This is a genomic window from Bradyrhizobium sp. UFLA05-112 (assembly GCF_053572325.1).
In genome coordinates, this window is record NZ_JBANBK010000026.1 from 54,795 (window position 1) to 96,943 (window position 42,149).

The following is a 42,149-nucleotide window of genomic DNA, read 5'->3' on the forward strand; positions in this document are numbered from 1 at the left end:
CGTCGGCGCAACGCGCGCGCCATCGATCGGACGGGCCGTTGCCGCACCGGGAGCGGCAAATGCAACGGTGCTGACCACGAGCGCTGTCAGTACCAGGCCAGCGGCGTGCGTCTTGCGGGCAGTCATGGGAATTCTCCTTGCAGGCGTTCCAGCAGGCTCCGATAGCCTGCCGTTCATCCCTGAGATCGCGATGGCCGCGATCTCATTCCCACAAGGTTTCGTGATCGATCGCTCGCGGATGTTTCGCTATTGTTTCTGCAAGAGCTTCAGTCGGCACCGCAGCGCTTCGCGAATATGCGCGCGCGCCAGTTCTTCGGCCTTGTCGCCGTCGCGGGCGGCAATGGCATTGATGATGGCCTGATGCTCCCTGTGGCTCGTGGAGGGGCGGCCGGCGACGGAAAACGTGGTCGGGCCGAGCAGCGCGATCCAGTCCTGGAGCTCCTTCGATGCGTTGTCGAGATAGCGGTTGCGCGCGGCGCGGCACACCGCCTCGTGGAAGGTGCGGTTGAGTCTCGCCATCTCGGCGGCGTCGCCGGAATGTTCGGTAAAAGCCTGCTCGATATCGGTCATCGCGTCGATCTCGGGGCGCGAGGCGTGCTCGGCGGCGAGCCGGGCGGCGGCGCCCTCCAGGATCTCGCGCATGGCGTAGAGCTCGAGCACCTCGGAAACGTCGAGATTGCGGACGATCAGCCCACGGCCCGCGGCCGGCTGCACGAAGCCGCGCGCGGCGAGCCGCCCCAGCGCTTCGCGCACCGGCGTGCGGCTGACGTTGAGCCGCTGCGCGACCTCCTCCTCCCGCAAGCGGTCGCCGGCGCGGTAGCTGCCGGCCTGGAGCGCCTCGCACAGCGAGCGGAACACGGCTTCGCCCAATGCGACGCCGGAACCGCGATCGATCGATCCGCTTGTCTTTGCCTGGCGCCTGGCCATGCTCTCTCCGATCCCGGCGCATCGTTCCCATGCAAAGCGGAGCGTTGCGCGACGCTTGTATATCTTTGTATACAAACGTGCGCAATGGCGGTACCGTCGGACAACCATGGAATGGCTCCAGCTCTGGGGTCCTGGCAGGCGGCATGAGCAGAAAATACGACGTGCTGGTGATCGGTGGTGGTAATGCCGCGCTCTGCGCGGCAATTGCCGCGCGACGCGGCGGTGCCTCGGTCGTCGTGCTGGAAGGCGCGCCTAAATTCTATCGCGGCGGCAACACCCGCCACACCCGCAACATGCGCTGCGCGCATGACGCCGCGACCGAGATCCTGACAGGCCCGTACACCGAGGAGGAGTTCTGGAAGGACCTGCTGCTGGTGACCGGTGGACAGACGGACGAGGAGCTGGCGCGCCACATGATCCGGGAGTCGAAGGATATCCTGAACTGGATCGTGGAGCAGGGCGTGCGCTGGCAGCCCTCGCTCGGCGGCACGCTCAGCCTCGGGCGCACCAACTCCTTCTTCCTCGGCGGCGGCCGGGCGATGCTCAATGCGCTGTATCTGACCGCCGAACGGCTCGGCGTCGAGATCCATTATGATGCCGAGGTCACCGATCTCGTGATCGAGGACGGCATGTTCCTGGCCGCGCGTCTCAAGCGGCCGATCGATGGCGCAAACGAGATACGCGCGACCTCGCTGGTCGCCGCCGCCGGAGGCTTCGAGGCCAACATCGAATGGCTGAAGGAATATTGGGGCGAGGCCGCCGACAATTTCCTGATCCGCGGCACGCCCTATAATCGCGGCTCCATCCTGAAGATGCTGCTTGCCAAGGGTGTCCAGGAGGTCGGCGATCCCACCCAGTGCCACGCCGTCGCGATCGATGCGCGGGCGCCGAAATTCGACGGTGGCATCATCACACGGCACGACTCCGTCGTGTTCGGCATCGTCGTCAACAAGCACGCGCAGCGCTTCTATGATGAGGGGGAGGACATCTGGCCGAAGCGCTACGCGATCTGGGGGCGTCTGGTCGCAGCGCAGCCGGACCAAATCGCCTACATCATCTTCGACTCGACTGTCGTCACGAGCTTCATGCCGACGCTGTTTCCGCCGATTGCGGGCGCGAGCGTTGCCGAGCTCGCCGGCAAGCTCGATCTCGATCCGCTCGCACTGGAAAAGACCGTCGCCGATTTCAACGCTGCGGTGCTATCAGGCACTTTCGACCACACCATCCTCGACGACTGTCGCACCGAGGGTGTCACGCCGCCGAAGACGCATTGGGCGCGGCGAATCGAGACGCCGCCCTATCTCGCCTATCCGGTGCGTCCCGGCATCACCTTCACCTATCTCGGCATCCGCGTCACCAAGGAGGCGCGTATGCTGATGAACGACGGCAAGCCATCGGCCAACATGTTCGCGGCCGGTGAAATCATGGCCGGCAATGTGCTGGGCAAGGGCTATGCCGCCGGTATGGGCATGACGATCGGCAGCGTGTTCGGGCGGATCGCAGGACGGGAAGCGGCGAAACATGCACGGAACTAGGATTCTTGACGAAGCCGACCGTCTGATGACGGTCTGCAATTCGTGCCGCTACTGCGAAGGCCTGTGCGCGGTATTTCCCGCGATGGAGATGCGCCGCGCGTTTTCCGATGGCGACCTCAATTATCTCGCCAATCTCTGTCATGCCTGCGGCGCCTGTTACGTGGATTGCCAGTTTTCGCCGCCGCACGAGTTCAACGTCAACGTCCCGCAGACGCTGGCGATAGCACGCGCGGAGTCCTATGCGGCCTATGCCTGGCCACGGGCGCTGTCTGGCGTGTTCGCACGCAACGGTCTCGTCATCAGCGTCATGGCTGCGCTCAGCATGGCCGCGTTCATCCTCGGCTTTGCCGCCGCGCACGACCGTGATGTGCTGTTCGGAGTCCATAGCGGTCCCGGCGCCTTCTACAAGCTGATGCCGCACAACGCGATGGCGGCACTATTCGGTGCCGCGTTCCTTTACGCGATCCTGGCGCTGGTGATGAGCGTTCGCGCGTTCTGGCGCGACATCGGCGCGCCGATCGGCGGCCGCGCGGATGGCGGCTCGATCTTCCAGGCGATCCGCGATGCCGGCGAGCTCCGCTATCTCCATGGCGGCGGCGTCGGCTGCTACAATGAGGACGATCGGCCGACCGACCGGCGCAAGCTCTACCATCACCTTACCTTCTACGGCTTTCTCTTGTGCTTCGCTGCGACATGCGTCGGCACGCTCTATCATTATCTGCTGGGACGCGAGGCGCCTTATCCTTGGTGGGATTTACCGGTCGTGCTCGGCACGCTTGGCGGCATCGGCCTCGTCGTCGGGCCGATCGGTTTGTTCATCGCCAGGATGCAGCGCGATTCCGCGTTGCTCGATGAAGGCCGCTACGGCATGGATGTCGGCTTCATCGCCATGCTGTGCTTGACCGGCATCACGGGCCTCGCGCTGCTCGTCTTGCGCGAGACCGCCGCGATGGGCCCGCTGCTCGCGCTGCATCTCGGCGCAGTGTTCGCACTGTTCATCTCCATGCCCTATGGCAAGTTCGTGCATGGCATCTACCGCTTCACGGCCCTGGTGCGCTACGCGCAGGAGCGGCGGCAAGCCGGCTAGCCTGCCGACTACGCCATCTCGCGTCGTCGCCGTTCGCCGGATGCAATCTCGGAGAACGCCGCATCGAACGGCTCTCGGAGTTCCGCGAGGCGTCAGACCAGCACGGCCTGGCGCACGCGGCCAGCATCGCCGAACACACGTAAATACCGTTCGATCTCGGACGGCATGCCGGTCGCCTTCTCCGGATTGTCGGACAGTTTGACGGCGGGACGTCCGTCGACCGACGTCACCTTGCAGACGAGCGAGATCGGATCGAGATTGACGGAGCCGTCGGGCGGGCAGCCGACGAAATCATTGGTGAGGTTGGTGCCCCAGCCGAAGGAGAGGCGCACCCGGCCAGAGAAGTGATGATAGGTCTCCTCGATCGAGCCGACATCCATCGCGTCGGAAAAGACAAGCAGCTTGTCCCTGGGATTGCGGCCCTTCTTCTCCCACCATTTGATGATCTCTTCGCCGGCCTGGATCGGTGGCGCGCTGTCGGGGCGGAAGCCGGTCCAATCGGCGACCCATTCCGGCGCATCACGCAGGAAGGCCTTGGTGCCGAAGGCGTCGGGCAGCGCGATCAGGAGGTTGCCTCCATAGGTCTGGCGCCACTGGTCGAGAATGCGATAGGGCGCGAAGCGCAACTCCTCGTCGTCCTTGGCGAGCGCGGCCGCCACCATCGGCAACTCGTGCGCATTGGTGCCGATCGCCTCGAGATCATTGTCCATGGCGAGCAGGACGTTGGAGGTGCCGATGAAGGATTGCCCGAGCCCTTCCTTCACCGCCTCTACGCACCAGCGCTGCCAGAGGAAGCCGTGGCGACGGCGCGTGCCAAAGTCTGACAGGCGCAGATTCTCGAGCTGGCGGAGCCGCTCGACCTTGGTCCACAGCTTGGCCTTGGCGCGGGCATAGAGCACGTCGAGCTCGAAGCGGCCACGGCCCTTGATCGCCGCGCGCGAGCGCAACTCGTTGAGAATCGCGAGCGCCGGAATTTCCCACATCGTGGTGTGGGTCCAGGGCCCGTGAAAGTGCAATTCGTACTGGCCCTCGACCTTGCGCAGCTCGTATTCGGGCAAGCGGAATTCGGCGAGCCAGCGGATGAAATCGGCCGAGAACATGTGGGTCTTGCCGTAGAAGGTGTTACCGGCAAGCCAGATCAGCTCTTTCTTGGTGAAGCGGATGGTGCGGGCATGGTCGAGCTGGGCGCGCAGCTCGCCCTCGTCGATGATCTCGGCAAGGCGCACATGGCGCGAGCGGTTGATGACCGAAAATGTCACCCTCTGATCCGGGTAGAATTCCCGAATCATCTGTAACATCAACAGCTTGTAGAAATCGGTGTCGAGCAGGCTGCGGACGATCGGGTCCAGCCGCCAGCTGTGGTTATAGGTTCGGCTCGCAATATCGGTCACGGTCATGGCCGAATTCTAGCGTGGCCGATGCGGCGCAACCAGTGGGTTTGGCGGGGGGCAGGGCGGCCCTGTTCATGCCCCCGAGGCGGTCGCAGCGACCGCCTCGAGCTGGCTGCGGATCCACCGATGGGCCGGGTCCTTCTGGTAGCGCTGGTGCCAGACCATGAACATCGGCAATTCGGCGAGCGTCCTTGCGCGCGGGGCGAGCGGAATGTGCACATGCGCGAAGTCGCGCATCAGACCGTCCGCAAGCAGGCTGGGCATGCTCGCCAGCATGTCGGAGCCGCGCAGGAAAGACGGCACGCCGGAGAAGCTCGGCACCGATATCGCGATATCGCGGTGGAAGCCGTTTGCCGCAAGCCTACGGTCGAAGTCGAGCCGCTCGTTGTCGGTATAAACTACGGTGACGTGGCGCGCAGCGAGATAGGCATGGCGCGTCGGCGGCGCCGAACGCGCTGTTCGGTCGTAGTAGCAGACGTAGTGATCCCTGAGCAGGCGCTTCTGCACGATGTCGATGCCAGATGGCGGCAGCGGGCTGATCAGGAGGTCGCAACGGTTCTCGCGCAGCATGGCAGGCGAGGGTGATTGCGAGGGGATCACGCGCAGATTCAGGCTCTTCACCTGGGCTGCGACATGGCGGAAGAAGCGCGGCAGCAATAGGTCGCGCTGGAAATCGTTGGCGGCGATCGTCAGCGACAGGTGCGCTGCTTTCGGTTCGAAGGTGACGCCGCCGGCAAAGCTCCGCATCTCGTCGATCAGCGCGCGCGCCTTGGCGGCGAGCGCCTGGGCATGCGCGGTTGCGACGATGCCACGGCCGGATTTGGCAAACAGGGGATCGCCGGCGATGCGCCGCAGCTTCTTCAGCCCGTGGCTGACGGCGGATTGGGTGAGGCCGAGTCGGGTCGCGGCCGCCGTCACCGAACCCTCTTCAAGCACCGCGAGAAACAGCGACAGCGAATGGCCATCGAGGGCCAAATGATCGATTTCTTTCATGAGATACATTATAATTGATCTATTTATCTTGAGAATAGGTCGGCGCATCCTCGTTGTCATAAGCCGCGCGCCCAGCCGCGCCAAAGGGAGACAACGCCAGATGACCGCCCAGGCCGCTCGTATCGCAGCCGCGCAGGACGCCGCCCGCCTCAACCGCCCCGAACCGTTCACTCCGCCTCTTGGCGATGGCGGCTTCTTCCAGCGTGACCGTTCCATCCACCCGCCGGCGCATGCGCCCGGCTACAAATCCTCGGTGCTGCGCTCGCCGCGCCAGTCGCTGCTTTCGCTGGAGAGCTCGATCTCGGAGATCACCGGCCCGGTGTTCGGTCACAACGACCTCGGGCCGCTCGACAACGACCTGATCCGCAACTACGCCAAGGACGGCGATCCCATTGGCGAGCGCATCATCGTGCACGGCCGGGTGATGGACGAGACCGGCCGCGGCGTGCCCAATACGCTGGTGGAGTTCTGGCAAGCCAATGCTGGCGGCCGCTATCGGCACAAGAAGGACACCTATCTGGCGCCGGTCGACCCGAATTTTGGCGGCTGCGGCCGCGCGCTCAGCGACGACAGCGGCTACTACTACTTCCGCACCATCAAGCCCGGCCCCTATCCCTGGCGCAACTACGTCAACAGCTGGCGCCCGGCGCATATCCATTTTTCGGTGTTCGGCTCGGGCTTCGCGCAGCGGCTGATCACCCAAATGTATTTCGAGGGCGATCCCCTGATCCCGGTCTGCCCAATCCTCACGACGATCCCGGACAAGGACGCGCTCGACCGTCTCGTCGCGCCGCTTGATCTCAACGCCTCTATCCCGTTCGACTCGCTTACCTACCGCTTCGACATCGTGCTGCGCGGGGCGCGCTCCACCTATTTCGAAAATCGCCCGGAAGGAAACTAAAGTCATGGCGCAGCCGCTCAACTACCTCAAGGAAACTGCTTCCCAGACCGCCGGGCCCTACGTTCATATCGGATTGATCCCGGGCATGGCCGGCTTCGACATCTTTGAGAAGAACTTCTCCAACGTGCTCGTTACACCGAACACCAAGGGCGAGCGCATTACGCTGGAGGGCCGCGTGCTCGACGGCACCGGTACGCCGCTGCGCGACGTGCTCCTGGAGATCTGGCAGGCCAATGCGGCCGGCCGCTACAACCATCCGGCTGACCGCTCGGCCGGCGCGCTGGAGGAGGACTTTCGTGGCTGGGGTCGCGCGGGTTCGGATTTCGACAGCGGGCTGATCACCTTCGAGACGATCAAGCCGGGCGCGATCACGGACAAGGCCGGGCGCAAATGTGCCCCGCACGTCAACGTCTGGATCGTCGCCCGCGGCATCAATATCGGGTTGAACACGCGGCTCTATTTTTCGGATGAAGAGGCCGCGAACGCTGCCGATCCCGTGCTCAATTTGATCGAGCAGCCGGTGCGACGGTCTACCCTGATCGCTGAGCGCAGCGAGCGCGCCGGCAAGGTGGTGTACTCCTTCACGATCAATCTACAGGGACCCGAGGAGACTGTGTTCTTCGACGTCTAAAAGCCGTCGATGGCTACGCAAGGCCGGCCTCATTGAACGGTGAGGCCGGCCTTTTGCTGAGGACCCGCGGCTGATCACCCATTCCCGTTATCCGCCCGAGCCGATACGATGGCTTATTCTGGGGCCGGAGGAGGGCCATGGGAAAGCGCTCTAGGGCAGGCGGGCCGAGCAGATCGGGTAGCAACACGGCGAAGACGAAAAAGCGACGCAGCGTGCCGAAGGCATCGCGCGCTTCCGTTTCCGCGCGGGCAAAACCTGGAGCAGCGCAGCTTGCTCTCGAACTCCAGGAAGCGAGAAAGCGGCAGGCCGCGACGGCCGAGGTCCTCAGACTCATCTCGGATGCGCCGACTGATCTTCCGCGCGTGTTCGACCGGATCGTCAGGAATGCGGCGCGGCTCTGCCAGAGCGTTCTCAGCGCCGTCTATCGCAGCGACGGGGAACGCGTTCATCTTGTCGCCTATGACCAGTTCTCGCCGGAATCGATCGCGGCGGTGCAGAAAGCCTATCCGGCGCCGATCGCGAGCGAAAACCTCATCTCGGTTGCCGTTCGCGAGCGGCGCGTCGTGCACGAGCCGGACGTGCTCGTCTCCGGCGGATACAGTGAATTGCAGCGGACGTCGAGCTATCGCAGCATCCTCGTGGTGCCGATGCTTCGCGACGAGGTCGCAATTGGCGCCATCGCCGTCATGCGGCTCGTGCCGCAACTATTCCCCAAGGCGCAGGTCGAGCTGTTGAAGACGTTCGCGGGACAAGCGGTCATCGCAATCGAGAACGCGCGGCTCTTCACCGAGGTGCAGGAGCGCACACGGCAGTTGTCGCAATCGCTGGACGAACTGCGCGCCGCCCAGGACGGTCTCCTGCAAACGGAAAAACTCGCCGCTTTGGGACGGCTCGTGGCGGGAGTCGCGCACGAGATCAATACGCCCGTCGGCACCAGTCTGACGGTCGCCTCCGCCTTCGCCAACAAGGCCAATCGTTTCGAAGCCGACGTCGCGCGCGGCGATCTACGTCGTTCGACCCTCAACGAATTCATCGCAGCCGGCCGCGAGGCGGCATCGCAGATCATCATCAACCTCAATCACGCAGTCGATCTGATCCAGTCGTTCAAACAGGTCGCGGCCGATCGCAACGTGTCGGATCGCAGGCGCTTCGATCTCGGCGAGGTCACCGAGCAGGTCGTCAAGGGACTACGCTCCGGGCTACGCAGCGAAAATCTTTTAGTCAGGGTCGAATGCGAACCCAATCTCGCGATGAACAGCTACGCCGGGCCTTACGGCCAGGTGCTCACCAATCTCGTGATCAACTCCGCGGTGCACGCCTTTCCGGACGGCGTGCGAGGATCGGTTCATATCGCGGCGCAGGCGCACGGCAAGGACAAGGTCGAAGTGCTGTTTTCGGACGACGGCTGTGGCATGACCGCCGAAGTCAGGCGCCAGGCGTTCGATCCGTTCTTCACAACAAGACGCGACCAGGGCAGCACCGGTCTCGGACTGCACATCGTCCACAACATCGTCACGAGCCGTCTGGGCGGCCGGATCAAGCTGGAGACGGAGCCCGGTGCCGGAACGACATTCCGCATCATCGTGCCGCGCGAAGCACCGCCGGAATTCGTCGCGAAGTGAACGGCGGACGGTTGAGCCGAGCTCCCCTTCCGTCGCGCTGAGCAACGTCTTCGAACGCTCCGAAGATGACGGTCGGCCGTTCTTTAGGCCTGAAGCGGGATGGGTTTTGGTTGAATCGCGGCGCCCAGAACGCAGAGCACATCGTAGGGAGAGGTCGAATCTCCGAACGGCCAACCGAACCTGATTTCATCCTGCTCTAATTTCGCCAAAATGGCATTTATTCCTAGTTACGGGGCAGGACTGTTGTGTAGGAGTCCTGTATGTTCAGACCTATTCTTATTGCGTCTCTCTTTGTCGTGACCAGTTCGATCGCTTCGGAAGCACGTCCTTTTCGCACCAGCACGGCACTGGAATGTAATGTGACGATGCCGTGCGACTTCTCATTGTCTCAAGTTCGTCGCGAGAGAGTTTTGCCGGACGCGAGACGAACGCACCTCGTGACGCGAGGAGCGGTCGCTGACGCTCAAGCCGCCGTGACACAGGTGAATGTTTCCGGCACCCAGATCGTCGGCGGTCGCCCGTCCGGGTGCCCTCGAAGCTTCTGCGGCTGCGGCGCGGCCTTGCATGTCTTCGGCCGGATCGTCCCGGAATTGAATCTTGCGGCCAATTGGCTGCGCTTCCCACGGACAGCGCCGGCACCGGGCATGGTTGCGGCACGGCGCGGACACGTCTTCGTCTTGGAGCAACACCTCCAAGGCGACATGTGGATGGCGTACGATGCCAACTCAGGCAATCGCTCAACGCGAATTCACGCGCGGTCGCTGCGAGGCTATACCGTCGTCAACCCGCACGCGACGTGACGACAATTAGGTCGTCAGGTCGCTCCCCTGCGCAGAGATCATTCCCCGCCATGTAGCTGCGCGCGAAAGGCGCGCGGCGAAAGCCCAGTCGCGGCGGCGTAGACCCGGCTGAAATAGGCCGGGTCGTCGAAGCCGAGTGCGTAGGCGATCGTCGAGACCGGCAGGTTCGTGTAGACGAGGTTGCGCCGCGCCTCGCGTATCAGGCGGTTGAGGATCAGATGCGAAGCAGTGTCTCCGGTCGCGGTGCGCGTGATCCGGTTGAGATGGGTCGGCGTCACCGACAGCGCCCTGGCATAGTCGGCAACGCTCCAGCGTCCGAGATGGTGCGCTTCGAGCAGCGCCTCGAAGCGGCGGAACAGGTCGGAGTCCGCTGAGCCGCCGCCGCCACTCCTGCCGGTGAGCTCGCGGGCCACGAGACCAATCACCGCCGCCGACAACGCGCGCAACACATGCGCGCGGCCGAAGTTGCGGCCCGCGTGCTCGGCAAAGATCTGCTTCATGGTAGTGCGGATCTGCGGCGTGCCGCGCACCACGGCCGATTGCGACAGCGTGCCGCGCAGGCCTTCCGAGGCGAGCAGCGCCTCGTCGAGAATTTCGGCCGCGATCGTCAGCACCCAGCCCTGGGTATCAGGCACGAAGCGGAAACCGTGTACGTGGCCGACCGGTACGTTGACGATCTGCATCGGTTTCAACGGCACCACACGCCCGTCGAGCGTTGCCTCGCCCCCGCCGCGTTCGATCAGCAGCACCTGGTGCAGCCGCGCGTGGCGGTGCGCGGCCAGCGTCCAATCATGCAGCACCGAGCGGGAGGCGATGGTCTCGCAATGCACGACGTCGGGCAGATCGCCGGATTCGCCGAACAAATTGTAGACCTTGATGGCCGTTGTCGAGGGAGCACGGGGCATGTTCGAATTGTACAAGACAAAGGCCGATCCCTCCATCGGTTTACCGCACGAAATCTGCGAAAAACCCGCAAACGGGAGGACGGGAAAATGAAAGTTCAGGTCTGTATCATCGGCGGCGGCCCGTCGGGGCTGCTGTTGTCCCAGCTCCTGCACCTCAAGGGCATCGACACGGTCGTGTTGGAGAAATACAGCCGCGACCATGTGCTCGGCCGCATCCGCGCCGGCGTGCTGGAGCATGGCTTTGCCGAGCTGATGCGCGAGGCGCAGTGCGGCGAGCGGATGGACCGTGAAGGCGAGATACACAAGGGCTTCGAGATCGCCCATGACGGCGTGCTCTCGCATATCGACCTTCACAAACATTCCGGTGGCAATTCGGTGCTGGTCTACGGCCAGACCGAGCTGACGCGCGATCTCTACGAGGCGCGCGACCGTCTCGGCGGCAAGGTCGTGCACAATGCCGAGGACGTCACGCCGCACGATCTCAAGTCGGACAAGCCGTTCGTGACCTATCGCGCGAACGGGGAGACAATCCGCGTCGACTGCGACTACGTCGTTGGCGCCGACGGCTTCCACGGTATCAGCCGCAAGTCGATTCCGAAGGACGTATTGCGCGAATTCGAGAAGGTCTATCCGTTCGGCTGGCTCGGCGTCCTGTCGCGCACAAAACCGGTCTCGCCGGAGCTCATCTATGTGAAGCACGAGCGCGGCTTTGCGCTCTGCTCGCTGCGCTCGCAGGTGCTCAGCCGCTACTACATCCAGGTGCCGCTGACCGACAAGGTGGAGGACTGGCCCGACGAGGCGTTCTGGGCCGAGCTGAAGCGCCGTTTGCCGGACGAGGTCGCCAGCCGCCTGATCACCGGTCCGTCGATCGAGAAAAGCATCGCGCCGCTGCGCAGCTTCGTGGCCGAGCCGATGAGCTATGGCCGTCTGTTCCTCGCGGGCGATGCCGCCCACATCGTGCCGCCGACCGGCGCGCGCGGGCTCAACAGCGCAGCTTCCGATATCTATTATCTCTATCACGCGATGCTCGCGCACTATCAGAAGGGCGATGATTCCGGCCTTGAGAGCTATTCAGCCAAGGCGCTGGCGCGAATCTGGAAGGCGCAGCGCTTCTCCTGGTGGATGACGATGATGCTGCATCGTTTTCCCGACCGGATCGACTACGAGGACAGGCTGCAGCAGACCGAACTGGAATATTTGTTCTCGTCCGAGACGGCGCAGCGCCTGCTCGCGGAGAATTACGTCGGATTGCCGTTCTGAGACGAGCATGCTGCCTTCCCTTCTCCCGCAAGGGGAGAGGGTGCAGCGGCGCGCTTGGCGCTACTTGCCTTCCAGCGTATTCACCGGCGTCCAATCCGCGGCTGGCGGATTGGTGATGAATTCCTTGGCGCGCATTGCAAAGAGCGCTGATGGTGCGTCTGTTGCAGCGACGTTGTCGAAGCAAGCTGCTGCCTTCGCGAATTCGCGCGCCCGCCAGTGGGCAAGCCCCCCGGCATAGCCCATCGCCGTCTTCGCTTGCTCTGCCGTCTCCACGCCTCGCGCGGCCAGCGGCTCATAGACCCTGATAGCCTCGTCGCGGCCTTTGACACGGACGGCGTCGAGCTCGCGCCAGACAAATTTGTCGGCGGTTTGCGCTACCGTCATTTCGGAGGCCATGATCGAGGTCGCAAAGTATTTGTTGGCGCCTTCGAGGCGTGAGGCGACGTTCACAGTATCGCTCATGACGGTATAGTTGAAGCGCCGGTGCGAGCCGATATTGCCGACCACGGCCTCACCGGTGTTGAGGCCGATGCGGTGCGCAAGGCTTTCGAAGGCGGTGTGGTTGCGGTTGAGCTCGTCGAGCCGCGCGTTGCAGGCAAGCGCCGCGCGCACGGCATTGCAGGCGTGATCGGGATCGGCGACCGGGGCGCCGAACACAGCCACGATGGAATCGCCGATATATTTGTCGACGTAGCCGCCATGGCTTTCGATGACGTCAGTCATGGCAGAGAGATACGCGTTCATAAGCGCGACCAGCTCGCTAGGTGCCATCTTTTCGGCGATCGAGGAGAAACCGGCGAGGTCCGAGAAGAACACGGTGACGTTGCGCATCTCGCCGCCGAGCGCGGGCATCTTACCGGAAGTCACCATGCTCTCGATCACCTGCGGGGCAAGGTAGAGCGCAAAACTCCTGCGCAGGAAGCGTTCACCCCGGTCGGCGATGATGAAACGGTAGCCGATCATCATGGCGCTAGCGGCAAGCCCTGCGAGCGCCGGCTCGGTCAAAGGCAGGGCGTGGGCGCGAACGAACAGGCTCACCGCGCAAGCGGTGTAGACGGCCATGAGTGCAAGATAGGCGAGCGCCGCGCGGCCCGGCGCAAGCAGGCAGGAAGCGAATGCGATGATCCCCGCAATGACGATCGTGAGAACGGTTCGCATGGGGAAGCCGAGCTCGCTCACCGCATCGCGCTCCATCAGATTGCGCACGACGGTCGCGTGGATAAAGACGCCGGCGATGTCGCTGCGTGCTGCCGGTGCCTTCCGTGAGGGGGCGGGCAGGGCGCATCGCGGTGCCGGCGTGCCATCATATCCGCCCGCGAGATGCAGCGACGTGAGCTTGCGGTCGTAGACATTGAGCACGCTGCCGAGAATGACGACCTTGCCGTCAAAGGCGCGGTGGAAGAACTCGCCGTTGCCTTTCTCGACGCAGGCGCGCAGATCCGCGAAGGAAAACTTCGGAACGTCGCGGCCGACGCCACGGAAATTGAGCGTCAGCGTATTCGGCACGGCACTCGGGATGGCGTAACCGGCGAGCACCGTGCTGCCGTCCGGCGCAAGCTCGGGCTTTGCGCCGAGCGCGCGCGAGGCCAGCTCGACCGCCATCGCGGGAACTTCCTTGCCATCGATCGAAAAGCTCAGCGGCATTCGCCGGATGATGTCGTCGGGGTCGGTGTTGACGTTGAGCGCGCGGATATTGCCCTTCACTGCCAATTGCTGCGCGCGGTAGGGAAAGTCCGGATGCTCGTTGCTCACGATCGCGCCGAGCACGAGCTTCCCGGCATCGGACGACTTGCGCAGGGCGATCAGGTAGTCTCGGTCAAAGCCCTTCATGCGGTCGCCGAGCGGCGCATCGCCAAAGGGTATCTCCGACTGCTCGATCGAGCTCGGAAAGATCACGTCGAAGCCGACCACCTTGGCCCCGCCATCGACTACGGCACCGATCACCCGTCCGATCTCACGCGTCCAGGTCAGCGTCGGCGACCCCTTGAACGGGGGCGTGTCATAGGTTTCGTCGTCGATCGCGATGACGACGACGGGTGAGGCGGCGGCATCGCGACGATCGCTGAAAAGCCTCGCGCTCAGGGCCGTCAAGATGTCAAGCGAAAGCCCTTGCAGCGTATTGAGAGGCGGCGAGGTGAAGACGGTGCCTGCGAGCAGCGCGATCACGATCGCCGCAACGATGTCCCGCCTGCCGATCCCTCGCATCGCCCCGTCGCACGCCGCCTATTCGAGCCGCAGCAGCCGACCGACGATCGGTGTTGCAGACGAAGTCGCGTGAGCATCGATCTGAAAGGTGTAGTGCCGCGCGCCGAGGGTCGCGAGATAGGTGCCGCCGGGCGTCAGCGTCTTGCCGGCCTTTGCGAAATCGTAGAACTTGCCGGCAACCAGACTATCGCTCTTCAGCGGTACGGTGATCGTCGGCTCCTTGCCGTCTGTGCGCTCGATGACCAGCGTGCCGCCGCTCTTGGCCTGGACCAGCGGCGAGACGCCGTAGATTGTGGGCAGTTTTGCCGGCGCGTCTTTCGTGTCCGAGCGCACGGTGCGGAAGGTCGTTGCCGCGCTCTGGTTGGCCTCGCGCTCGGTGAGCTGCGCGGCGTTGGCGTCGCAGGGCACCTTGATGCGCTGGACGTCACCGAGCTGCACCGAGCTCTGCTCGGCGCCGACGAGGACGACGCCGCCGGTGATGGTCTCGCGCCAGCACGATTTGAGATAGCCGAGTACCAGGGTGCCCTTTGGGCCGAGCTTGATGACCTTGCCGGGCGCCACGTAGTCCATGAACTCGACGCCGTCGACCTTGCCCTGTACGTCCTCGACGATCGCGGCCGGAGTTTCGGCCCATGCGGGCGCCGCAAGGCAAAACACACCGGCCATGGCACCGATCAGGCGTCTCATGAGCTTTCCCATCCAATTCGAAAGGTCCTGGCGTCCCTGCGCAGCAGGGGGCGGCCGCAGGAAATGTGACCAGAATCACTCTTGTTATTGGTGCACTTTATTCGGGATAGGTTCAATGCGAAGCACGCAGGGCGTGATGCCGCCCGATCGGCTGGGAAGCCGTTTTGGAGGCCGCCGTCAAAGTTGCCGATCGGCGAGTTCGCCGACCGGCCCGCCCAGCGTCTGAGACGGATATTCGCCGAACATCGCGCGGTAGTAATGCGAGAACCGTCCGAGCTCGTAGAAGCCCTGCTGCATTGCGACGGTGGCCACGGTCGTCGTGCCGGGAACGCTATCGCGAAGGATCGAGTGGATGGCGCACAGGCGCTTGTGGCGCAGGAAGGTCACCGGTCCCACGCCGAACACTTCGTTGAAGGCGCGGTGCAGCGAGCGACGTGGCACGCCGAGCGCGGCGCAAATCTCCGAGATATGGACCGGACGGGTCCCAGCCTCTTCCAGATAGTCCTCGACCTTGCGGATGATCCGTCGGGCCGACGGCAAGCGCGCACTTCCGCCCGGCGGCAATGCGGACAGGACGGTCATTCCCATGCACTCGGCGATCGATCGCTTCCAGAACTCGGCGGATGACTCGGACAGGGCGCCGTCATGCGTGCCGAGCTGGAGCACGATCCGGCTCAGCCGGGATGCGGCGACGTGGCCGACGTCAAGATCGGCGCGAAAGTGGTTCTTGTGGCGCCAGCTTTCGGGATCAGCAAGCCGCGGCTCACCACCGAAGATCGAGGCGACCTCATCGAGGTCGAACCGCATCGCCGCATAGGCGGAGGCGCCGTGGAAGATGCCGTCATGCTCGACCAGCGGGGGCATCACCAGCACATCGGTCGGCCGCATGTCGAACGACCAATGGTTGACCCTGTCTTCCGCCGTCAGCAGCATGCCGACGATAAGCTTGTCGTCGCTGGAAATCCGCTGCGTCCGCATGCCGACGTTGAAGGAGCCGATGCTGAGCGAAAAGTCGCCGATGCCGACGTGAGACAACGTGCCGCGGAGCCTGCCGCGCCCGAGCTGCATCACGTCGACATGCGTCCCGTGGACAGCCTGATGCAGCCCTTCGAAGCCGTCGAGCCTTCGCGAATCAACCAGTAGATGCGTCCCCATTTGATCAGCGTGATGCCCAAGCGTGTTGATTCTGCGGCAAGTTGCAGCCCGGGTCATCACAGCGGCGCGATGGGCTCTGTTCCGCAGTTGAGGAAAATGATCCTCGAATTTCATAGGAGGGATTTCCCGGCTGCGCTGGGACGATGGGGGATACCTTGATCGCGCTCCAATGCCTGGGCCGTGCTCGCAAGCTGCCCTGGCACGATCTGCACATCACAGCGCGCGAAACTTGAGTTAGCTTTTGCAACCTCAACGATATTCGTCGCGATCATCCGCTGAAGGCGGATCACGCGCCGCAAGGCCGGCTGCGTGCGCAGTGACGCGCACGCAGAGAAAAGGAGGAGAGGGGGCCATTGGCTTTTTCAAACCTCCGGCAGATATGGGAACCCGACCAATGTGCCGTCTGAGACGCGCAAGCCGCAGCCGTCGAAATCCCCGGATACCACCACCCTGAGGCAGCGGGAACGATGTGGAGTCTGACCATGTTTCGGGCGGACATGGATCACTGCGTGTGGCGGCCGGATGACACGCGGAGCGGTGAGATGGTGTTCGTCTCCGGCGACACCTTCCTGATGGGCTCCGACCATCACTATCCCGAGGAAGCGCCGAGCCACCGCGTCTCGGTCGACGGCTTCTGGATCGATCGCACGCCAGTGACCAATCGGCAGTTCAAGGAGTTCGTCAACGCGACCGGCCATGTCACCGAAGCCCAGATCGTTCCTGACCCGAAGGACTATCCCGGCGCGGTGCGCGACATGCTCTATGCTGGCTCGCTGGTTTTCTCGCCGCTTCCGCGCATCACCGATCCCAGGGATTGGAGCCAGTGGTGGATCTTCATGCGCGGCGCCAACTGGCGGCATCCATACGGACCGAAGAGCAACCTCAGGGGGCTCGACGATCATCCAGTCGTCCACGTCTCCCATAGCGACGCGCTCGCCTATGCGCGCTGGGTGGGCAAGGATTTGCCGACCGAAGCGGAATGGGAGTTCGCCGCGCGCGGCGGGCTCGACGGTGAGGAATACGCCTGGGGCAACACGCTAACGCCGGGTGGCAGGCATATGGCGAACATCTGGCAGGGAAGGTTCCCTGTCCAGAATCTCGGCGAGGATGGGTTCGAGCGTACCTCGCCGGTCATGGCCTTTCCTGCCAACGGCTACGGCCTCTACGACATGATCGGCAATGTCTGGGAATGGACCGCCGACTGGTGGTCGGCCAGGCACCAGGCGGACGCGGCGAAGCCATGTTGTATCCCACTCAACCCGCGTGGTGGATCCGAAGCTGCGAGCTTTGATCCATGTCAACCCGACATACGCATCCCCCGCAAAGTTTTGAAGGGTGGCTCTCATCTTTGCGCGCCGAACTACTGCCGCCGCTACCGCCCGGCCGCGCGCCACGCCGAGCCGGTCGATACGTCGACCTGTCACGTCGGGTTCAGGTGCGTGGTGAGGTCGCCGTTTGCCGTTGGACACAAGCAAGAAGGAAGTGCTGCAACATAGGGAGTATCGAATGAGCAGCGAGTTGGAGAACAAGAACAACCAGTCCCGGGCTGACCAGACGATCAATCGCAGAAACCTACTTCTAGGCACATCCTCAATCGTCGCCGCGGCGACGCTCACATTTGAGGCACTGGCGCAGGCGCAAAAGGCTGCACCCCTCGCCGTCGCAGCCCCGTCCGGCCGCAAGCCCAACATCCTCGTCATCTTCGGCGACGACATCGGCCAGACCAATATCTCCACCTATTCCTTCGGCGTAATGGGCTATCGCACGCCCAACATCGACCGCCTCGCCAAGGAAGGCATGATGTTCACCGACTACTATGCCGAGCAGAGCTGCACGGCGGGCCGCTCGTCCTTCATTACCGGGCAGTGCACGCTGCGCACGGGCCTTTCCAAAGTCGGCATTCCCGGCGCGACCGTCGGCTTGCAGGCCCGCGACGCGACGATCGCTGAACTCCTGAAGCCGCTCGGCTACGCCACCGGGCAATTCGGCAAGAATCATCTTGGCGACCGCAACGAATACTTGCCGACGCTGCACGGGTTCGACGAATTCTACGGCAATCTTTATCACCTCAACGCCGAGGAGGATCCCGAGAACTGGTTTTATCCGCGCGATCCCGGCTTCCGCGAGAAATTCGGACCACGCGGCGTGCTCCGCTGCAAGGCGAGCGACCGCGACGATCCGACCGAGCATCCGCGCTTCGGCAAGGTAGGCAGGCAGACCATCGAGGACACTGGTCCGCTGACGAGGAAGCGGATGGAGACGATTGACGATGAGACGTCGGCCGCAGCCATCGACTTCATCAAGCGGCAGGCGCAGGCGAACACGCCGTTCTTCTGCTGGTTCAATTCCACGCGCATGCATTTCCGCACTCACGTTCGCGCCGACCATCGTGACAAGCCCGGCTTGAACTCGAGGACGGAGTATGCCGACGGTATGATCGAGCACGACGCGACGATCGGGACGATCCTGAAGACGCTGGACGATCTCGGCATCGCCAACGACACGATCGTGCTCTACACCACCGACAACGGCCCGCACCAGAACTCGTGGCCGGATGCCGGTACCACCCCGTTCCGCAGTGAGAAGAATACCAATTGGGAAGGCGCGTTTCGCGTGCCGTGCCTGATCCGGTGGCCCGGCCGCATCGCCGCCGGCTCGATTTCCAATGAGGTCGTCAGCGGTCTCGACTGGATGCCGACACTGCTGGCGGCGGCCGGCGATCCCGACGTCACGCAGAAGCTGCTTACCGGCCATAATGCCGGCGGCAAGACCTTCAAGGTGCATCTCGACGGCTATAACCAGCTTCCCTATCTCATGGGCCAGCAGCCGAACAGCGCGCGCAAGGAGTTCATCTACTTCAACGACGACGGCGATCTGGTCGCCGCGCGGATCGAGAACTGGAAGATCGTCTTCGAAGAGCAGCGCGCGCCCGGGACGATGCGGATCTGGGCCGAGCCCTTCACCAAGCTTCGCGTTCCCAAATTCTTCAACCTTCGCTCCGATCCATACGAGCGTGCCGACGTCACGTCGAACACCTACTATGACTGGCTGATGTCGGATGCCGCTGGCGTCATCGTCGCGGGACCTGCGATCGTCAGCCAGTTCCTGGCGACGTTCAAGGACTATCCGCCCAGCCAACGGCCGTCGAGCTTCAGCATCGATCAGGTCGTCGAGAAGATGCAGCAGAGCTTCGAATCTGTGCAGAGCAACTGATGCGAGCGATCGCCAGGATTCGAAGCGAAGACGCGTGAAGGGGACCAGTCATGCCGAACATCAGGCCGCTCGGAATCGGCGCACTTGCCTTTGCTGCCGTGTGGCTGCCGTCGTCGGCCCTCGCCGATGCCGGCGGCGTCAGCTTCTGGCTTCCCGGCATCTTCGGTAGCCTTGCCGCCGCCCCGACGGTGCCGGGTTGGGCCTATTCGACGATCTATATCCATCTGCAGGCCAATGCCGGAGGCGGACAAAACTTCGTAACCAGCGGCGGTGTACCGGGCTCGGTCGCCGCTGGCATCAATGCGCACGCTGACGTGCTCGTTCAAGGTATCACCTATACTTCGCCGATGCCCGTGCTCGGCGGGCAGGCCGCCTTCACCGTGCTCACGGCGCCGGGGAACATCGGTGTGGGCATCGACGCCTCGCTCACCGGGCCCCGAGGAAACACCATCTCGGGAAGCAAAACGGACGATCGCACGACGCTGACCGACGTTTTCTATCAGGGCACGTTGAAATGGAATCAGGGTGTCCACAATGAGATGGTTTACGTCACCGGCAACATCCCGAGCGGCACCTATGATTCGAGCCGCCTCGCGAATTTGAGCTTTGGCTTTCCCGCGGTCGACGCAGGTGCCGGTTATACGTATCTCGATCTGAAGACCGGACATGAATTCTCGGTGGTTGGCGGGCTCACATACAATTGGATGAACCCATTCCTTCAGTACCAGAACGGCATTGATTTCCATGTTGACTGGGCGGCATCGCAGTTCGTCAGCAAGAATGTCCATCTCGGCGTCGCCGGCTACTTCTTCCGGCAGCTCACCGACGACAGCGGTCCGGGGGCGAAGCTCGGCGGTTTCAGGGGCCGCGCAATCGGCATCGGTCCGCAGATCGGATTCATCATTCCACTGTCGCAAGGCTACCAGGGCTATCTCAATGTCAGGGGTTACAAGGATATCGACGTCGAGAACCGGCCCAACACCTGGACGGCGTGGGTGACGTTCTCGGTCTCGCCCGCGCCGCCGGAGCCGGCATCGGCTAAGCCGATCGTGCGGAAATACTAGGGAGGGTAGGCGGGATGTCGGACACGGGGTGAGTATGTGAAACCTCTGACGATCAGGCGAGTTGCCGACGAGGCCGGCTCACCTGGAGCGCGGCTTCTCCGCGTCGGCTTCCGCACGTCGGTCATCACGTTGTTCATCGCTGCTGTGCTGCTGATCGGGCTGACGCTGGTTTATCTCAGTTTTGCGCGCGTCTCTGCAATCACGCAAACGGCGGCTGGCACCTTCATCGACAAGGTTGCGCAGCTCGGTGCGGACCGCATCGACACGCAGTTCAGGAATGTCCGTGACAATCTCGCCATTCTCGGCGGGCTTCCCTCCATTCAATCGGCCGAGATTGACGACAATTCCAGGCTCTACGGCCTGATGGCGGCGATGCTGCGCAACAACGAGCCGCTGTTCAATCTCTATGTCGGCTATGAAGACGGCTCCTTCCTGGAGCTTGACGTTATCGATCGCGCGGGGCCCAGCTTCCGCGCCAGCCTGCACGCGTCCGAAGATGCCGTGTTCCGACTTGTGGTGATATCGCACACGGGTGCATCGCCGCAAACCGCCGTCACGTCGCTTCTGTCGGACAATCTGATACCGGTTGCCGACATGCCGGCGCCCACTGATTACGATCCGCGCCAGCGGCCCTGGTATGTCGATGCGTTCAGGGCGGAAGGCACGCTGCTGACCGGCCCATACGTCTTCTTTGCCACGGGATCGCCGGGTTACACCCTGCGGATGCCGCTGACAGAGGGCCGTCGCGGCGTGGTCGCCGGCGACATTCTGCTCGCGAGATCGGAAATGCTGCTCAACCAGCAGCGACTCGGGTCGTCCGGACTCGCATTTCTGTTCAACGACGACGGCCGCATCGTCGCTCATCCGCAGATGAGCGAGCTGGTCGAGAGTTTTCACGGGCGTGGCGGCGATCTACCGAAGATCGACGCGATCAAGCTCGCGGGCCTGCCGGCGGCGATCCAGTCGTCGAAGCAGGAACAGACCAGGCATCAGTTCATCACCGATGCGACCGGGCGGACCTATGTGGCCGCCTTCCACAAGATCGATTCGGCTGGCGCCGCCAACGTCAGGTTGGCGGTAATCGCCGCGCTCGATGAGTTCTACTCGGAGATCATTGCCGAACGGCGGACGTTGTTCGCCACGGCCCTTGCCTTTGTTGGCGCCATGGTGCCCTTTGCGTTCTGGATCGGATCGCTGATGGCGCGCTCGCTACGGGAGCTCGCAAGGCAGACCGACGAAATCCAGCGTTTCCAGATGGTCGACCGGCGGCGGCTACGTTCGGTGATTACGGAGATCGATGATCTTGGCCGTTCGGTATCCACCATGCGAACGGTCGTGCGCAACTTCTCGAGCTTCGTGCCCAAGCAGATCGTTCGGCAGTTGATCGAATCCGGGACGGCGCTGACGCTCGGCGGCACGCGGCGCGAGATCACCGTACTCTTCTCCGATGTCGCCGATTTCACCGCGAAGACCGAGCGTGCCGATCCGTCGCAAGTCATGATCTACACATCGCGCTATTTCGCTGCGTTGTCGTCGACGATCATGGATCGCCACGGCACGATCGACAAATTCATCGGCGATGCCGTGATGGCGTTCTGGAACGCGCCGATCGATGATCCCGACCACGCCGTTAACGGTTGCCGCGCAGCACTCGCCTGCCTCAGCCGCAATGAGGAGCTCAACGAAAGTTTCGAGCGCGAGGGCTGGCCTGCCTACACCACGCGTTTCGGGCTGCACACAGGGGATGCAGTGGTCGGCAATGTCGGCTCGCACGATCGCATGAACTACACGGCGTTCGGCGCCACGATCAATCTGGCGTCGCGGCTGGAAGGATTGAACAAGAACTACGGCACGAGGGTGCTGGTCAGCGAGGCGGTCAGGAAGCGTGCGCAGGACCTCTTCCTGTTCCGCAATGTCGATCGGATCAAGCCGAAGGGTTTTGCGGAAGCCGTCGCGATCTTCGAGTTGCGATGCGAGCAGATCGGGGATTTCGCGGCCGAAGCGGCATTCTGCCGGCGCTGGGATGAGGTCTACGGCCTGCTGTCGCAGGATCACGCCAGGGCGCTCAGCGCGATCTCGGCCTTTCTTCGCGACTATCCGGACGACCGTGTCGCGCAGCACCATGCGGCGCAGCTTCGGACACGTGAACCGATGCAAGCGCCAGCGGGTGCCGCGTCCAGGCTGTATTGATCCGTCCCGCCCCCATTGCCGGGAGAATGAGATGCTGGATCGGCGGCAAGTCCTGAAGACGGCTGCGACATTCGGGATGTCGTGGCCGGCGCCCGCGATCGCGCAAGTGAGGACGAGACTGCGGCTCGGCTATCTCCATGTGGTCGCGGTGGACGGTCACATCTGGACCGGGCTTGATCGCGGCGTCTTCGACAGGCAGGGAATCGAATTCGATCTGCACGAGTTCAACACGGGCCCGGAGGTCTTCGAGGCGATGGCAAAGGGTCAGCTCGACGTCCTATCGGCTGGCGGCGTCATCTCGAACTATCTCGCACTTGGACGCGGCCGCGGGTTTATCATCAACGACATCGAGATCGCGACCGCCCAACTCTGGGTCAGGCCGGCGCTCGGTGTGAGCCGGTTCGCCGATCTCAGGGGCAAGCGGATCGCGACGACCACGCAAACCACGGCACATATTTTCCTTCACCGGGCATTGCGCGCCAACGGAATCGAACCCTCCGAGGTCGAGGTGCTCAACAGCAGCATGTCGGTGGCAGTCCGGTCGTTCATCGCGGGCGAGGTTCCGGCGGTCGCGCTCTGGGTCCCCTTCAACGTCACAGTCCGCGAGGAAGTGCCGGATGCGATCAAGCTTGTGGATGCGTCCGCATTCTACCCGCAATCGGCGGTGCTCGGTGGCTGGGTCGCGCGTCCGGACTATTACGCCGACAACAAGGAGGTCTTGGTCCGGATCATCCGCGCTTGGATCGAGACCAACGACCACATGGTCCGCAACCCGGCTGCGGTCGCGGAGGCGCTCAGGAATAATCACTACAGGCAGGCCGCGACCTCCGACGTCACCGAGGCGCTCAAGGCGCAGAAGATGTTTGCTTCGCGCGAGTGGAGGAAGCTCTACTCCGACGGCACGGTCGTGAGATGGTTGCAGCAGGTCAGCGATTTCTTCATGGCCGATGCAGGCATCGCCAACTCGGTGCGGGCATCGGACTATTTCGACCCGAGCCTCTATCTCGGCGTAATGCAGTAACACTCTTGTGTCGCGTCCGGTTTGCCGCGATCTGCGCGCGCGGAGGTGGCCGAAGCGGCCGATGACGGCATCGAGCTGTTCTGACCGGTCGCCTTGCGCGTTCCGATCGAGATAGCTGCAATTTGTCGGGCTGAGTTTCGGAAGCGTTAACCGTGACGTAGCGACCGTGCGATCGGCCATTGTCGCGCCCCAGACTTGGTAGCAAATACGCGCGACTACTATTGCGGGTGTCTTCCATGCTGAAAGACGGAAAATACGCAGCCTGGTTCAGGACTTCGCATGGCCAGGGGACCGGAATCGTACACCTCGTGGAGGGCCGGATATCCGGCAGCGACAGCTTCTTCACCTATGGTGGCTCCTATCACGTCGATCAGGATCGATTCACTGCCGTGCTGACCACCCGCCGTCATGCTGACGGCATGCCGACGGTGTTCGGTCCCGACGAGGTCGAGGTCAATTTGTCCGGCGTTTGTACCGGCGCGATGGCGAGTTGTTCCGGCCGCGCCAAGGAGGCGCCCGATGTGCTGTTCGAGGCGACGTTGATCTACAGCCAGGATGATGTTCGGGCGACGGATGCCAAATGCGCGGTCGTCAAGCTTAAGCCGGACAAGCTGCCGAAGGCGATGGACGGCCGTTCGCGCCCGCGTCTGTCTCGCACGCCCGGACCGTCGAAGGGTCCGCTGGCCTGATGCCACTTTTCGCGTCAACGAGATTGTCGCGTCCCGCGAATATGCCGCTTCATGGAAATCCTCACCTTTTTGTCGTGACGGTCGCCACTTCGGATTTGCTCGCAGCAAGCCTCACTGCCTCAAATCAAACTAAGTATCAAACGCTGATCATTTGACGATGCGGTGATCGCGGGAGCGTGAACTGCGAGCATTTGAGAAATATGTTTGACGAATACTGGTTGCCGCTCCTACACTCGGAACCAAAATACGAGTGGGAGGAAACAAATGCGGTGGCCTTTGGCATCGCGCAGTGTTGCTGTTCCGGCCACTACCCCTCGCATCCCCTTCAATATCGCCAGGCCCAACCAGGAGCAGATCGTTCTCCTGATCACGATCGTGCTGCTGATCGTGTTCGGCTTCACGCTGAACGGCTTTGCGACGATCTCCAATCTGCTCAATCTGTTGCGAAGCATTTCCATCCTGGGCGTGCTTGGGCTCGGCATGGGGCTGATCGTGATAAGCCGCGGCATCGATCTGAGCGAAGTCGCGACTCTGGCGGGCTGCTGGGCGATCGGCCTGATCGAAATGCAGCGCGGCATGCCAGTCGGAGCCGCCGTCCTGCTTGCGCTTGCGATTGCACTCCTGATCGGTGTGATCAACGGCGTCATGGTCGCCTTCGTGGAGGCGCCGCCGTTGTTCGTGACGCTTGCTGCGGGCTTCGTGATCTATGGCCTTGCGTTCTGGCTCGCGCCGGCTTGGGTGGTCTACGCGCCGAAGGACGCACCGGGCCTGATGTTTGCGGGCGCCGGGCGGCTGTTCGGCATTCCCGTGCCGATCCTGGTGTTCGCCGTCTCGGCGATCGCGATGCACCTGTTCCTGTCGCGCACCTCGATCGGCCGTTTCATCTATGCGCAGGGCGACAATCCGGAAGCGGCGCGCCTGACCGGCATTCCGTTGCGGCCGCTGATTGTCCTCGAATATGCCCTGGTCGCCTTTCTCGCCTGGCTTGCCGGCCTGGTATGGGTTGGCACGACGGGCAGCATGCAGATGGCGATCACGCAGGGCACCATGATCTTCGACGTCGTGCTGGTCGTCGTGATTGGCGGCATCAGCCTGATCGGCGGGCGCGGCAGCGTGTTCTCCGTCGTGGTCGGCTGTATCCTGATCGGCACCTTGCTCAACGCCTTCACCATCATGGACGTCAACAGCGAGGTGCAGAACATCATCAAGGGTGTGGTGCTGCTCGCTGCTATCGTGCTCGACAACTTCCTGCATCCGCGGGACGAGGAGACGGCACGGCAAGGTGACTGACGAGGAATGCCGGTCAACGGCATCCCGTTTCACAATCAACAAACAGGACGAGGAGGATCCCATGAATAGGAAGTTCTGGACGATCGCGGCAGCAGGTGCGGCGTTCCTTGCGCTGCCGATGTTGGCAGCCGCGCAGGAGGAAGGTGGTACCAAGACCGCGCGCGAGCTTCGTGCGTCCTACGACAAGGCGCTGCAAGGAAAGACGATCGCATACCTGCCGATCGCACTTGGCGTACCGCTCTCGGATGAATGGGGCCGGGTGGTGCAGGAAGAAGCCGAGTGGCGCGGCATGAAGTTCATCGTCCGCGATCCCAACAACAATCCGTCGGCGATGCAGCAAGCCTTGACCGCGCTGGTCGACCAGAAGCCCGACGTGCTGATCGTGCAGAACCCCAGCGTCACGCTGCTGATGAAGGATCTGAAGCGCGCCGAGAGTCAGGGCACGCATGTCATCCAGATCAACATGTCCTCGAATTACAAGTCCGGCGCCTTCGTCGGCGCCGACTGGCGCGAGATCGGCAAGATGCTGGCGACCGAAGTGGTCAAGGCCTGCGGCACCGGCACCGGCAAGTCCGGCAAGGTGCAGATCGTCCAGGGCGAGCTGACGGCGGCGGCCAGCGTCGACCAGGTCGGGGGCATCATGGAGGTCCTGAACAAGGACACCAACATCAAGGTAGTCTCGAACCAGGCCGCCAACTGGGACGCCAACACCGCGCTCAACATCACCGCCACGGTGATACAGCAGCATCCGGATCTCTGCGCCTCGATCGGCTTCTGGGGCATCATGGAATCCGGCGCGGCGCAAGCGATCCGCAACGCCGGCAAGATCGACGACGTCAAGGTGTTCGCCTCCGGCGAGGGCTCCTCGCTCGACTGCGATCAGGTCAACTCCGGTAATTTCTATAAATTCCTGAGCTACAAGGCGACCGAGCAGGGCCACGACCTGATGTTCGCTGCTGAGACGTTGCTGATGTCCGGAGACAAGCCCGGCACGCGGAACCTCGAATACTATACGCGCCCGATCTGGCTCGATAAGACCAACGCGTCGGGCGCCAACTGCTTCGCGCTTCCCAAGAAGAGCTGATCTGAACGTTGGCCGGCGTGCGCCGTCGCACGCCGGCTGCTTGGGAGTGCCAGGATCATGTCGACGATCGAAGCCTTCGCCGAATCTCTTACTATGTCGGCGCGGCGGTTTTCGCCCCGCCTGCTGTTGTCCGAGCTTTTGCTGAAGCAATGGTTCGAGCCCGTCGTGCCTTTTACGGTCATGGTCGGCCTGTGGCTGTATTTCGCGCTGACGATTCCCGACTATGCTTCGGTGCAGAACACGCTATCGCTGCTCCGCCTGTTTGCCGAATTCGGCTTCGTGGCGCTCGCCATGGGATTTTGCCTGATCAGCGGTGGCATCGATCTTTCCGTCGGCGCGATCTTCGCTCTCTGCAATTTCGCTGCGCTGTTCTTCCTGCTGGTGATGGAGTGGCCGGTCGGCCTGGTCGTCGTGGTGACCCTTCTGGTCGGCGCCGCGCTCGGCAGCATCAACGGCTTCCTGATCGGCTTTCTGAAGACCCGGCCGTTCCTCACCACGCTGGTGACGCTGATCATCCTGCGCGCCTCGGTCAACCTTCTCAACACCGGCTACGCCCAGGTGTTTGCAACCAATTCCGTCGACAGCGATGCCTGGGATTTCATCGGCACCGGCAGCGTGTTCGGCATTCCTGTCAACGCGGCAACGCTGTTCGTCGTGCTGCTCGTTTGCCACATCTTCCTGTCGCGCTCGCGCTATGGCTGGCATCTGACCGCGATCGGCGCGAGCCGGAAGGCCGCGCGGCACGCCGGCATTCGCGTCCGGCTGATGCTGTTCCTCACTTATGTGCTGTCGGGCACACTGTGCGCGGCGAGCGGCATTTTCTATGCCGCACGGCAGGCCAGCACGGATTCCACGACCGGCGTGGGCTGGGAATTCCAGGCGCTGACCGCGGTCGTGCTCGGCGGCATCTCGCTCGCCGGCGGCAAGGGCACGGTATGGCGGGCGATGATCGGAGCGTTGATCATCTTCCTTCTCATCAACGGCCTCGTGCGGATGGGCATCCCCGGCTACGTCACTTCGGCGGTGACGGGCATGATCCTGCTCGCCGCCGTCGGCATCGACGTCAAATGGTCGAAGAACCGCGGCAAGGCGATTCAGAAGATTTACGTGAACCCCGCCTATGTGGCGCTGGCGCCGGCGCCCTCGGTGCAACCGGGGACGGCCTCACCCTATGCCCAGAACGACCGGCTGATCCATGCGCAGGCGATCGGGCTCGACCAGGTCGAGGGCCCGGAGGACGTCATCGTCGATCGCCAGGGCCGCGTCTACGGCTCGACCCGCGACGGCAACGTGATCCGCTTCTCGGGGCCGAACCTCGAGACGCGCGAGGTATTCGCCCATATCGGTGGCCGACCGCTCGGCATGCAGTTCGACCGCGACGAAAATCTGATCGTCGCGGTAGCCGGCATGGGCGTCTACGGCATCGCGCCGGACCAGCGTGTGTTCAAGGTCACCGACGAGACCAACCGCACCTGGTACAAGCTCAACGACGACTCCCGCCTGCGCATGGCTGACGACCTCGACATCGCGCCCGACGGCAAGATCTATTTCAGCGACTGCACCACACGCTACGAGATGACGACCAACACGCTCGACATCCTGGAAGCAAGGCCCAACGGCCGCGTAGTCTGCTACGATCCCACGACGAAGACGACGCGCACGATCATCAACCATTTCTATTTCCCGAACGGCGTTTGCGTCTCCCATGACGGCAAGTCGGTGCTGATCGCGAGCACCTCGCTCTGCAAGGTCTTTCGCTACTGGATCGAGGGGCCGAAGAAGGGCAAGACGGAAGTCCTGATCGACGAGCTGCCGGGCAACCCCGACAACATCAATCGCGCCTCCGACGGTACTTACTGGCTGGCGTTGGTCGGTATCCGAACGCCAACCTTCGATCTCTCCGCGCGCAAGCCGGGTTTCCGGCTACGCATGGTCAAACAGGTGCCTGCCGACGAATGGCTCGCGCCGGCGCTGAATCATGGCTGCGTGCTGAAGTTCAACGAGCAGGGTGAGACGCTGGAATCCTGGTGGGATCCGACCGGTATCTCGCATTCGACCCTGACCTCGATGCGCGAGCACAAGGGCTATCTCTATCTCGGGGGACTCGAGAACAACCGCATAGGCCGCATCAAGCTCGACGGTGTCGACGAGAGCTGGACCGGTTATGACGCCTATTGGGGCGACAAGAGCAGGGTGGCGAGTTAGCAATGGGATTTTTCGATCACCTCCTGCGCGACATCCGCAGCGTCATCGATCGCGATGGCGGCCAGAACGCGATCCCGCCGCTCGACGGCGCGCTCAGTCCGAACGACCGGCTCGATGGCTGCACCGTGATCGGCGAGCCCCTGGCCGGCGTCGACGACGTCGTCGCGGCAGCGGACGGCGCGATCTACGTGTCTGCTGGCAAGCGGGTCCTGAAGCTCTCCGATGATCTGTCGACACGGACGCTGGTTGCAGAGTTCGAGGGCGAGGCGGGCGGGCTCGCGATCCATCCGGACGGGCGACTACTGGCTTGCGTCGCCGGGCGTGGCCTCGCCGCGATTGATCCGGCGGGCCCCAGCCCACGCTGGCTGGAGACCGTCGACGGCCGTGGTCTCCTGGGTTTGCTGTCGGTCGCGGTGGCTCCGGACGGACGAATCTTTGCGGTCGAGGGTTCGACCGGCCGCACGCCGGACCAGTGGCGGCGAGATCTGATGGAGAAGCGGAGCAATGGCCGGCTGATCGTTTGCGGACCGGGCCTTGCGAACGCGTCCGTGCTGTTGCGCGATCTGCCGTATCCCTATGGCGCCACGGTCTCGGCGGATGGTGGCAGCCTGTGGCTGACCGAAAGCTGGGCCCATCGTCTCAGCCGCTTCCCGCTGACCGCCAATGGCCTGGGACAGGGCGAGGTCATCGCCGGCAATCTGCCGGGCTATCCCGCAAGGCTGCATCTTGACGGCAATCGGGGCTTTTTCCTCGGCCTGTTCGCGCGACGCACGCATCTCATCGAGTTCGTGCTGAAGGAAGACGATTTCCGCGAGGAGATGATGCGCACGATGCCGGAAAATTACTGGATTGCGCCGGCACTTGCCGGCGGCGCCGACTGTCTGGAGCCGATGCAGATCGGCGGTGTCAAGGCGCTCGGCATCCAGAAACCATGGGCGCCGCCGCGCTCCTACGGACTGCTCGTGCATCTCGATCCCGAGGGCGAGGCGACCGACAGCCTGCACAGCCGCGCCGGCGGCCGTTTCCACGGCATCACGGCCGCGTGCAGGACCCGGCGGGGCGTGGTGATCGCCGCACGCGGCACCGGCTGTCTTCTGCTCCATTCGGGAGAGCTCAGATGAGCGACGGCGCAAATCTCGCCAACGGCGTAGCCGAGCCCGTGCTCGAGATCATCGGCGGCAGCAAGATTTATGGCGGCGTGCACGCCATCGAAGGCGTCAACTTCAACCTCTATCCCGGCGAGGTGCATGCGCTGGTCGGCGAGAACGGCGCCGGCAAATCGACGCTGTGCAAGGCGATCGCGGGTGCGATTGGGCTCACCTCCGGCGAGTTCCGGCTCGACGGCAAGCCCGCCAATTTCGAGCAGCCACGCGATGCTCTGAACGCCGGCATCTGTATGGTCTATCAGGAAACGAGCCTGGTGCCGACCATGACGGCGGCGCAGAACATCGAGCTCGGCAACGAGAAGCTCCTGACGCGCTTCCGCACGCTGAACATCCAGGCTCAGCAGCTCCTGCAATCGCTTAACTTCCACGTCGATCCGGCGACCCCGGTGGCGATGCTCGGAACTGCCAAGAAGCAGATGGTCGAGATCGCACGTGCGATCTACAACAAGGCCCGCATCATCATCTTCGACGAGCCGACTGCATCCCTCACGCCCGAAGAGATCGTGCATTTCTTCCATCTGGTGCGCGACCTGCGCGCGCGCGGCGTGTCGATCATCTACATCTCGCACGCACTGGAGGAATCGCTCCAGATCGCGGACCGCATCACGGTGCTACGCGACGGCAGGCTGGTGATCACCGCGCCGGCAAAGCAGCTCAAGCGCGATAGCCTGGTGCAACACATGGTCGGCCGCGAGGTGGCGCAGGCCGTCTATGGCCGCAAGGAGAAAACCCACCAGCGCCGCGAAAAGGTGCTGACGGTCGAGAATGTCACCATGGGCATGGCGGTCAAGAACATGTCGTTCTCCGTCTATGCCGGCGAGGTAGTCGGTATCGCCGGTCTGATCGGCTCGGGCCGCACCGAGATCGCAAAAGTCATCTACGGCGCGCTGAAGCGAAACCTGATCAATGGCGGCACTATTCGCCTGCGCGGGAAAGCGATCCGCTACCGTGTGCCGCGACAGGCGATCAACGACGGCATCGCCTACATCACCGAGGACCGCAAGGCCAACGGCTTCTTCGAGACCATGGTGGTTGACGACAACGTCTATCTCGGCAAGCTCGGCACAGGGAACGGTTTCAGCTTCCTCTTGTCGCGCGCAAGGCGGGGCAAGCTTGCCAATTACTGGGTCGAGCGTCTCAAGATCAGCGCGCTGCAGCGCAAGGCAAAGATCATCGAGTTGTCCGGCGGCAACCAGCAGAAGGTGGTGCTGGCCAAGACGCTGGTGCAGGATCCCTCGATCGTCATTTTCGACGAGCCGACGCGTGGCGTCGATGTCGGCACGATTCCGCACATCCATGCCGAGATCAGACGGCTCGCTGACGAGGGCAAGGCGGTGGTCGTGATTTCCTCCTACCTGCCGGAGGTGCTCGCGGTCTCCGACCGCATCCTGGTCGCCCGTACCGGCCGCATCGTCGCCGAGTTCGACGCGGCGGAGGCGACACAGGACAAGATCCTCTACGCAGCGGTGCATTGAGGTGCGTGACGACAGGCTGCTGCAAGGCCGTCGATCGTCGTCGCACGTCGAATGTATCACGCGCGGCCGGCACGTCACCGGCTGGTGCCAACGATTGAAACGCGAGATAGGCCAAGACGACGATCAGCACACATAATACGAGGCCGATGGGCGTTGGCGATCATACGGCCACGAAAGAGTCCCTGACGGCTGCCCGATTCATGGAATTGCTGTCATCTTAGCCACAACTGTCATCCGCCTCGCAGTTCCATTCGGGAAGATCACATAGCCCTTCCGGCCGCCTCCGAACGTTCGCGACGGGCGATCACCTTGATGTGGCGGCAACCTCGCTTTTACGAATCCGCCCTACGTTGCGGGTCTCGCAACCGGCGGTGAGGAACATGCCCCAAGTCTGGATGACGTACGATGAACTCGCGACGCTCTGCGATTGCAGCGCGGCGGAAGCCAGGCTCATGGTGCGGCATCTGTCGCTTCACCGTCGCAAGAGTAGCGACGGCGCGACGCGCGTTAAGCTTAATCTCGCGCTGACGGCCAGATTTCTTGCCAGTATTCGCGAGTCGGAATTCGATCTCGACGGGGCGATCGAGGCCTTGCGCGATACCCATCGTCAGATGGCTCAGCTTCTGACGTGCGAAGAGGGTGACAAGCGCGGGGTAGCTTGAGGCGTCCTCTGTGACCCATCCCAAAGGATGACGGTTCCGGCAAGGCCGAGGCGACGTTCGATACTGACAGCAAGGTACTGACTTATGCGGTCGCCTATTCAGGTCTGACCGGGCCCGCGGTTGGCACGCATTTCCATGGCCCAAGCGAGCTCGGGGAAGAACGCCAGCATCGCGCTGCCCTTCAAATCGGCTCAGAGCCCGACCCAGGGCGCGCCCACGCTCTCTGACGCACAGGCCGCGGATCTGTTGGCGGGCAACTGGTACGCGAACGTCCACGCCGCGGCAAATCCGGGGGCGAGCTCCGTGGGCAGATGGCGAAATAGCCGCTCAGCGCCTTTCGCGAAGGCCGCCAGGTCCGACGGCCAAGGCTCCTGCCTATTGCTGGCGACGAATTCCGAGCTCTTTCTGGAGTTGTGGGGTCAGGCCCATGGCACCTTCGGTGCGCCTCTGACCGGTTCCCACATTGCGCGTTCCCGACGACGCGGTCGAAGTTGACGTTGCAGGGGTCGTCGATGCACCCGCCGGAGCGCCATATCCGCTGCGGATTCCGTTCGAAGAAGTGGTTTGTGCCCACGCGCTTCCGCCGGCAATCAGAAAAGCAGCCAAAAGCGGCGTTACGGTTCTCATCATGGGCGATGTCTCTCCTCGACTGGCCGCGGGACAATAGGCGGGCAAGGGGGCATCCGGCAAGTCTGCTACCGATCAAGTCTGCTGCCGACCAATGCCGCCTTCGCCAGGCGCGGAGCCCCGATCAGGAGCGCGACCGGGGCAAGAACGCCAAAACAGTTTGCGCAATGCCGACGCCAACGACGCCGCCGGCCGCCTTCTGGATGACGTCGAAGAATGCGGCATCCCGGTCCGGCCGCAGCGCTTGCAGGAGTTCGAGCGAAATGGCGACGCCGACCACGAGCAGGCAGGCCTGGGCGAAGCGCCCCGGCAGCAGGAAGGCCAGCAGGAAGCCCAAGATACCATAGGCGCTGAAGCGTTCGATCACGACAACCCAATAGGCTTCGTGATGGCCGATCAGCACCGGCCGCCCCGTCAGCGCGGCGAGCGTGGCGTAGACGATCAGCGCGAGGCAAATGCCCGTTGCGGCGATGAGCTTGTTCCGGGTCATGGCCTACCATAGTGCAACGGAAGGCAAGGCTCCGGAAAAGCTGCCGGTATCGTTAAGATGTTGTGCGCGGCTGCGGTTCCGCGGACATGGTTGATCGTCGTTTCATGCGCACCGCGGGATCTAGAGCATGATCCGGAAAAGTGTGAAGCGTTTTTCCCTTGCGACAAACGCGGAACGTGTTTGCGCGGAGATCATGCTCAAACAATAACCTGAAGCGCGATGACGATTCGTTCCAATCTCATCGCGCTTTAGGCGATGAGGGGCGCCTCGGCGGTTGCGTCATCGGATTCGGTTTCCCGGCGCCGGGCGTCCAGGAGCGCCATGAACCGGGCAAACGGCAGCGGCGCGGCGACCAAATAGCCCTGGCCTTGCTCGACGCCGCAGGAGATCAGTGCGCGGACCTGCTCCTCGGTCTCGATGCCTTCAGCGACCACCGTCATGTGCAGCTCGCGCGCGAGCTCGACGTCTCAGCTCTTCTTGTCGGCCTTGGACTTGAGCGACAGACCAAGTCGCAGTGCCATGCGCTTGACAGCCTCGGGCGACCGTCCCAGCTGCTTCGCGGCCTCTTCCAACGTAATTGAAGACTTGGCTAGCTCCATTAACCGACGGTCTTCCTTGAACGACCAGGGCTTGCGCGCCATGACGAAAACGATCCTCTTAACACAACGACAAAGCCGCCAAGCGACCCATGTTCGCTCGACGGCTTTGCTTGGGTGGGGCCGAGCCTTGGGGAAGCCCGGTGCGTAAGAGGGATAGGCTATTGGCGAAAACACGCAACAAAGACCGCAGATTAAGCTAACTGCTCAACCTTACCGCGACGAAATCAAAGTGCGCGGCTCCGTACAACCACGGAGTTTAGCGAGCCGAGCCCGATCCGTGTGCGGTCAATCCTTGCTTCTGGCCTGCAGATCGCGGCTGCGCCGCGTCATTTCTGTCTCAACGGATGAGCCTTCTGGTGCCACGCCCAGGCGGTGCGAATGATTGTCGGCAGATCGGAGTGAGACGGCACGAAATTCAAGACCTTGCGTGCGGCGGAGGGATCGGCCACCAGATAGGTCGGATCGCCGGGTCGTTGCGGCTTGATCACATGTGGCACCTCGCGCCCGGTCTCCTGCTCTATCGCAGCGAGAATCTCCCGCACCGAGAAGCCGGTGCCGGTGCCAAGATTGAAGCTGCCGCCGCTGTGCCCCTCGAGCAGCAGTCTGAGCGCAGCGACATGCGCGGCCGCAAGATCAGTGACGTGGATATAGTCGCGAATCGCGGTGCCATCGGGCGTGTCGTAGTCGTCGCCGAAGACGGCGAAGTCGCCGACATGTCCCTGCAACGCCATCATGGCGCGCGGGATGAGATGGGTCTCGTTGTCGCGCTGCTCGCCGATACCGCCGGCGGGATCAGCGCCGCTGGCGTTGAAATAGCGCAGGCAGAACGCGCCGAATCCATACGCCGCGCGATAGTCGGCCAGCATGCGCTCGATCATCCATTTCGATGCGCCGTACGGATTGATCGGCGCGCAGGCGAAATTCTCCGGCAGCGCTTTGCTATCGGCATTGCCGTAGACCGCGCCGGTGGATGAGAACACGATGCGATGGCAGCAGGCATTGCGCATGGCCTGCAGCAGCGACAGGGTCCCCTGCACGTTGTTGATGTAGTACTTTTGCGGATCGACGACGGATTCGCCAACCAGGCTCGCGGCCGCAAAATGCATCACCGCGGAAATCTCGTGCTCGGTGAAGACGCGCGCGAGCGTTGCTTCGTCCAGGAGATCGCCGATGACCAGGGGTCCCGCGACGAAACTTCTATGGCCGGTAGAAAGATTGTCGTAGACGAAGGGTTGGAAACCAGCCGCAGCCAGCATGCGGCACGCGTGTGAGCCGATATAGCCCGCGCCTCCGGTAACGAGAATGATCGGTCGGTTGGTCATGCCGGGACTCTGCTCCATTGTCTCCAAGCTGCCGAATAACGGCGCTGCTTCGAATAAGACGAGCCCCATCGATGGTCAATCGGCATCCTTGCGTGCAAAAGGCTGTTGACCGGTTAACCTTCATGTGCCGAAGTCGCTGGCTGAACGAGGCCTCCGGTGCCGAAGGGAGTTCCTGGCATGGACGATGAGATACGGGATCGACCTCAAGCTCCCGTATCTGTGGCGATCAATATTCAAGCAAGCCGTTGCACAAAGTTCATCTTCATCTGACAAAACTTTCAGCGCTGTTACACCTTGAACTCGCCACAACTAAACGATGAAATGATCCTGGGAGGAGCGTTCGGCAAACGTGGAATATTCGGATGATACCCGTACTGGTCTTGTTTTCGATCTTTGCCGCTGGCTTCGGTTGCGGCTACGGCATGAGAGCATGGCGTTCCCACAAGAGATCAGTGCGATACCGTCTTTATGCGCCTTATGCTTCGACGTCGCTGGGAAGTGGTCAAGGTCCGCCCTCTTCGTAATGAATCCGCAGACGTCGGACTAACCATATACGGTTAGGTTAATTTGCGGTCTTCGTTGTGAGCTTTGGACTGGCGCCCCAGAACACCATCGGCAATTGCTAAAAGCTGAGTTGCCCTGAATTCGACGGGATAGCGAAGCAGTGATAGCGTATCTGGCTGCGCTGTTTGGTGTTCCGGTCGGTGTGCTCGCTTTCATGTGTGCCGGTCGCCGCCGTGTTGGGGTTCACTCTGGTCCACGGCTCACACGGGAGAAGCTCCGAAATGACTGATCACAAAAGCAATGCGCCGCGCCGGTATTTCGTCGATAGACAGGGACATCGCGTGTTGATCGGTCTGTCGCTGGAGGAGACCGCGGAGTTCGAATCGCTTGAGGATTTCGTCCGGTCGGGCAGTCTCCGAACGGCCGTTTGGCAGACCGAGGAACCCGCCGAGATACAGGAGACGCGCTGGCTCGAGCTCTATGCCAAGCATGACGAAGCTTGGAAGGTCTGGATCACGCAAAGGGGACGGTGGTCAAATCTGGCGTGTCCCGCAAAGCCCACAACCCCCTTTTAACTTTGACGCGCGTGGGGGCTCGGCTCGAGCCCGTCATGCAAGAGGAGCGCGTTCTCCGTCGGTTCTGCACCACCCTCCACAACCGGCCCGAAGTTACCGCAAAGTCATCTTTTTCGGAATTGACGACCGCCCCTGAACTCCGGCCGATGAGGCGTCTGCACGGCATCAACCCAGGGGCGCGCGTCGAACTTGGCAGCCTTTTCGCTGTCTCACTGTTTTCGGTTCGTCCTCCATCACCAACGCAACCGCTGCACCACCGAGCTTCCGATCGCCCCGGTCCACCCCGTAGGCAATGTTCGTGCGAGTCGGGTCACGTTTGTTGGCATGATGACGTCATTCCGCCAACGACCTGCGGCTCCTGCTTCGCGGCGGCGTCGCTATAGTCCACCGAACTCGTATCCGGGGTATTGGGCGCGCACAATTGCTGGAATTTTCAGGTTTTGCGCTGGTACGCTTCATGGCTTGACATACGTCCATCCCTGCTCCTGCAGTTGCATGACACGAACGACACCCGACTTCACCACCTGAGCCTGCGGAACAATGGGAATGTCCTTGTTCTCGGCCTTCTGCATCTTCTCCCGAGTGTTACCGCACGCTTTGAACGACACCTCCGGCGCGCCAAGTGCCATCTCCTCGATGCGAGCCTTCACCGGCGAAGTATCGTCACGAAGCATATGCAGGCCCGGGCCAAACGTGATCACCTCGATTTTTACCTTTTCACCGAGCTCTTTGTAGTATGTCGCGACATTGCTTGCGTTGTTCAGTGCGAGGTTCATGGCAGCAGAATCATTAGTGTTCACCTGCAGGATCAAGTGGTGCTCCTTCTGGTCGTCCGAGTGTCCTGGCATACGAGCAAGGGCAGATCGCGTATGGCTCGTTGCTGTGATCGGTACCTTTCGAGTGCTCGAATGCGTGCTGTGCTTCAATGCCTGAGTAGATGCATTTGTTTGCCACGGCTGAATGGTCTCCTGTGCCCAAGGGCTCGAGGTTGCAAACAGCAACGAAATGAGACCGGGCACCACTCCTCTGATAAATTGCCGAAATATGCTCATGATGTGCTCTCCATCGTCTATGCTACCCACAATTAAGTCCTGGGCTTTGCGACTGCCTGCGGCCATTTGCAGACAGTGACCATTTTCCGGCGAACCTTTTCCAAGCCAGCTAGAGCGAACATGGCGCGCTGACTGATGCCTGTTCTCGCGGTGAGATAAACAGTAAGTTCGCCGGTGTCGGGGAGCGATTGCAACAGGTGAACGACGTCGCCCGCGAGCGTGATGCTGGGTCCATTTGCCGGACCTACCGTCGGGATCTGAATGGGTTGGTCGTTGTTCAGCCGGAGTGAAATCACGTAGTCCTCGCCGCGGCCGTGCGTGCTGACAGGGTTGAGCAATAGTTCGGTGCGACCGGCCCAACATCGAATTGACAGTTTCATAGCGGATGCGCCCGAATCAGATCGTGATGATGTAGTCGCACTCACGATCGGCGAGTAGTCCACAGGCGAAGTCGTCTCGCTGATGATCCAGTTTTCTCCATTCTGTGCGGCTAGGACTGGCGGCATGATTCCTTCCGCCGGAGCGATCCTTGTGAGCGCGAACGCCACGAGGACAACGGCATGTCTCATCGAGAGGCCTGGCTTGAACGCGCAATGCGGTCGAGCCACGCCTGCGCGGCAGGAAAGCGTGTCAGTCCAGGTACAGTTGCGGCCAAGTTGATCGATTTCCACTTTGGATCAAAGCCGGTCCCTTGCAGCCGATCGATTCGCGAAAACAGATAATCCACAAAGCGCGCTACCCGTCGGAACCGATCTGAGTTGACCGGCCAGTTGAACGCGACGAGAGCAGTCGGCACCGCGATGGTGGCGACCCGTTCGCCCTGTCTTATGAGGTTCGGATAATCGGCCGCCTCGAGCGAGGACGGGAGATAGTAATCTTCGAACTTGCTGTCATATGGCAGAGGCAGGAACTTGAACCCCGGATCCCAATGGCCGCGCAGGAAGGCATCGACCGGCTTTGACGTAATGAAAACAACGGCGGCCATGTCGCCTTGGCGCATTTGTTCGAGCGCAACCTGGTGAGGAATGAAGGTCTTCTCCACCTCGAGCCCAAGCCGGCTGAAGATCATCGGCCCCGAATACGCCGCAGCCGTTCCTTGTGTATTGAAATTCACCTTTTTGCCGACCAGATCGCGCAGCGTCTGAATCTCTGGCCGGACAAAGATATGGAGTTCAGATGGAAAGAGGTTGAGCACGTATGAGACACGCTGCTGTATGTCCGGCACCTGGCTCCTGTACTCTTCCAGAGCGTCCGAATTGATGATCGCGGCGTCGATACCCCGCAAGTAGAGAAGCGAGTTTACGTTTTCGGTTGCGCCGCGCGTGACAACGGGCAAGACATGGAGATTTCGACCGTCATCGACCACGCGGGCCATTTCAGCCGCCAAGCGAATGGGAGCGCCCTCCAAGAGACCGCCCGCAAGGCCGACCGTCCACGCGTTCATCGCAGTGACTTCCGGCCTCACCGGCTGCGTTGGCATCCGCGCATGTGCGCTGTGGGTTTGGGCGATGCAAGAGCAGGGCTCTACTAGGAGGAGCAGTAGAGACAATACCGTGGCCATTAGTGACGGATCGATTCTGAACGACTTGCGCATAAGTTGTCTCCCAGCAGCCGTTTCGTAAGATTAGAGTCGTCGATAACCTGTGACCGCTTACCCGTCGTGCGTTATCGGCCGAGCGCTTCAAAGCGCTGCTTTGCCTCGGTGATTCCGGCGGCTTCGGCCTTCGCATACAGTTCCCGTGCCCTGCTCGCGTCGCTGCGCGTTCCGTAGGCTCCCCACTTAGGAAGAATTTGTGGATCATAGGTTTCAGCGAGCGCGAAGGTAGCCTGGGCGCTGCCGAGTTCGCTTGCGCGCTCCAGGAACGTGCGCGCGGCACCGATATCACCTTGTCTGAGCCGCAGGGTTGCGTGCTCCATCAACCGCGATATCTCCGCCTGCTGTTCCGTCCCCGATTGGAGATCATCAAAGGTGCCCGTCGATGTCGCGGATGCGACAAGGGCTGCGGTATGGGATCGGGGAGGGTATTCAGCGTTCTGGTCTGCCGTCACCACGCCTTGCGCCGCAGAGGGCCCGCGCGAGAATTGAAGACTGCTGTCGCGCGACAAAGGATCGTTGACTTGAGGCAAGTTGAGAAATGTTGTCCAACTCCCTTGTGGGGTCAGCTCCGTTGCCGCGAATTGCCGGTCTGCGTCCAGCTGCGCCTGCAAGGCACGGTGCGCGATCGCGAGTTCCTGTTCAAGTTGGCCAGATCGGTCACGTTCTTGTTGAAGTAATTTTTCCAATTCCGCGGCACTGCTTGGCAGCTGTGCTCGCTCATGGTTTGTCTCCGTCTGAGCCTCGTAGGCATAAAGCTTGGTGCGCGCTAACGACAGCTGCTGAGCGAGTTCCTCTGCGCGATCACGTTCACTCTTTAGGGACAGACTAGCCTTGTCTAAGCTGGCCTTGGCTGTTTGCTTTAGCTGGTCGGCCTCTTCTATTGTTTTTTTGGCGACTGAGCTCTGGCTCTCCAGTTCGCGTCGAGTCGTGGCCAGAGCTTTCTCCAGTTGCTCTGCCTTGCCCCGTTCTTGCTGTAGGAGTGCCTGAACCTCCGCACAGCGTTTCTCTGCCGCGTCCTTGGCGCGATTTTCTTCGTCGCTAGCTTTTGCAGCCGATGCTGCTTGTATCTGCAGATCGCGACGGGCTGTAGCAAGATCCCGCTCTAATTCGCTCGCGTGATCCCTTTCTTCCTGCAGAAGCTTTTGCACCGGAGCCAGATCGCGTCCTCCGGTTTGTTTGACGTCGCTGCTCTCGCCGTTTGCCTTGGCAGTCAGCTCCGCCTGCAATTGAAGATCACGGCGGGTAGCCGCAAGCTCCTGCTCGAGGCGCTGCGCCCGCTCGTTCTCCTGTTGTAGTGAGTTCCGCAGTTTTGTCGCCTGGCCGTCTGCTGCATCCGCTATATCGAGCCATTGCTCGCGCGCCTGCTTCAGTAGGTTCAAGACGGTTCCGAGTTCGCGCCGAGATGCCCGGAGGTCTTGAGTCAGTGCTTGAACCTTCTGCTGCTCCTGCGACAGCTGCGCTCGTACGTCCTCAGTGTCGGTTTTAGTGGCCTGGGCGAACCGCAGCGCTTTCTCGGAGGTTTGCTCGGAAAATCGTCCTCGGGATTGCCCGCTATTCGTCACGGGGCCCAACTCAGCTCCTGACGAGATACTTGTTTCGGCTCCGGCCGGACTTTCGGGTTTCCCCGGCTGCCTAGGGGAACTCTGCAGTTCCGTCGCCCACGTCACCGCGAGGAGGGTTGCTGCGATTGAGGCCTCGTATATACGCCTCTGTGTGACTAAAGGTCTGGTGTGCACGTCAAATCACCAAACTGTCAGGAAATGGCTAGCTGATTACAAATGTCCCGCCTTAGGCTCTGCATTTTGTAGCGCAAGGCCCGCGGTTTTTTAGATTATGTTTTAAAGTTAAACAAAATCCGGCTTCATTTCAATGGATTAAATTTCATTCAATTCTCGAAATCAATCTTCGCTTGGCAATGGCGCGGGGCCCGGGCGCAGCTGCAGTGGCCCCGCGCAGCGTCGCACGCCTGCGGCTCCCAAGCTTACCTCCGCGTCTGAGGTCCCGTGCTCCTGCCGATCTCCGAGGTTCTGATGCGGGTAATTGCTCAGAGACTTTGCATTTCAGCGAGGATCATCGTGCTTTATCAGGCCAGTCTGGTCGTCACTGCGAAGCTGTGACGCGCAAAGTTCGGCTGACTGCATGGAAACTGCCGAATTCGGAACGCGGTCGAAGATCTATAATAGAAATAAATCGTGATCAAAAATCGGTGCCGAAATATCATTGGTTAATTTTCGACAAACGGGTAAGCTCTGAGTGCCAAGTCCGTCCGGAGGGAGGAAAAGATGCGGCAGGATCTTCATAGGGAACATGCGATGGTTTCTATGGAACAGCAAATCGCTGAGATGCGACGGAAACTGCTCAACCTACGGGAGATCGAGCGAATTTTGAACGAACGGAATGCGAGTCGCGAGGCCTATCGTTACCTGCTCGACGCTCACAAGGTGTTTGCGCGGGAAACATTTCCTGCGAGCCAAGTAGCGGACCTTCACCAGGTTGCGGCAGCTCAATTCAATCAGCTGGCAGCATAACGGCCAGATGGCCTAGGACTTCGAGCAGGGGCGCATCCGCCAGAACATCTGCAAGAATGATTTGTTTGTCGACTACGAACCGTGCTCCTGCTCCCGAGAGTTCGGATCAGATTCCTTGGCCTTTTCAGGAATCTGAAATTCCTCGAGCGTATGTCCGGATTGAAGCGCCGCAACGAGCCACCTGGGCTGTTTGCCGCGTCCGGACCAAGTCTCGGTTGGCCTGAGCGGATTGTAGTATTTAGGTATTACTTTTGGATATTTGCGCCGAGCTGGTGGTTCCGTGCTCGGGTCCACCGGACCTCTGTCGCCGGTGACCTCGTGTTCAGGGCGATTGAGTTGCGCAAGGCGCTTTTCGAGTTCCTGTTTTTCCGCTGTGATCTTTTCAGCCAGGAGTTTTGTTAGCTCCTCGTGAAGAAGCCAGAGTTCGTCGAAATCCATGGCCTCGAGATCTTCCTTGCGCATCGCGCTCTCGCCGCTGTTCAGGTGACTCCAGGTCCATCGTGCTGCCGTCGACATTCGGTTTGCTCCGAGCGGCGGAAAAGGAAGCAAGAAAGAACAATCGCATTTTGAAATTGACGTCCAAACAAATATAAATATAATCATTTTAAAGAATTATGCGATAATTATTTTTAAATGATGGGACTGCGGGAGGTTCTGTTGGCGCAAGAGACGAAAATTGTGTTCGTCGATCTCACTC

38 protein-coding genes and 1 pseudogene (1 of these 39 only partly in view) are annotated in these 42,149 nt (G+C 61.9%); 22 read left to right on the top strand and 17 right to left on the bottom strand.

Annotated elements, in window-relative coordinates; translation table 11 throughout:
* Positions 1-126, bottom strand: partial view of a hypothetical protein gene (locus SO180_RS17360; protein ID WP_449380052.1) — the 5' portion only. The gene continues 111 nt to the left of window position 1, outside the view; 126 of the gene's 237 nt are visible here — the first part of the coding sequence; it begins with the start codon at positions 124-126; its stop codon lies beyond the left edge, outside the window.
* A 120-nt stretch (positions 127-246) separates the two neighbouring features.
* Positions 247-927 (bottom strand): GntR family transcriptional regulator, encoded by a 681-nt coding sequence (locus SO180_RS17365; RefSeq protein WP_449380053.1) that lies wholly within the window; start codon positions 925-927, stop codon positions 247-249.
* Between the two features lie 143 nt (positions 928-1,070).
* On the opposite strand from SO180_RS17365, the gene tcuA reads away from it, so the two are divergent.
* A complete protein-coding gene (tcuA, locus tag SO180_RS17370) occupies positions 1,071-2,462 on the top strand; it encodes an FAD-dependent tricarballylate dehydrogenase TcuA (protein WP_449380054.1) in 1,392 nt (463 codons plus the stop codon).
* Positions 2,449-3,549, top strand: coding sequence for a tricarballylate utilization 4Fe-4S protein TcuB (tcuB, locus tag SO180_RS17375; protein WP_449380055.1), 1,101 nt, complete (start codon positions 2,449-2,451; stop codon positions 3,547-3,549). The genes tcuA and tcuB overlap by 14 nt, the downstream gene beginning before the upstream one ends.
* A gap of 92 nt (positions 3,550-3,641) precedes the next feature.
* On the opposite strand, the gene pncB is transcribed toward tcuB, so the two are convergent.
* Together pncB and SO180_RS17385 are read right to left on the bottom strand one after the other, a co-directional pair.
* The gene (pncB, locus tag SO180_RS17380) at positions 3,642-4,946 is read right to left on the bottom strand and encodes a nicotinate phosphoribosyltransferase (protein ID WP_449380056.1); all 1,305 of its coding nucleotides are present in this window, start codon (positions 4,944-4,946) and stop codon (positions 3,642-3,644) included.
* 66 nt (positions 4,947-5,012) lie between these two features.
* Positions 5,013-5,942 (bottom strand): LysR family transcriptional regulator, encoded by a 930-nt coding sequence (locus tag SO180_RS17385; protein WP_449380057.1) that lies wholly within the window; start codon positions 5,940-5,942, stop codon positions 5,013-5,015.
* A 91-nt stretch (positions 5,943-6,033) separates the two neighbouring features.
* Here SO180_RS17385 and pcaH point away from each other — a divergent pair, with 91 nt between their 5' ends.
* The 4 genes from pcaH to SO180_RS17405 all read left to right on the top strand — a co-directional run bounded on the left by pcaH (position 6,034) and on the right by SO180_RS17405 (position 9,887).
* Positions 6,034-6,834, top strand: coding sequence for a protocatechuate 3,4-dioxygenase subunit beta (gene pcaH, locus SO180_RS17390; protein ID WP_449380058.1), 801 nt, complete (start codon positions 6,034-6,036; stop codon positions 6,832-6,834).
* 4 nt (positions 6,835-6,838) lie between these two features.
* Entirely contained in the window at positions 6,839-7,465 is a 627-nt protein-coding gene (gene pcaG / locus SO180_RS17395; RefSeq protein WP_449380059.1) for a protocatechuate 3,4-dioxygenase subunit alpha, read from the top strand.
* Between the two features lie 137 nt (positions 7,466-7,602).
* Positions 7,603-9,087 (top strand): ATP-binding protein, encoded by a 1,485-nt coding sequence (locus SO180_RS17400; RefSeq protein ID WP_449380060.1) that lies wholly within the window; start codon positions 7,603-7,605, stop codon positions 9,085-9,087.
* 260 nt (positions 9,088-9,347) lie between these two features.
* On the top strand, positions 9,348-9,887 hold the full coding sequence (locus tag SO180_RS17405; protein WP_449380061.1) for a hypothetical protein: 540 nt from the start codon (positions 9,348-9,350) through the stop codon (positions 9,885-9,887).
* A gap of 38 nt (positions 9,888-9,925) precedes the next feature.
* On the opposite strand, the gene SO180_RS17410 is transcribed toward SO180_RS17405, so the two are convergent.
* Positions 9,926-10,828, bottom strand: a complete 903-nt coding sequence (locus SO180_RS17410) for a helix-turn-helix domain-containing protein (RefSeq protein WP_449380062.1) — start codon at positions 10,826-10,828, stop codon at positions 9,926-9,928.
* A 51-nt stretch (positions 10,829-10,879) separates the two neighbouring features.
* Between SO180_RS17410 and pobA the strand changes: the two genes are divergently transcribed.
* A complete protein-coding gene (pobA, locus tag SO180_RS17415) occupies positions 10,880-12,052 on the top strand; it encodes a 4-hydroxybenzoate 3-monooxygenase (RefSeq protein WP_449380063.1) in 1,173 nt (390 codons plus the stop codon).
* Positions 12,053-12,112: 60 nt separating this feature from the next.
* On the opposite strand, the gene SO180_RS17420 is transcribed toward pobA, so the two are convergent.
* From SO180_RS17420 to SO180_RS17430, 3 genes are all read right to left on the bottom strand, one after another.
* The gene (locus tag SO180_RS17420) at positions 12,113-14,257 is read right to left on the bottom strand and encodes an adenylate/guanylate cyclase domain-containing protein (RefSeq protein WP_449380064.1); all 2,145 of its coding nucleotides are present in this window, start codon (positions 14,255-14,257) and stop codon (positions 12,113-12,115) included.
* An 18-nt stretch (positions 14,258-14,275) separates the two neighbouring features.
* A complete protein-coding gene (locus SO180_RS17425) occupies positions 14,276-14,944 on the bottom strand; it encodes a hypothetical protein (RefSeq protein ID WP_449380065.1) in 669 nt (222 codons plus the stop codon).
* A 177-nt stretch (positions 14,945-15,121) separates the two neighbouring features.
* Positions 15,122-16,099, bottom strand: coding sequence for a helix-turn-helix domain-containing protein (locus SO180_RS17430; RefSeq protein WP_449380066.1), 978 nt, complete (start codon positions 16,097-16,099; stop codon positions 15,122-15,124).
* Positions 16,100-16,581: 482 nt separating this feature from the next.
* On the opposite strand from SO180_RS17430, the gene SO180_RS17435 reads away from it, so the two are divergent.
* The 13 genes and pseudogenes from SO180_RS17435 to SO180_RS17495 form a co-directional block, all read left to right on the top strand.
* On the top strand, positions 16,582-17,595 hold the full coding sequence (locus tag SO180_RS17435; RefSeq protein ID WP_449380067.1) for a formylglycine-generating enzyme family protein: 1,014 nt from the start codon (positions 16,582-16,584) through the stop codon (positions 17,593-17,595).
* Between the two features lie 10 nt (positions 17,596-17,605).
* Entirely contained in the window at positions 17,606-19,312 is a 1,707-nt protein-coding gene (locus SO180_RS17440) for an arylsulfatase (RefSeq protein WP_449380068.1), read from the top strand.
* Positions 19,313-19,362: 50 nt separating this feature from the next.
* A complete protein-coding gene (locus tag SO180_RS17445; RefSeq protein WP_449380069.1) occupies positions 19,363-20,376 on the top strand; it encodes a SphA family protein in 1,014 nt (337 codons plus the stop codon).
* A gap of 36 nt (positions 20,377-20,412) precedes the next feature.
* A complete protein-coding gene (locus tag SO180_RS17450; RefSeq protein ID WP_449380070.1) occupies positions 20,413-22,566 on the top strand; it encodes an adenylate/guanylate cyclase domain-containing protein in 2,154 nt (717 codons plus the stop codon).
* A 31-nt stretch (positions 22,567-22,597) separates the two neighbouring features.
* Positions 22,598-23,587, top strand: a complete 990-nt coding sequence (locus SO180_RS17455; protein WP_449380071.1) for an ABC transporter substrate-binding protein — start codon at positions 22,598-22,600, stop codon at positions 23,585-23,587.
* A 236-nt stretch (positions 23,588-23,823) separates the two neighbouring features.
* Complete coding sequence (locus SO180_RS17460; protein ID WP_449380072.1) at positions 23,824-24,276, top strand: hypothetical protein; 453 nt, start codon at positions 23,824-23,826, stop codon at positions 24,274-24,276.
* A gap of 264 nt (positions 24,277-24,540) precedes the next feature.
* The gene (locus SO180_RS17465) at positions 24,541-25,566 is read left to right on the top strand and encodes an ABC transporter permease (RefSeq protein WP_449380073.1); all 1,026 of its coding nucleotides are present in this window, start codon (positions 24,541-24,543) and stop codon (positions 25,564-25,566) included.
* 61 nt (positions 25,567-25,627) lie between these two features.
* On the top strand, positions 25,628-26,650 hold the full coding sequence (locus SO180_RS17470; RefSeq protein ID WP_449380074.1) for a sugar ABC transporter substrate-binding protein: 1,023 nt from the start codon (positions 25,628-25,630) through the stop codon (positions 26,648-26,650).
* A gap of 57 nt (positions 26,651-26,707) precedes the next feature.
* Positions 26,708-28,855: an ABC transporter permease gene (locus SO180_RS17475; protein WP_449380075.1), complete on the top strand. Its 2,148-nt coding sequence runs from the start codon at positions 26,708-26,710 to the stop codon at positions 28,853-28,855.
* Between the two features lie 2 nt (positions 28,856-28,857).
* Positions 28,858-29,976 carry an SMP-30/gluconolactonase/LRE family protein gene (locus SO180_RS17480; RefSeq protein ID WP_449380076.1) on the top strand — a complete coding sequence of 373 codons (1,119 nt, stop codon included), beginning with the start codon at positions 28,858-28,860 and terminating at the stop codon, positions 29,974-29,976.
* Entirely contained in the window at positions 29,973-31,496 is a 1,524-nt protein-coding gene (locus SO180_RS17485) for a sugar ABC transporter ATP-binding protein (protein WP_449380077.1), read from the top strand. Before SO180_RS17480 ends, SO180_RS17485 begins: the two co-directional genes overlap by 4 nt.
* A gap of 380 nt (positions 31,497-31,876) precedes the next feature.
* Positions 31,877-32,158 (top strand): hypothetical protein, encoded by a 282-nt coding sequence (locus SO180_RS17490; RefSeq protein WP_449380078.1) that lies wholly within the window; start codon positions 31,877-31,879, stop codon positions 32,156-32,158.
* Between the two features lie 35 nt (positions 32,159-32,193).
* Positions 32,194-32,481: pseudogene (locus tag SO180_RS17495) on the top strand (CHRD domain-containing protein); the annotation flags it as partial.
* Between the two features lie 428 nt (positions 32,482-32,909).
* Here the strand turns inward: SO180_RS17495 and SO180_RS17500 are convergent.
* The 4 genes from SO180_RS17500 to galE form a co-directional block, all read right to left on the bottom strand.
* Positions 32,910-33,275, bottom strand: a complete 366-nt coding sequence (locus tag SO180_RS17500; protein ID WP_449380079.1) for a VanZ family protein — start codon at positions 33,273-33,275, stop codon at positions 32,910-32,912.
* A gap of 248 nt (positions 33,276-33,523) precedes the next feature.
* Positions 33,524-33,715: an EAL domain-containing protein gene (locus SO180_RS17505; RefSeq protein WP_449380080.1), complete on the bottom strand. Its 192-nt coding sequence runs from the start codon at positions 33,713-33,715 to the stop codon at positions 33,524-33,526.
* A gap of 27 nt (positions 33,716-33,742) precedes the next feature.
* Complete coding sequence (locus SO180_RS17510; RefSeq protein WP_449380081.1) at positions 33,743-33,916, bottom strand: hypothetical protein; 174 nt, start codon at positions 33,914-33,916, stop codon at positions 33,743-33,745.
* Between the two features lie 284 nt (positions 33,917-34,200).
* A complete protein-coding gene (gene galE / locus SO180_RS17515; RefSeq protein WP_449380082.1) occupies positions 34,201-35,196 on the bottom strand; it encodes a UDP-glucose 4-epimerase GalE in 996 nt (331 codons plus the stop codon).
* Positions 35,197-35,981: 785 nt separating this feature from the next.
* On the opposite strand from galE, the gene SO180_RS17520 reads away from it, so the two are divergent.
* On the top strand, positions 35,982-36,275 hold the full coding sequence (locus SO180_RS17520) for a hypothetical protein (RefSeq protein ID WP_449380083.1): 294 nt from the start codon (positions 35,982-35,984) through the stop codon (positions 36,273-36,275).
* Positions 36,276-36,730: 455 nt separating this feature from the next.
* Here SO180_RS17520 and SO180_RS17525 read toward each other — a convergent pair whose 3' ends face one another.
* The 4 genes from SO180_RS17525 to SO180_RS17540 all read right to left on the bottom strand — a co-directional run bounded on the left by SO180_RS17525 (position 36,731) and on the right by SO180_RS17540 (position 40,486).
* Complete coding sequence (locus SO180_RS17525; protein WP_449380086.1) at positions 36,731-37,297, bottom strand: DsrE family protein; 567 nt, start codon at positions 37,295-37,297, stop codon at positions 36,731-36,733.
* A 62-nt stretch (positions 37,298-37,359) separates the two neighbouring features.
* Positions 37,360-37,707, bottom strand: coding sequence for a hypothetical protein (locus SO180_RS17530; protein WP_449380084.1), 348 nt, complete (start codon positions 37,705-37,707; stop codon positions 37,360-37,362).
* Positions 37,708-37,892: 185 nt separating this feature from the next.
* The gene (locus tag SO180_RS17535; RefSeq protein ID WP_449380087.1) at positions 37,893-38,888 is read right to left on the bottom strand and encodes a TAXI family TRAP transporter solute-binding subunit; all 996 of its coding nucleotides are present in this window, start codon (positions 38,886-38,888) and stop codon (positions 37,893-37,895) included.
* A 104-nt stretch (positions 38,889-38,992) separates the two neighbouring features.
* Complete coding sequence (locus SO180_RS17540; RefSeq protein ID WP_449380088.1) at positions 38,993-40,486, bottom strand: coiled-coil domain-containing protein; 1,494 nt, start codon at positions 40,484-40,486, stop codon at positions 38,993-38,995.
* Positions 40,487-41,206: 720 nt separating this feature from the next.
* On the opposite strand from SO180_RS17540, the gene SO180_RS17545 reads away from it, so the two are divergent.
* Positions 41,207-41,452, top strand: coding sequence for a hypothetical protein (locus SO180_RS17545; RefSeq protein WP_449380085.1), 246 nt, complete (start codon positions 41,207-41,209; stop codon positions 41,450-41,452).
* Positions 41,453-41,524: 72 nt separating this feature from the next.
* Here the strand turns inward: SO180_RS17545 and SO180_RS17550 are convergent, their stop codons facing one another.
* Positions 41,525-41,914, bottom strand: a complete 390-nt coding sequence (locus SO180_RS17550) for an H-NS histone family protein (protein WP_449380089.1) — start codon at positions 41,912-41,914, stop codon at positions 41,525-41,527.
* Between the last annotated feature and the right edge of the window lie 235 nt (positions 41,915-42,149).

Excerpts from the sequence above, each read along its gene's own strand:
- SO180_RS17365 (WP_449380053.1), bottom strand. The coding sequence starts at position 927 with ATGGCCAGGCGCCAGGCAAAGACAAGCGGATCGATCGATCGCGGTTCC.
- tcuA (WP_449380054.1), top strand. The coding sequence starts at position 1,071 with ATGAGCAGAAAATACGACGTGCTGGTGATCGGTGGTGGTAATGCCGCG.
- tcuB (WP_449380055.1), top strand. The coding sequence starts at position 2,449 with ATGCACGGAACTAGGATTCTTGACGAAGCCGACCGTCTGATGACGGTC.
- pncB (WP_449380056.1), bottom strand. The coding sequence starts at position 4,946 with ATGACCGTGACCGATATTGCGAGCCGAACCTATAACCACAGCTGGCGG.
- SO180_RS17385 (WP_449380057.1), bottom strand. The coding sequence starts at position 5,942 with ATGTATCTCATGAAAGAAATCGATCATTTGGCCCTCGATGGCCATTCG.
- pcaH (WP_449380058.1), top strand. The coding sequence starts at position 6,034 with ATGACCGCCCAGGCCGCTCGTATCGCAGCCGCGCAGGACGCCGCCCGC.
- pcaG (WP_449380059.1), top strand. The coding sequence starts at position 6,839 with ATGGCGCAGCCGCTCAACTACCTCAAGGAAACTGCTTCCCAGACCGCC.
- SO180_RS17400 (WP_449380060.1), top strand. The coding sequence starts at position 7,603 with ATGGGAAAGCGCTCTAGGGCAGGCGGGCCGAGCAGATCGGGTAGCAAC.
- SO180_RS17405 (WP_449380061.1), top strand. The coding sequence starts at position 9,348 with ATGTTCAGACCTATTCTTATTGCGTCTCTCTTTGTCGTGACCAGTTCG.
- SO180_RS17410 (WP_449380062.1), bottom strand. The coding sequence starts at position 10,828 with ATGGAGGGATCGGCCTTTGTCTTGTACAATTCGAACATGCCCCGTGCT.
- pobA (WP_449380063.1), top strand. The coding sequence starts at position 10,880 with ATGAAAGTTCAGGTCTGTATCATCGGCGGCGGCCCGTCGGGGCTGCTG.
- SO180_RS17420 (WP_449380064.1), bottom strand. The coding sequence starts at position 14,257 with ATGCGAGGGATCGGCAGGCGGGACATCGTTGCGGCGATCGTGATCGCG.
- SO180_RS17425 (WP_449380065.1), bottom strand. The coding sequence starts at position 14,944 with ATGAGACGCCTGATCGGTGCCATGGCCGGTGTGTTTTGCCTTGCGGCG.
- SO180_RS17430 (WP_449380066.1), bottom strand. The coding sequence starts at position 16,099 with ATGGGGACGCATCTACTGGTTGATTCGCGAAGGCTCGACGGCTTCGAA.
- SO180_RS17435 (WP_449380067.1), top strand. The coding sequence starts at position 16,582 with ATGTTTCGGGCGGACATGGATCACTGCGTGTGGCGGCCGGATGACACG.
- SO180_RS17440 (WP_449380068.1), top strand. The coding sequence starts at position 17,606 with ATGAGCAGCGAGTTGGAGAACAAGAACAACCAGTCCCGGGCTGACCAG.
- SO180_RS17445 (WP_449380069.1), top strand. The coding sequence starts at position 19,363 with ATGCCGAACATCAGGCCGCTCGGAATCGGCGCACTTGCCTTTGCTGCC.
- SO180_RS17455 (WP_449380071.1), top strand. The coding sequence starts at position 22,598 with ATGCTGGATCGGCGGCAAGTCCTGAAGACGGCTGCGACATTCGGGATG.
- SO180_RS17460 (WP_449380072.1), top strand. The coding sequence starts at position 23,824 with ATGCTGAAAGACGGAAAATACGCAGCCTGGTTCAGGACTTCGCATGGC.
- SO180_RS17465 (WP_449380073.1), top strand. The coding sequence starts at position 24,541 with ATGCGGTGGCCTTTGGCATCGCGCAGTGTTGCTGTTCCGGCCACTACC.
- SO180_RS17470 (WP_449380074.1), top strand. The coding sequence starts at position 25,628 with ATGAATAGGAAGTTCTGGACGATCGCGGCAGCAGGTGCGGCGTTCCTT.
- SO180_RS17475 (WP_449380075.1), top strand. The coding sequence starts at position 26,708 with ATGTCGACGATCGAAGCCTTCGCCGAATCTCTTACTATGTCGGCGCGG.
- SO180_RS17480 (WP_449380076.1), top strand. The coding sequence starts at position 28,858 with ATGGGATTTTTCGATCACCTCCTGCGCGACATCCGCAGCGTCATCGAT.
- SO180_RS17485 (WP_449380077.1), top strand. The coding sequence starts at position 29,973 with ATGAGCGACGGCGCAAATCTCGCCAACGGCGTAGCCGAGCCCGTGCTC.
- SO180_RS17490 (WP_449380078.1), top strand. The coding sequence starts at position 31,877 with ATGCCCCAAGTCTGGATGACGTACGATGAACTCGCGACGCTCTGCGAT.
- SO180_RS17500 (WP_449380079.1), bottom strand. The coding sequence starts at position 33,275 with ATGACCCGGAACAAGCTCATCGCCGCAACGGGCATTTGCCTCGCGCTG.
- SO180_RS17505 (WP_449380080.1), bottom strand. The coding sequence starts at position 33,715 with ATGACGGTGGTCGCTGAAGGCATCGAGACCGAGGAGCAGGTCCGCGCA.
- SO180_RS17510 (WP_449380081.1), bottom strand. The coding sequence starts at position 33,916 with ATGGCGCGCAAGCCCTGGTCGTTCAAGGAAGACCGTCGGTTAATGGAG.
- galE (WP_449380082.1), bottom strand. The coding sequence starts at position 35,196 with ATGACCAACCGACCGATCATTCTCGTTACCGGAGGCGCGGGCTATATC.
- SO180_RS17520 (WP_449380083.1), top strand. The coding sequence starts at position 35,982 with ATGACTGATCACAAAAGCAATGCGCCGCGCCGGTATTTCGTCGATAGA.
- SO180_RS17530 (WP_449380084.1), bottom strand. The coding sequence starts at position 37,707 with ATGAAACTGTCAATTCGATGTTGGGCCGGTCGCACCGAACTATTGCTC.
- SO180_RS17535 (WP_449380087.1), bottom strand. The coding sequence starts at position 38,888 with ATGGCCACGGTATTGTCTCTACTGCTCCTCCTAGTAGAGCCCTGCTCT.
- SO180_RS17545 (WP_449380085.1), top strand. The coding sequence starts at position 41,207 with ATGCGGCAGGATCTTCATAGGGAACATGCGATGGTTTCTATGGAACAG.
- SO180_RS17550 (WP_449380089.1), bottom strand. The coding sequence starts at position 41,914 with ATGCGCAAGGAAGATCTCGAGGCCATGGATTTCGACGAACTCTGGCTT.